The sequence below is a fragment of the Pseudomonas sp. PsB genome (assembly GCF_043658375.1).
Classification (GTDB): domain Bacteria; phylum Pseudomonadota; class Gammaproteobacteria; order Pseudomonadales; family Pseudomonadaceae; genus Aquipseudomonas; species Aquipseudomonas putida_Z.
The window spans coordinates 1-56802 of record NZ_JBIGLU010000009.1 but is presented as its reverse complement, the minus strand read 5'-3'; the positions used below and the strand labels follow the sequence as shown (position 1 = coordinate 56802).

The 56802-nt window shown below is 65.0% G+C and carries 47 protein-coding genes and 1 pseudogene (1 of these 48 only partly in view); 16 read left to right on the top strand and 32 right to left on the bottom strand.

The window, feature by feature from the left end:
- The 5 genes in view from ACGLHT_RS13605 to ACGLHT_RS13585 are tightly spaced (at most 52 nt apart) and all read right to left on the bottom strand, a layout consistent with a single transcriptional unit that may run on beyond the window.
- Nucleotides 1-337: the beginning of a 2,3-butanediol dehydrogenase gene (locus tag ACGLHT_RS13605; RefSeq protein WP_230386520.1), read on the bottom strand. Its footprint begins 728 nt before the window's first position; the window shows 337 of its 1065 coding nt (coding positions 1-337); the start codon lies at nt 335-337; its stop codon lies off the left edge, out of view.
- Between the two features lie 52 nt (nt 338-389).
- Complete coding sequence (locus ACGLHT_RS13600; protein ID WP_274120389.1) at nt 390-1496, bottom strand: acetoin dehydrogenase dihydrolipoyllysine-residue acetyltransferase subunit; 1107 nt, start codon at nt 1494-1496, stop codon at nt 390-392.
- Nucleotides 1493-2515: an alpha-ketoacid dehydrogenase subunit beta gene (locus tag ACGLHT_RS13595; RefSeq protein ID WP_085693246.1), complete on the bottom strand. Its 1023-nt coding sequence runs from the start codon at nt 2513-2515 to the stop codon at nt 1493-1495. The genes ACGLHT_RS13600 and ACGLHT_RS13595 overlap by 4 nt, the downstream gene beginning before the upstream one ends.
- Nucleotides 2516-2548: 33 nt before the next feature.
- On the bottom strand, nt 2549-3526 hold the full coding sequence (locus ACGLHT_RS13590) for a thiamine pyrophosphate-dependent dehydrogenase E1 component subunit alpha (protein ID WP_025337559.1): 978 nt from the start codon (nt 3524-3526) through the stop codon (nt 2549-2551).
- 22 nt (nt 3527-3548) lie between these two features.
- Nucleotides 3549-4604 (bottom strand): ATP-NAD kinase family protein, encoded by a 1056-nt coding sequence (locus ACGLHT_RS13585; RefSeq protein ID WP_274120388.1) that lies wholly within the window; start codon nt 4602-4604, stop codon nt 3549-3551.
- A gap of 283 nt (nt 4605-4887) precedes the next feature.
- On the opposite strand from ACGLHT_RS13585, the gene ACGLHT_RS13580 reads away from it, so the two are divergent.
- On the top strand, nt 4888-6741 hold the full coding sequence (locus ACGLHT_RS13580) for a sigma-54-dependent Fis family transcriptional regulator (protein ID WP_274120387.1): 1854 nt from the start codon (nt 4888-4890) through the stop codon (nt 6739-6741).
- Between the two features lie 192 nt (nt 6742-6933).
- On the opposite strand, the gene accC is transcribed toward ACGLHT_RS13580, so the two are convergent.
- From accC to ACGLHT_RS13550, 6 genes are all read right to left on the bottom strand, one after another.
- A complete protein-coding gene (accC, locus tag ACGLHT_RS13575; protein ID WP_003257054.1) occupies nt 6934-8289 on the bottom strand; it encodes an acetyl-CoA carboxylase biotin carboxylase subunit in 1356 nt (451 codons plus the stop codon).
- 17 nt (nt 8290-8306) lie between these two features.
- Nucleotides 8307-8768, bottom strand: a complete 462-nt coding sequence (gene accB / locus ACGLHT_RS13570; protein WP_075044486.1) for an acetyl-CoA carboxylase biotin carboxyl carrier protein — start codon at nt 8766-8768, stop codon at nt 8307-8309.
- Nucleotides 8769-8867: 99 nt separating this feature from the next.
- On the bottom strand, nt 8868-9323 hold the full coding sequence (aroQ, locus tag ACGLHT_RS13565; RefSeq protein WP_003255330.1) for a type II 3-dehydroquinate dehydratase: 456 nt from the start codon (nt 9321-9323) through the stop codon (nt 8868-8870).
- A gap of 179 nt (nt 9324-9502) precedes the next feature.
- Complete coding sequence (locus tag ACGLHT_RS13560; RefSeq protein ID WP_137162907.1) at nt 9503-11275, bottom strand: protein-disulfide reductase DsbD; 1773 nt, start codon at nt 11273-11275, stop codon at nt 9503-9505.
- A 313-nt stretch (nt 11276-11588) separates the two neighbouring features.
- Nucleotides 11589-13334, bottom strand: a complete 1746-nt coding sequence (locus ACGLHT_RS13555) for a methyl-accepting chemotaxis protein (RefSeq protein ID WP_394519576.1) — start codon at nt 13332-13334, stop codon at nt 11589-11591.
- Nucleotides 13335-13792: 458 nt separating this feature from the next.
- Entirely contained in the window at nt 13793-15151 is a 1359-nt protein-coding gene (locus tag ACGLHT_RS13550) for a diguanylate cyclase (RefSeq protein ID WP_274120385.1), read from the bottom strand.
- Between the two features lie 248 nt (nt 15152-15399).
- Between ACGLHT_RS13550 and ACGLHT_RS13545 the strand changes: the two genes are divergently transcribed.
- The 5 genes from ACGLHT_RS13545 (at nt 15400) to ACGLHT_RS13525 (ending at nt 20370) form a co-directional block, all read left to right on the top strand.
- Nucleotides 15400-16467, top strand: coding sequence for a DUF2333 family protein (locus tag ACGLHT_RS13545; protein WP_013970713.1), 1068 nt, complete (start codon nt 15400-15402; stop codon nt 16465-16467).
- A gap of 2 nt (nt 16468-16469) precedes the next feature.
- On the top strand, nt 16470-17006 hold the full coding sequence (locus ACGLHT_RS13540) for an NUDIX hydrolase (protein ID WP_025337566.1): 537 nt from the start codon (nt 16470-16472) through the stop codon (nt 17004-17006).
- 319 nt (nt 17007-17325) lie between these two features.
- The gene (locus ACGLHT_RS13535; protein WP_003257057.1) at nt 17326-17697 is read left to right on the top strand and encodes a translation initiation factor Sui1; all 372 of its coding nucleotides are present in this window, start codon (nt 17326-17328) and stop codon (nt 17695-17697) included.
- A gap of 152 nt (nt 17698-17849) precedes the next feature.
- Nucleotides 17850-19763, top strand: coding sequence for an arginine decarboxylase (gene speA, locus ACGLHT_RS13530; RefSeq protein WP_025337567.1), 1914 nt, complete (start codon nt 17850-17852; stop codon nt 19761-19763).
- Nucleotides 19764-19914: 151 nt separating this feature from the next.
- Nucleotides 19915-20370 carry a transposase gene (locus tag ACGLHT_RS13525; protein WP_137162910.1) on the top strand — a complete coding sequence of 152 codons (456 nt, stop codon included), beginning with the start codon at nt 19915-19917 and terminating at the stop codon, nt 20368-20370.
- A 93-nt stretch (nt 20371-20463) separates the two neighbouring features.
- Here ACGLHT_RS13525 and ACGLHT_RS13520 read toward each other — a convergent pair whose 3' ends face one another.
- Nucleotides 20464-21801, bottom strand: coding sequence for an MATE family efflux transporter (locus ACGLHT_RS13520; RefSeq protein WP_274120384.1), 1338 nt, complete (start codon nt 21799-21801; stop codon nt 20464-20466).
- Nucleotides 21802-22049: 248 nt separating this feature from the next.
- Between ACGLHT_RS13520 and ACGLHT_RS13515 the strand changes: the two genes are divergently transcribed.
- The gene (locus ACGLHT_RS13515) at nt 22050-26951 is read left to right on the top strand and encodes an alpha-2-macroglobulin (protein ID WP_274120383.1); all 4902 of its coding nucleotides are present in this window, start codon (nt 22050-22052) and stop codon (nt 26949-26951) included.
- 161 nt (nt 26952-27112) lie between these two features.
- Here ACGLHT_RS13515 and ACGLHT_RS13510 read toward each other — a convergent pair whose 3' ends face one another.
- Nucleotides 27113-27406, bottom strand: coding sequence for a hypothetical protein (locus ACGLHT_RS13510; RefSeq protein ID WP_025337571.1), 294 nt, complete (start codon nt 27404-27406; stop codon nt 27113-27115).
- A gap of 77 nt (nt 27407-27483) precedes the next feature.
- Here ACGLHT_RS13510 and pbpC point away from each other — a divergent pair, with 77 nt between their 5' ends.
- The gene (gene pbpC, locus ACGLHT_RS13505) at nt 27484-29838 is read left to right on the top strand and encodes a peptidoglycan glycosyltransferase PbpC (RefSeq protein WP_085693325.1); all 2355 of its coding nucleotides are present in this window, start codon (nt 27484-27486) and stop codon (nt 29836-29838) included.
- Nucleotides 29839-30051: 213 nt separating this feature from the next.
- Nucleotides 30052-31716 (top strand): ShlB/FhaC/HecB family hemolysin secretion/activation protein, encoded by a 1665-nt coding sequence (locus tag ACGLHT_RS13500; protein ID WP_274078649.1) that lies wholly within the window; start codon nt 30052-30054, stop codon nt 31714-31716.
- A gap of 135 nt (nt 31717-31851) precedes the next feature.
- On the opposite strand, the gene ACGLHT_RS13495 is transcribed toward ACGLHT_RS13500, so the two are convergent.
- The 8 genes from ACGLHT_RS13495 to ACGLHT_RS13460 form a co-directional block, all read right to left on the bottom strand.
- Nucleotides 31852-32628: a response regulator transcription factor gene (locus ACGLHT_RS13495; RefSeq protein WP_274078648.1), complete on the bottom strand. Its 777-nt coding sequence runs from the start codon at nt 32626-32628 to the stop codon at nt 31852-31854.
- Nucleotides 32629-32747: 119 nt separating this feature from the next.
- On the bottom strand, nt 32748-33218 hold the full coding sequence (locus ACGLHT_RS13490) for a prepilin peptidase (protein WP_274078647.1): 471 nt from the start codon (nt 33216-33218) through the stop codon (nt 32748-32750).
- Between the two features lie 295 nt (nt 33219-33513).
- Complete coding sequence (locus ACGLHT_RS13485; RefSeq protein ID WP_075044499.1) at nt 33514-34083, bottom strand: DUF4136 domain-containing protein; 570 nt, start codon at nt 34081-34083, stop codon at nt 33514-33516.
- Nucleotides 34084-34102: 19 nt separating this feature from the next.
- On the bottom strand, nt 34103-34738 hold the full coding sequence (locus ACGLHT_RS13480) for a DUF4136 domain-containing protein (RefSeq protein WP_025337577.1): 636 nt from the start codon (nt 34736-34738) through the stop codon (nt 34103-34105).
- Nucleotides 34739-34759: 21 nt separating this feature from the next.
- Nucleotides 34760-35509, bottom strand: coding sequence for a methyltransferase domain-containing protein (locus ACGLHT_RS13475; protein ID WP_015268825.1), 750 nt, complete (start codon nt 35507-35509; stop codon nt 34760-34762).
- Nucleotides 35506-35811 carry a MazG-like family protein gene (locus ACGLHT_RS13470; RefSeq protein ID WP_013970728.1) on the bottom strand — a complete coding sequence of 102 codons (306 nt, stop codon included), beginning with the start codon at nt 35809-35811 and terminating at the stop codon, nt 35506-35508. Before ACGLHT_RS13470 ends, ACGLHT_RS13475 begins: the two co-directional genes overlap by 4 nt.
- Nucleotides 35812-36002: 191 nt before the next feature.
- Complete coding sequence (locus ACGLHT_RS13465; protein WP_274078646.1) at nt 36003-36854, bottom strand: MaoC/PaaZ C-terminal domain-containing protein; 852 nt, start codon at nt 36852-36854, stop codon at nt 36003-36005.
- 2 nt (nt 36855-36856) lie between these two features.
- Nucleotides 36857-38209: a 3-oxoacyl-ACP reductase gene (locus ACGLHT_RS13460; RefSeq protein ID WP_274078645.1), complete on the bottom strand. Its 1353-nt coding sequence runs from the start codon at nt 38207-38209 to the stop codon at nt 36857-36859.
- A gap of 118 nt (nt 38210-38327) precedes the next feature.
- On the opposite strand from ACGLHT_RS13460, the gene ACGLHT_RS13455 reads away from it, so the two are divergent.
- Both ACGLHT_RS13455 and ACGLHT_RS13450 read left to right on the top strand, forming a co-directional pair.
- Nucleotides 38328-39605 (top strand): acetyl-CoA C-acetyltransferase, encoded by a 1278-nt coding sequence (locus ACGLHT_RS13455; RefSeq protein WP_274078644.1) that lies wholly within the window; start codon nt 38328-38330, stop codon nt 39603-39605.
- 195 nt (nt 39606-39800) lie between these two features.
- Entirely contained in the window at nt 39801-40580 is a 780-nt protein-coding gene (locus tag ACGLHT_RS13450) for a helix-turn-helix transcriptional regulator (RefSeq protein ID WP_085593411.1), read from the top strand.
- A 124-nt stretch (nt 40581-40704) separates the two neighbouring features.
- On the opposite strand, the gene ACGLHT_RS13445 is transcribed toward ACGLHT_RS13450, so the two are convergent.
- The 5 genes and pseudogenes from ACGLHT_RS13445 to ACGLHT_RS13425 form a co-directional block, all read right to left on the bottom strand.
- The gene (locus ACGLHT_RS13445) at nt 40705-41433 is read right to left on the bottom strand and encodes a methyl-accepting chemotaxis protein (protein ID WP_371053097.1); all 729 of its coding nucleotides are present in this window, start codon (nt 41431-41433) and stop codon (nt 40705-40707) included.
- 129 nt (nt 41434-41562) lie between these two features.
- Nucleotides 41563-42492: pseudogene (locus ACGLHT_RS13440) on the bottom strand (sensor histidine kinase); the annotation flags it as partial.
- 324 nt (nt 42493-42816) lie between these two features.
- Nucleotides 42817-43227, bottom strand: coding sequence for a Cu(I)-responsive transcriptional regulator (gene cueR / locus ACGLHT_RS13435; RefSeq protein ID WP_025337583.1), 411 nt, complete (start codon nt 43225-43227; stop codon nt 42817-42819).
- The gene (locus tag ACGLHT_RS13430) at nt 43224-45623 is read right to left on the bottom strand and encodes a heavy metal translocating P-type ATPase (protein WP_274120382.1); all 2400 of its coding nucleotides are present in this window, start codon (nt 45621-45623) and stop codon (nt 43224-43226) included. Before ACGLHT_RS13430 ends, cueR begins: the two co-directional genes overlap by 4 nt.
- A 52-nt stretch (nt 45624-45675) precedes the next feature.
- Complete coding sequence (locus ACGLHT_RS13425) at nt 45676-46062, bottom strand: hypothetical protein (protein ID WP_046616857.1); 387 nt, start codon at nt 46060-46062, stop codon at nt 45676-45678.
- Nucleotides 46063-46207: 145 nt separating this feature from the next.
- Here ACGLHT_RS13425 and ACGLHT_RS13420 point away from each other — a divergent pair, with 145 nt between their 5' ends.
- Nucleotides 46208-46405, top strand: coding sequence for a heavy-metal-associated domain-containing protein (locus ACGLHT_RS13420; RefSeq protein ID WP_085626073.1), 198 nt, complete (start codon nt 46208-46210; stop codon nt 46403-46405).
- A 234-nt stretch (nt 46406-46639) separates the two neighbouring features.
- A complete protein-coding gene (locus ACGLHT_RS13415) occupies nt 46640-47821 on the top strand; it encodes a multidrug effflux MFS transporter (protein ID WP_274078641.1) in 1182 nt (393 codons plus the stop codon).
- On the opposite strand, the gene ACGLHT_RS13410 is transcribed toward ACGLHT_RS13415, so the two are convergent.
- The gene (locus ACGLHT_RS13410; RefSeq protein WP_075044510.1) at nt 47772-47969 is read right to left on the bottom strand and encodes a hypothetical protein; all 198 of its coding nucleotides are present in this window, start codon (nt 47967-47969) and stop codon (nt 47772-47774) included. The two genes, ACGLHT_RS13415 and ACGLHT_RS13410, sit on opposite strands and share 50 nt — an antisense overlap.
- A gap of 487 nt (nt 47970-48456) precedes the next feature.
- Between ACGLHT_RS13410 and ACGLHT_RS13405 the strand changes: the two genes are divergently transcribed.
- On the top strand, nt 48457-49170 hold the full coding sequence (locus ACGLHT_RS13405; protein WP_013970739.1) for a helix-turn-helix transcriptional regulator: 714 nt from the start codon (nt 48457-48459) through the stop codon (nt 49168-49170).
- Nucleotides 49171-49191: 21 nt separating this feature from the next.
- Here the strand turns inward: ACGLHT_RS13405 and ACGLHT_RS13400 are convergent, their stop codons facing one another.
- The 5 genes from ACGLHT_RS13400 to ACGLHT_RS13380 form a co-directional block, all read right to left on the bottom strand.
- On the bottom strand, nt 49192-50139 hold the full coding sequence (locus ACGLHT_RS13400; RefSeq protein ID WP_137162919.1) for an adenosine deaminase: 948 nt from the start codon (nt 50137-50139) through the stop codon (nt 49192-49194).
- Nucleotides 50140-50225: 86 nt separating this feature from the next.
- Complete coding sequence (locus ACGLHT_RS13395; protein WP_137162920.1) at nt 50226-50912, bottom strand: SDR family oxidoreductase; 687 nt, start codon at nt 50910-50912, stop codon at nt 50226-50228.
- 371 nt (nt 50913-51283) lie between these two features.
- Nucleotides 51284-51868 carry a YigZ family protein gene (locus ACGLHT_RS13390; protein ID WP_016484768.1) on the bottom strand — a complete coding sequence of 195 codons (585 nt, stop codon included), beginning with the start codon at nt 51866-51868 and terminating at the stop codon, nt 51284-51286.
- Nucleotides 51869-51877: 9 nt separating this feature from the next.
- Nucleotides 51878-52540 (bottom strand): TetR/AcrR family transcriptional regulator, encoded by a 663-nt coding sequence (locus tag ACGLHT_RS13385; RefSeq protein ID WP_003257076.1) that lies wholly within the window; start codon nt 52538-52540, stop codon nt 51878-51880.
- A 90-nt stretch (nt 52541-52630) separates the two neighbouring features.
- A complete protein-coding gene (locus ACGLHT_RS13380; protein ID WP_013970743.1) occupies nt 52631-53548 on the bottom strand; it encodes a LysR family transcriptional regulator in 918 nt (305 codons plus the stop codon).
- 118 nt (nt 53549-53666) lie between these two features.
- Between ACGLHT_RS13380 and ACGLHT_RS13375 the strand changes: the two genes are divergently transcribed.
- Together ACGLHT_RS13375 and ACGLHT_RS13370 are read left to right on the top strand one after the other, a co-directional pair.
- Nucleotides 53667-55013, top strand: coding sequence for an aspartate aminotransferase family protein (locus ACGLHT_RS13375; RefSeq protein WP_054572853.1), 1347 nt, complete (start codon nt 53667-53669; stop codon nt 55011-55013).
- A 73-nt stretch (nt 55014-55086) separates the two neighbouring features.
- Nucleotides 55087-56580, top strand: coding sequence for a CoA-acylating methylmalonate-semialdehyde dehydrogenase (locus ACGLHT_RS13370; RefSeq protein ID WP_023662877.1), 1494 nt, complete (start codon nt 55087-55089; stop codon nt 56578-56580).
- Nucleotides 56581-56802 lie beyond the last annotated feature (222 nt).

The following is a 56802-nucleotide window of genomic DNA, read 5'->3' as shown; positions in this document are numbered from 1 at the left end:
TGTACAGGCCGTGGGTGCAGTAGTAGCAGGTGCCGCAATGCTGGCAGGCGTCCGCAGCCACCGGGTCACCGACGGCAAAACCTTCCACGCCTTCACCCAGCTTGGCGATCTGGCCGCAGAACTCGTGGCCGAGGATGCACTGGCCCTGGATGCCGGTCAGCGGGTGTGGTGCCTCCACCGGGATGAATACCGGGCCGGCGACGTATTCGTGCAGGTCGGAGCCGCAGATGCCGCACCAGTCCACCTTGATCTGTACCCAGCCGGGCGCAGGGTCGGCCGGCAGGGGCACCTGTTCGACGCGAATATCATTGCGGCCATGCCAGACGGCGGCACGCATGTGGGTGTGGCTCAGGTCATTCATTGTTGTTCTCCAGGCTCACGGAAAGGGCTTAGTGCTTGCGCAGGAACGCGAGCAGTTGCTGGTTCACCTGTTCGGCCGCCTCCATCTGCACCATGTGCCCAGCCTCGGGCAGCACCAGCACTTCAGCCTCCAGCCCTTCGGCATGGCTGGCCGGGATGATCGCGTCCTTGCCGCCCCACACCACCAGGGCCGGGTGCTGCCCCAGTACCCCGCGCAGGTCGTGGCGCTGCCGGTCGCCGTCGGCGATGGCGGATACCAACAGGCGCAACGCGTCGTCCACCCCTTCAAGGCGCTTGAACTTGAGCATGTCCTCCAGCATCTGCCGGGTGACCAGTGCCGGGTCGGCAAACAGCTGCACCATCTGCGGCTTGAGGGCATTGCGGTTGGCGGCAGCGACGAAGCCTTGCAGGTACTGCCCGTTTATCGCCTCGCCCAGCCCGGCACTGGCCACCAGGCTCAGGCTGGCCACCCGCTGCGGCGCCAGGCGCGCCACGTTCAGGCTGACCGCGCCGCCCATGGAGTGGCCGGCCAGGTGGGCCTTGGCGATGTCCAGGTGGTCGAGCAGGGCCAGCACGGTTTCGCTCAACTCATCCAGGTCGCCCCGTTGCAGGGCCTTGGCCGACTCGCCATGGCCCGGCAGGTCGAGGGCGATCACCCGTCGCTCGGCAGCCAGCGCCGGGTGGTTGAACAGCCAGTTGTTGAGGTCGCCGCCAAAACCGTGCACCAACACCAGTGGCGTGCCGCCTTCGCCCAGCTCGAACCAGCGCAGCAGGCGGCCCCCCACTTGCGCCTTCTGCGGGGCCGGCCCCTGGGCCTGGTCGGCGCCACCCTCGGCGACGAACTCGGCCTGGAAGCGCTGCACCACGGCATCGATTTCAGCTTCTTCGGCTTCGCCTTCCACCACCACCGCCAGCAGGGCACCGACCGGCAGGGTTTCATCCGGTTTGGCCACCTGGCGGCGCAACACTCCGCTGAACGGGGCTTCGACGCTGCTGCTGATCTTGTCGGTCTCGACGTCCAGCACCTCGTCGCCCTTGTTGATTTCGTCACCTTCCTGTTTCAGCCAGGTGTCCACCCGGCCCTCGGTCATCGACAGGCCCCACTTGGGCATGGTCAGGGTATGGATCTGGCTCATGCGGCACTCCTTGCGGCTTCGATCACTTTGCGTACCGCAGCCTCGATCTTCGCCGCGTCAGGGATGTACAGGTCTTCCAGGGCATCGGAGAACGGCACGGGAGTATGCGGGGCGGTGACCATTTCGATCGGGCCCCTGAGCGCGCCGAAGGCCTTCTGTGCCACCAGCGCGCTGATGTCGGTGGCCATGGAGCAACGCGGGTTGGCTTCGTCGATCACCACCAGGCGGCCGGTCTTTTCCACGCTTTCCAGGATGCTGTCCTCGTCCAGCGGGCTGGTGGTGCGCAGGTCCAGCACCTCGCAGTCGATACCCTGGCGGGCCAGGTTGTTGGCTGCTTCCAGCGCCACATGCACCATGCGGCCATAGGTGACCAGGGTCACGTCGTCACCATCGCGCAGGAAGTTGGCTTCGCCGAACGGCACGGTGTAGACCTCTTCCGGCACCTCGCCTTGCATGCTGTACAGCAGCTTGTGCTCGCAGAAGATCACCGGGTCGTTGTCGCGGATCGCCTGTATCAACAGGCCCTTGGCATCGTACGGCGAGGACGGGCAGACCACCTTCAGGCCGGGAATGTGCGTCCACAGCGAGGTGAGCATCTGCGAGTGCTGGGCCGCCGCGCGCAGGCCGGCGCCGTACATGGTGCGCATCACCAGCGGGGTGACCGCCTTGCCGCCGAACATGTAGCGGAACTTGGCGGCCTGGTTGAGGATCTGGTCCAGGCAGCAGCCGGCGAAGTCGACGAACATAAGCTCGCACACCGGGCGCAGGCCCTGGGTGGCAGCACCGACGGCGGCGCCGACGTAGCCGATTTCCGACAGCGGCGCGTCGAGCACGCGCCCCGGGAACTGGTGGTAAAGGCCCTTGGTCACGCCCAGCACGCCACCCCAGGCGTCATCCTCGCCGGGGGCACCGGCGCCGCCGGCAACGTCTTCGCCAATGATGAACACCGTGTTGTCGCGGCGCATTTCCTGGGCCAGGGCTTCGTTGATGGCCTGCTGGTAGCTGATCTTTCTTGCCATGGTGATTCTCCTGTTGTTCTTGTAATCCGCGGCTCAGGGGTAGGCGACGTAGACGTCGGTGAGCAGGTCGGCGGGCTGTGGCTTGGGATCGGACTTGGCGCGGCGCACGGCGTCTTCGATCAGGTCCTCGACGCGGGCGTCGATGGCGTCCAGTTGCGCAGCCGTGAGCAGGCCGGCGCGGGTGGTCTTGTTGCGGAACTGCATGAGGCAGTCGCGGGATTCGCGCAGGTTCTTCACTTCGTCCGGGGCGCGGTAGGTTTGTGCATCGCCTTCGAAATGGCCGTAGTAGCGGCTGAGCTTGACCTCGATCAGCGACGGGCCTTGCCCGGAGCGGGCGCGTTCGATGGCAGCACCGGCGGCCTCGTACACGGCAAAGAAGTCGAAACCGTCGATGGTGACACCGGGCATGCCGAACCCGGCCGCGCGGTCGGCGATATGGTCGCAGGCAACCGACCAGGTCGAGGCGGTGGCTTCGGCGTAGCCGTTGTTCTCGGCCACGAAGATGCACGGCAGGTTCATGATCGAGGCCATGTTCATGGCTTCGAACACGGCGCCTTCGTTGGAAGCGCCATCGCCGAAGAAGGCCACCGACACATCGTCGTTGCCCTTGATCTTGGCAGCCAGCCCGGCCCCGGCTACCAGCGGTGCACCGGCACCGACGATGCCGTTGGCGCCGAGCATGCCTTTTTCCAGGTCGGCGATATGCATCGAACCGCCCTTGCCACCGCACACGCCGGTCTTCTTGCCGTAGATTTCGGCCATCATGCCGTACACATCCACGCCCTTGGCGATGCAGTGGCCATGGCCACGGTGGGTCGAGGCGATGCAGTCGCTGTCGCGCAGGTGGGCCATCACCCCGGCCGCGGAAGCCTCTTCGCCGGCATACAGGTGGACGAAGCCGGGGATCTCGCCGGTGGCGAACTCCACGTGCAGGCGTTCTTCGAAGGCGCGGATGGTGCGCATCACTTCATAGGCATGCAGCAATTGTTCGGTACTGAGTTGATTGGACATCTTGTTGTTCTCCAGGGTTGTCTCAACACGGGTTTGCAGGGTGCAACCGGTGGCCGCGCGGTACGGCCAGCAGGTGATGGCGGGCGGCATGCGCCAGCACGGCCTCGACATCCACGCTCAACGGGCCTTGGTGATCGAGGGTGATGGTTGGGGTGTCGTGCTCGGCGAATTCGATTTCGCGCTCGCCGTCCAATGCCAGGGTGCCGCTGGCCAGGCTCAGGCGATGGGCTACGCCGGGCGTCAGCGGGCCGCTGGCGGTGATGCCGCAGCCTTGCAGGAGGCCGGGTGCCAGCGGCGCGAGCAGCGCCTGCTCGGCGCCGGGGTTCAGGCGTACCCAGGCGCCGTGCGGGTCCTGGCGCGAGACTGGGCACCACAGGCCGCACAGGGCCGAGAGGCCAATGGCATGGGGTTCGGCGAAACAGGCGAAGACTTCGCAAAGGTCCTCGCTGCGGCTCAGTGCCCGAGCGCCGATGAAGCGCTGGGGCGACACCGCCGCCTCCACCAGGGCCCATTCGGCAAGCTGTTGTTCGGGCACCTTAACCAGCAGGCGCTTGTTGCGGCGCAGGCCGATGCTGGCCGGTACCCGGCCGCTGGCAAGCAGGCCACCGGCCAGGCCGGCGCTGGTGGCCTCGCGCAGTTCGGGGAAGGCATTGTTGGTGCCGGTGGACAAGGTCAGCAGCGGTACGTCACCGGCCTCGGCAGCGACTGCCTTGTGGGTGCCGTCGCCGCCAAGCACGGCGATCATCGCCACACCGCGTTCGACCATGCGGCGGGTGGCCAGGCGGGTATCGGCAACGGTCTGGGTCAGCGGCAGGTCGAGTATTTCGATGGCCGGCCAGTGCTGGTCACGGGCGACCGGGCCCTGGCTGGCCTTGAGCACGGCGGCGGCAATGCCGGTCATGTCACTGGGCAGCAGCACCTGGCCGATGCCGGTGGCACCGAAGGCGGCCAGCAGACGCTGGATCGCCGAAGCCTTGTCGGTGCTCGAATAGAGCCCGGCGTTGGCGGTCAGGCGGCGCAGGTCGCGGCCAGAGGCAGGGTTGGCAATGATCCCGACGGTCGGGGCGGGTAGCGGCATGGCGCACCTCGTATTCTTGTTTGTCAGGGCAGGAGCAAGCACGGTGCCAGCTTCTTTTGAATTGGCTGAAATGCCTGCAATAGACCGGTTTGATTACGATCATGCAGGTGCTGATGGTTCTGCTGGCGAGACGCCCGGTGCCAGTGCGGGGCCGACCTTGCCGAGACGCTGAGACGCTGCGTCTCAAGCGGGCCGGTAATCACGCAGTGCTTGTCGGGGCATGCCCGGAAGCGCTTAATGGCCGGACAACGATAAAAACAGCAACGAGAACCGGAGGGCCTGAATGCTTGCCGCGAACTCCCGAGCCCATGTCGACTGCGTCAGCAGGGTGCTGAAGAATGCCGACCGCCTGCCGCAGGCGCCGGTGCCACCGCTGATCCTCGATTCATGGCGCCGTTCCATGGAGCTGTACCGCCTCGACCCTGGGTCCCAGCAGGGGCCGCGCATCCTGTCCCAAAGCCTGCTCAACGAATGCCGCGAGCGCGCCGAACTGTTCCTGCGTATCGCCAGCGATGCCGTGGCCCGCTTGCATGAACGGGTGCGCGGTGCCGACTACTGCGTGCTGCTTACCGATGCCTTGGGGCGCACCATCGATTACCGAGTCGAGTCGGCCATCCGCAACGACTGCCGCAAGGCCGGGCTGTACCTGGGCACCTGCTGGTCGGAGGGCGAGGAGGGCACCTGCGGCGTGGCGGCGGTGTTGACCAGCAAGGCACCGGTCACGGTGCACAAGCGCGACCACTTCCGCGCTGCGTTCATTGGCCTGACCTGTACGGCGGCACCGGTGTTCGACCCGTTGGGCGAGTTGCTGGGCGTGGTGGATGTCTCGGCCTTGCAGTCGCCGGACGACCGCCGCAGCCAGCACCTGATCCGCCAACTGGTCGAGCAGACTGCCCGCGAGATCGAAAATGCCTTCTTCATGCACAGTGCCCAGGGCCATTGGGTGATGCGTGCCCATGGCACGCCGGGCTATGTGGAAAGCCAGCCCGACTACCTGCTGGCCTGGGATGGCGATGGCCGCCTGCAGGCGATCAACAGCCTGGCGCGCCAGCGGCTGGTGGAGCACTTGGGGCGTTTGCCCGAGCACATTGGCGAGCTGTTCGACATGGACCAGCTGCGCCGCGTGAACGCATCGTCCGCTCAACGCCTGCCGGGCCTGGGTGGGCTGTACGGCCGGGTCAGCGCACCCCGCCAGCGCCAGCGTGTGCAGCCGTTGCGCCAGGCCCAGGACGCCCGCATCGAGCAGCATTTGCGCCTGGCCACGCGGGTCAAGGACTGCAACCTGGCGGTGCTTGTGCAAGGCGAGACGGGGGCCGGCAAAGAGGTGTTCGCCCGCCAGCTGCATCAGCAAAGCCTGCGTCGCGATGGCCCGTTCGTCACCCTGAACTGCGCGGCCATTCCGGAAAGCCTGATTGAGAGCGAGCTGTTCGGCTATGTGGCCGGGGCCTTCACCGGGGCTTCCAGCAAAGGCATGCAGGGGCTGTTGCAGCAGGCCGATGGCGGTACGCTGTTCCTCGACGAAATCGGCGACATGCCGCTGAACCTGCAAACCCGGTTGCTGCGCGTGCTGGCCGAGGGTGAAGTGGCGCCGCTGGGCGCGGCGCGGCGGGAGCGGGTGGATATCCAGGTGATTTGCGCGACCCACCGCGATTTGGCGGCGATGGTGGAGGATGGGCGTTTTCGTGAGGACCTGTACTTCCGCCTGGCCAATGCCCGCTTCGAGTTGCCGCCGCTGCGCGAGCGTGAGGACCGCTTGGGGTTGATTCACCAGTTGCTGGCCGAGGAGGCCGAGGCCTGCGGGGTCGAGGTGGTGTTGGCGGATGATGCGCTGCAGGCGCTGCTGGTTTACCGCTGGCCGGGGAACTTGCGCCAGCTGCGGCAGGTGTTGCGCTATGCCTGTGCGGTGAGTGAGGGCGGGCGGGTACAGGTGCAGGACCTGCCGCAGGAAGTACGCGGCGAGGTGCTTGCTTCGGCAGAAAGCAGCATGTCTTGTCCGGCCCGGCAGTTGCTGCTGGATGCGCTGATCCGCCATCGCTGGAAGCCGGCCGATGCGGCGCGGGCTCTGGGGATATCGCGGGCGACCTTGTACCGGCGGGTGCATGAGCACCACATCGAGATGCCGCGGATGAAGGGGTAGGGCCCTGGGGGCGCGTTGCGCCCCTTTCGCGACACAAGGCCGCTCCTACAGGCACAGCGCCAGCCCAAGGGTTGCGCGATCTCCTGTAGGAGCGGCCTTGTGTCGCGATGGGCCGCAAAGCGGCCCCTGGAACCCCCAGGCAATAAAAAACCCCGGCACAAGTCCGGGGTTTCGGTACATCACACTACGCGATCACTCCTGGCTAGCCAGTTTGTGCTCGAGGTAGTGAATGTTGACGCCGCCTTTGCAGAAACCTTCATCACGCACCAGGTCGCGGTGCAGCGGGATGTTGGTCTTGATGCCGTCGACGACGATCTCGTCCAGGGCATTGCGCATGCGCGCCATGGCTTCGTCGCGGTCCTTGCCGTAGGTGATCAGCTTGCCGATCAGCGAGTCGTAGTTCGGCGGAACCGAGTAACCGCTGTACAGGTGCGAATCCACACGCACGCCGTTGCCGCCCGGGGCGTGGAAGTGCTTCACCTTGCCTGGGCTCGGGATGAACTTCTTCGGGTCTTCGGCGTTGATACGGCATTCCAGCGCATGGCCACGGATGACCACGTCCTCCTGGCGGAACGACAGCTTGTTGCCAGCGGCGATGCTCAGCATCTCCTTGACGATGTCGATACCGGTCACCATCTCCGACACCGGGTGCTCAACCTGCACGCGGGTGTTCATCTCGATGAAGTAGAAGCGGCCGTTCTCGTACAGGAACTCGAAAGTACCCGCACCACGGTAGCCGATCTCGATGCACGCATCGACGCAGCGCTTGAACACTTCCTGACGGGCTTTCTCGTCGATGCCCGGGGCTGGCGCTTCTTCCAGTACCTTCTGGTGACGGCGCTGCAGCGAGCAGTCACGGTCGCCCAGGTGGATGGCATTGCCCTGGCCGTCGGACAGTACCTGTACTTCCACGTGACGTGGGTTGGTCAGGAACTTCTCCAGGTAGACCATCGGGTTGCCGAAGGCTGCACCGGCTTCGGTACGGGTGAGCTTGGCCGAGGAAATCAGGTCCTCTTCCTTGTGCACCACGCGCATGCCGCGACCACCACCGCCACCGGCGGCCTTGATGATCACCGGGTAGCCGACGTCACGGGCAATCGCCAGGGCGACTTCTTCATCTTCCGGCAGCGGGCCATCGGAGCCCGGTACGGTCGGTACGCCCGACTTGATCATCGCGTCCTTGGCCGAAACCTTGTCGCCCATCAGGCGAATGGTGTCGGCTTTCGGGCCGATGAAGGCGAAACCGGATTTTTCCACCTGCTCGGCGAAGTCGGCGTTTTCCGCCAGGAAGCCGTAGCCCGGGTGAATCGCGGTGGCGCCGGTCACTTCGGCGGCAGCGATGATTGCCGGGATATGCAGGTAGGAATCCTTGGACGATGCAGGGCCGATGCAGACCGACTCGTCTGCCAGGCCCAGGTGCATCAGTTCACGGTCGGCAGTGGAGTGCACGGCGACGGTCTTGATGCCCAGCTCTTTGCAGGCACGCAGGATCCGCAGGGCAATTTCCCCGCGGTTGGCGATCAGGACTTTTTCGAGCTTCCCAGACATCGTTGGCTCTCCGCGATTCAAACGACGGTGAACAGCGGCTGGTCGAACTCAACCGGCTGGCCGTCTTCTACCAGGATGGCGTCGATGACACCGCCAACATCGGCTTCGATGTGGTTCATCATCTTCATGGCTTCGACGATGCACAGGGTGTCGCCTTTCTTCACGCTCTGGCCAACTTCAGCGAAGTTCGGCGAGGTCGGCGAAGGCTTGCGGTAGAAGGTACCTACCATCGGCGAGCGGATCACGGTGCCTTTCAGGGCCGGGGCAGCGGCAGCGGCTTCAGCGGCCGGAGCGGCAGCGGCGACCGGGGCAGCAACAGGGGCAGCGGCTACCGGAGCCGGTGCGAAGTACTGCTGGGCAGCTGGGGTCTTGCTGTGACGGCTGATACGGACCGACTCTTCGCCTTCCTTGATCTCCAGTTCGTCGATGCCAGACTCTTCCAGCAGCTCGATCAGTTTCTTGACTTTACGGATATCCATTAATCATCAACTCCCAAAGGTTCGGTCAGGGGGCGAAATACAAAAAACGTATCTGAAACGTTTCTCTCGAACCCTGGCCCACTGAGGCCAGGGTTTTCATCATTTGGGCTGTGCGTTGGCAGCCAGTTGTTCCAGCGCGGACTCCAGGGCCAGGCGATAACCGCTGGCGCCCAGGCCGCAAATCACCCCTACGGCAACATCGGAAAAGTAGGAGTGGTGGCGGAACGGTTCGCGTTTGTGCACGTTGGACAGGTGCACTTCGATGAATGGGATGCTCACCGCAAGCAATGCGTCACGTAATGCGACGCTTGTGTGGGTGAAAGCAGCCGGATTGATCAGGATGAAGTCCACACCCTCGTTGCGTGCGGCGTGAATGCGGTCGATCAGTTCGTATTCGGCGTTGCTCTGCAGGTACTGCAGATGGTGGCCTGCGGCGCGGGCACGTTGCTCCAGGTCCTGGTTGATCTGGGCCAGGGTCACGGCGCCGTAGTGGCCAGGCTCGCGGGTACCGAGCAGGTTGAGGTTGGGGCCGTGGAGCACCAGTAGCGTTGCCATCTGCGGATTCCTTGGATTTGTAGGGCAATTCGACACAGCGCGGCGAGTGTGCCGTAAAGCGACGGCAAGTGTCCAGTTCCCGGCAATAGCCAGCACGATGTCCGAGGTTCGCGCGAAGTATGTGACCAAATAATTAAATTTGGTCACTGATTTCAGGATTTTTCACAGCTCGCGGGAAGTTATAGACCGACTTTGCCGCGCACGCGTGTCAGAATTTGCGCGAATTCACCGGCATTTATCTCGCCAATGACCCGATCAGCGGTTATTTCGCTACCGTTCGCGGCAAAGAACAACAGGGCGGGAGGGCCGAACAGCTGGTAGCGGTCGAGCAGGCTGCGTTGTTCGGCATTGCTTTCGGTGATGTCGAAACGCAGCAGCTTGAAGCCAGCCAGTTGCGCTTGCACCTGTGGGGCGGTGAGCACCTCGCGCTCGATCACCTTGCAGCTGATGCACCAGTCGGCGTACCAGTCCAGCAGTACCGGCTGGCCGGCCGCCTTGGCCTGGGCCAGGGCGGCGTCCAGTGCGGCGGGGGTAGTGATGGTCTGCCAGCTATCCGCCTGCACCGCCGGCCCGTTGCCGGTGGCCACAAGGGTTGCCGGCGGCAGCGGGCGCAGCGGGTCGCCGTGGCCGCTGAGGGCGCCGTACCAGCAGGCCAGGGCGTACACCAGCAAGGCCAGGCCGAGCAGTTGGGCCAGGCGCTGGCGCGCGGTCTTGACGACAAATTCGAGGGCACCGAGGAACAGCGCCACGCCAGCGGCGAGGAAACCGACCAGCAGCAAGGTCAGCGGGCCTGGCAGCACACGGCTGAGTAAGCCGATGGCCAAGCCCAGCAGCAGGACGCCGATGGCGTTCTTCACCGTGTTCAGCCAAGGGCCGCTTTTCGGCAGCCAGGCCGCGCCACCGGTAGCCACCAGCAGCAATGGTGCGCCCATGCCCAGGCCCAGGGCGAACAGCTTGAGTGCGCCGCCCAGGGCATCGCCGCTGGCGCTGATGTACAGCAACGCACCGGCCAACGGCGCCGACACACAGGGCGAAACCAGCAGGCTGGAGAGTACGCCCAGTATTGCTGCGCCCAGCAGCGAGCCGCCCCGGGTGTGGCTGGCGACATTGTTCAGGCGGTTGCTCAGGGCTTGCGGCAGTTTCAGTTCGAACAGGCCGAACATGGCCAGGGCGAACACCACGAAGAACAGCGCGAAGGGCGCCAGCACCCAGGCCGACTGCAGGCGCGCCTGCAGGTTCAGGCCGGCGCCGAACAACCCCATCAGGGCGCCGAGTACCGCGAAGCTGGCTGCCATCGGCAGCACGTAGGCCAGCGACAGCGCCAGCCCGCGCAGGCCGCCGGCCTGGCCACGCAGCACCACGCCGGAGAGGATCGGCAGCATCGGCAGCACGCAGGGGGTGAACGTCAGGCCCACCCCGGCGAGGAAGAACAGCAGCAGCGACTTCCAGGTCCAGGCGTGTTCATCGCTGGCCGGGGTGCTTGCGCCGCCTTCGCCATCGATGCTCAGGCGTGCGGTTTCCGGGGGGTAGCACAGGCCTTTGTCGGCGCAGCCCTGGTAGCCCACCAGCAGGGTGAAGGCACGCGGGTCGTTGCGCGGCAGCTCGATATCGAGCACGCCGTGGTATACCTCGACATCACCGAAGAACTCATCGTGCTTGGCCTCGCCCTTGGGGATGTTTGGTGTGCCCAGGGCAATGTCGGCCGGTTCGGTGCGGAACTGGAAACGGTGGCGATAGAGGTAGTAGCCGTCGGTAGCGACGAAGCGCAGCTTGATGGTTTGCGCATCGGCCTGGACCAGGCTGAGCTTGAAGGCCTCGTGTACCGGCAGGAAGTCGGCGTTGTTGGCCAGCGAAGCTGCGCCGAGGGTGGCGCTGGGGCGGTTGTCGAGCAGGCCCGTGGCGAAGGCAGGGCTGGCCAGCAGCAGGAACAGCAGGAAAAACAGGCGGCGCATGGCGGACTCGCGAGGTGGAACGTGCTGGGCATGATAGCGGAGTTGGTGCAGGTTGGGGCCATGCTGGTGGCGGGGGCGACACATGGCCGCTGGCTCATGTGCTGCCTGTGCCGGCCTCTTCGCGGGTAAACCCGCTCCCACAGGGCCTGCTCCAACCTCGAGGCATATGCTGTACCTGTGGGAGCGGCCTTGTGTCGCGAAAGGGCCGCAACGCGGCCCCGGCAATATCAGCTGTGATGCACAGATACTGGGGGCGCTTCGCACCCCTTTCGCGACACAAGGCCGCTCCCACAAAGGTACAGCGTATGCCTTCTCAGACCCTGAAGGCCCGCACCGCCCGGTTCAGTTCACCACCCAGGCTCAGCAGCTGCTCGCCTTGCTCGCGCCCCTCGCCAATGCGCTGCAGGTTGTCCTCACCCAGCTCATGAATCCGCTCGCTGTGGTCGCGAATCTCGCTCACGGCACCACTCTGCTGCGCCGTGACATCGGCAATCCGCACCGCAGTGTCCGAAATGGTGCGAATGGCACAGACAATCTCGTCCAGCGCCCCATCCGCCGCCTGCGCCTGGTTGGCCGTGGCCTCGGCATGCTCAAGCTGCGCACGCATCCCGGCCACCGAACTTCTGGCTGCCTGCTGCAAGCGGTCGATCAGTGCCTGAATCTCTCCGGTCGCCCCGGTGGTGCGCTGTGCCAGCGAACGCACCTCATCGGCCACCACGGCGAAACCACGGCCCATCTCACCGGCGCGGGCCGCTTCGATCGCGGCATTCAGCGCCAGCAGGTTGGTCTGCTCGGCAATCGAGCGGATCACTGTCAGCACGCCGCCGATGGTGGCCGACTCCTCCGCCAGTTGTTCGATCATGCGGGCGTTGCCCTGCACCTCGTCGACCAGCTCACGCAAGCCCGACAGGCTCTGGCCGATCACCGCCTGGCCCTGTTCCACTGCACGCCCGGCATCGCGGCTGGCGTCGGCTGCGGCACTGGCGTCGCCGGCCACTTGCTGGATGGTTGCTTCCAGCTCACCCAAGGCATCGCGGATCTGCCCGGTGTCGCCGGCCTGGCGTTCGGCGCCGTCATGCAGGGCGGCGCTCATGCCGGCCAGGGCGTGGCTGCTGCCAGCCACCTGCTCGGCGTTGTGGCGGATGGTGCCGACCAATTCCACCAGGTATTGGCGCAGGCGGTTGAGCGATTCCTGGATGTCGCGCAGTTCGCGGTTGGTCCTGCCCAGGGCGATGGCCTCGGCGAAGTCACCCTCGGCCCAGCGCGACAGGGCCGGGGCCAGGCCGGTCAGGGTGCGCGCCAGGCGGCGTTGCAAGGTGTCGATCAGCAGGGCGATAAGCAGGATCAGGCCGATCATCAGGCCCTGGATGATGCGCACTTCGCCGGCAATTTTCCCATGCTGGGCGCGTACCTCGGGCTCCAGTGCTGCAATGGCCTGCTGCACGGCCTCCAGGCGTTGGCCGGTGCTGGCCGCCAGGGCGACGCGGCGCTCGATCTGTTCGCGGGTGCGCTGCAGTTCCGCCGGGTAGCGGCCGAGCAGGCTCTGCAGTTCGCGCTTGAGGCCGACGGCAATGTCTTCCTGCTGGGCGCTGGCCTGGGTTTCCAGGCCCATCATCGCGGCGAAGTCGTCGGCACCGGATTCGGCGCTACGGGTTACGCCCAGCAAGGGCAAGGCGTCGATCGCCTGGGCCTGGGCACGGATCAGTTGCAGCTCGCGCTCCACTTCGTCGGCCAGCTCCGGGCGGCCGCTGCTGACCAGCTTGTCCCGGGCCAGCGACAGGCGACCGAGGTGCACAGTGGCGTCAAACAGTGGCACCAGGTAGCGGTTGGCGTCGGCGCTGCCGCTGTCGCGGGCGTAGCCGGCCAGTTGTTCGAAGTTGGCGCCCAGTTCCCGCTCGGCCTGCAGCAGCAGGGCTTGCGGGTCGCCGGCCAGCTTGCCGGCGGCCAGCAGCTCCTCGGCGGTAAAGGCCTGCAGGCTGTCAAGGCTGGGGCGCAGTTTGTTGGCCAGTTCGCTGGGCCACTCGGCCAGCGCGGCCTGCAGCTGCTGGTTGGCCTCCATCGCCGCGGCGTGGCGCAGGGCATCGCCACTGCCCAGGTACGCCTGGATGTTGCGGGCCGCCTGGTTCTGGAACTGCTGGGACAGGCCCAGGTAGCGCTCCATCAACTGGTAGGGGCGCTCAAGGGCCCGCTGCGACCACCAAAGGGTGGCGCCCAGGGCGATACACACGGTTACCAGCAACAGGGTGTTGAAATTGGTCAGCCACTTCAGGCGCATAGCCGCGAGCTTCCTGCGGGGAGGGGAGAGGTCGGTGGCTGAAGTTATTGCGATTTTGTGACGGGGTGATGACGACAGGGGGTTGGCGCCATAAAAAAGTGGCACAGTGCCTCCATTTCAATCTGTGCCGGCCTCTTCGCGGCTAAAGCCGCTCCCACAGGGACTGCGCAATCCCTCAGTCCGGTGGAGTACCTGTGGGAGCGGCTTTAGCCGCGAAGAGGCCGGCACAGGCAAAGCCTGATTCAGGGCTCTACACGCACCACGCAATTACGTCCGGCATGCTTGGCCCGATACAGCGCCTCGTCCGCCGCACTGGCCATGGTCAGCGCATCCAGCCCCTCATCCATTTGCACCACCCCGGCACTGAAGGTGCACTGCAAGTCCCGTGGCTGCGCCGGGTAGAGAATCTCGGCAAAGCGCCGGCGGATTTCGTCCAGCACCTTGTGCGCCGCGTCCAGCGCGGTATTGGGCATGACAATGGCGAACTCTTCACCACCGTAACGGCCAATGAAATCGGTCTTGCGCAAGCGCTGCTTGAGAAACAGCGCCAGGCTCTTGATCACCCGGTCGCCCATGGGGTGGCCATGACGGTCGTTGATCTTCTTGAAGTGGTCGATGTCGAGCATGGCAAAGCTCAACGGCTGCTGCTCGCGACGGGCGCGGAAGCTGCAGTCTTCCAGCAGTTGCAGGATGTGGGTGTGGTTGTACAACCCGGTCAGGCTGTCGCGCACCATGCGCGCCTTCAGGTGCCGAGCGCGGGCGGCGCGGTTGCGCACGGTGGTGATCAGGTGGCGTGAGCGAAACGGTTTGGTCAGGAAGTCATCACCGCCTTCGCTCATGGCATCCAGCTGCTTGTCCAGGTCGTCCTCGGCAGACAGGTAGATGATCGGCACGCTCACATAACGGTCGCTGTGGCGGATCACCTTGGCCAGCTCAGGGCCGGTGCAGGCCGGCATGTACAGGTCGAGGATGATCAGGTCGGGCTGGAAGTCGGCCAGCTCGGCCATGGTGCGGATCGGGTCGGTCAGGCTGCGGGTGATCATGCCGGCACTGGCCAGCACGCGCTCGGTGTACAGCGCCTGGGTGCGCGAGTCGTCGATGATCAGCACGCGCAACGGGTCGTGCTGGGTGGCATTGGTCAGCAGTTCGACCTTTTCCAGCAGGCTGGAGGCTTCCAGGGTGCCGGTGAGGAAGTCCTGGCCACCGGCGCGCACGGCGGCCAGGCGGGTCGGGGTGTCGGTTTCGTGGTGGCTGAAGAACAGCAGCGGTATATGCCGGGCCAACCCCTGCTGCACCTGGGCAGCCAGCAGCAAGCCTTGGCCGGCACCGTTGAAGTCGACATCCATGATGATGGCCGAGGGCGGGTATTCGCCGATCGAGGCCTGAAACGCCGCGGCGCTGGGCAGCGCCTGCACCACCAGGCCAAAGAATTCCAGTTGCTGGGCCAGGCGCTGGGCACGTTCGTGGTCCTGCAGCAGGATGTACACCGGCTTGCGCAGGGGCGGCAGCAGCACCTGGTCGAGCGGGTCGTCCTTGCGCAGGCCGCTACGCGTCAGCTGTTGGGCGGGGCACAACGGGCTCGGCTCGGCTGCTTGGCTCATGTCCTGGCTACTTGTAGGTTGGGGTGTGCAGGGGCAATGATGGCTCTATGCTAGCAGTTCTTTTCAGGCGCGTGAGTGCGCTGCATCAACAAAGCGGCCAGAACGAATATTCAGTTGCTGACCGATTGGTCGCTTATGCGTAAGGCGGTGTCTGCTTTATAGTGCTGCCACGCGGGCTTGCCGTGGCACCCTGGCGCAGGCCTGTGGTCCAAGCCCCTGAACCGTCGTGACTGATTAAGGACAAAGCCATGCTGGACTGGAAAAACCGCGAGGCCAAAGCCGAGCCCCGCGAGCGTGTCGACGGCCGTGGCGCCGCCGCCCGTAGCTACCTTGGCGGCCTCTGGAGCCGTGCCCTGGGGACCCTGATCGGGTTGTACCTGCTGGTGTGTATCGGCCTGGGCTGGTACTGGAGCCAGGAGCCGGAGCTGTTCCCGGTGCAGCAGAACGCCCAGGCCGCAGCCGAGCGTACCGGCCAGCAGATGGTGGTGGGCTACACCACTATCGAAACCCTCAAGACCGTGGCCGGCACCTTGCTGAACAAGCCCGGTGGCTACATTTCCAACGACCGCTTCCCGCCAGGGCTGTGGATGGACAACATGCCGAGCTGGGAATATGGCGTGCTCGTCCAGGTGCGCGACCTGTCCCGTGCCCTGCGCAAGGACTTCGCCCGTTCGCAGTCGCAGTCGACCGAAGACGCCGACCTGGCCAAGGCCGAGCCGCGTTTCAACTTCGACAACAAGAGCTGGATCCTGCCATCGAGCGAGTCGGAGTTCGAAGAGGGCATCAAGTCGCTGACCCGCTACCAGACCCGTCTGGCTGCCGGCGACAAGGGCGCAATCTTCTACACCCGTGCCGACAACCTGAACAACTGGCTGGGTGACGTGGCCACCCGCCTGGGCTCGCTGTCGCAGCGCCTGTCGGCCAGCGTTGGCCGAGTCAAGCTCAACACCACGCTGAAGACCGAGTCGCTGGTCGCCGGCCAGGCACCGCAGGTGGACGAGGAGCTGGTGGAAACCCCATGGCTGCAGATCGACAACGTGTTCTACGAAGCCCGTGGCCAGGCCTGGGCGCTGTCGCACCTGCTGCGCGCCATCGAGGTGGACTTTGCCGACGTGCTGGCGAAGAAGAACGCCACGGTCAGCGTGCGCCAGATCATCCGTGAGCTGGAAGCCTCGCAGGAAGCCCTGTGGAGCCCGATGGTGCTCAACGGCAGCGGCTTCGGCATGTGGGCCAACCACTCGCTGGTCATGGCCAACTATATTTCCCGGGCCAACGCGGCGGTCATCGACCTGCGTCAGCTGCTGTCGCAGGGTTGACGATGGCGATCAGCCCGAACGAGGCCGCCCACCGGGCGGCTTCCGACCGAGAACTGGTCACCTGGGTGGACGAAGCCGACCAGGTGCTGGGTGCCTTGCCCCGCGCCGAACTGCGCGAGCGCGGCCTGATCGGGCGTTGCACGTTCATTCTGCTGTTCAACAGTGCCGGTGAGCTGTGCGTGCACCGGCGCACCCTGAGCAAGGCGCTGTACCCGGGGTACTGGGATGTGGCGGCAGGCGGCATGGTGACGGCCGGGGAGGCGTATGCCGATTCGGCGGCGCGGGAGCTGGCCGAGGAGCTGGGGATCGACGGTGTGGAGCTGCGTTTTCATGAGCGGTTCTACTTTGACCAGCCAGATAACCACTTGTGGTGTGCGGTGTATTCGGCGGTGTCGGATGCGCCGTTGCGGTTACAGCCGGAAGAGGTGATCGAGGCACGCTTCATTGGCCTGGAGCAGGCTGAGCAAGAAAGCCTGACCAAGCCGTATTGCCCGGACTCATTGGCGGCGTTGCAGCGCTACAAAGCCAGCCTGGGATGACGCCGGGGACCGCTTTGCGGTCCTTTCGCGACACAAGGCCGCTCCTACATTGATCGGCGTACGCAGGGCCTTGTAGGAGCGGCCTTGTGTCGCGATCGGGCTGCGAAGCAGCCCCAGTGTCGAAAGGAGTCGCAAAACATTCGCAAAATGCCGCATTCCAGTACTTAGCAACAGCCGGATTTATCGTTACACTGCGCGCCCTTTTCGGGCTGCCGCAGGTCTTGCGGCAGTAGCGCCGCCCCTGCCAGAGTGGGGCTTCGCGGTCGGGCTCAACCCCCTGGGGCCGACCAGTTTTTGTCCTCAGCACAGAGGAACAAAAGTGGCCAAGAAAGCTTCTTCCTTCGCCGCCCTTGGCGGTCTCGTTTACTCCACCGACACCGGTCGGCACTGCCCCGACTGTAGCCAGCCGGTGGATGCCTGTACCTGCAAGCAGCAGGTCATCCCCGAAGGCGATGGCATTGCCCGTGTGCGCCGCGAAAGCAAGGGCCGCGGCGGCAAGACCGTGACCACCGTCACCGGCGTGCCGCTGCCGCTCGATCAGCTCAAGGAGCTGGCCTCTACCCTCAAGCGCCGCTGCGGTACCGGTGGCGCCCTGAAGGATGGGGTCATCGAAATCCAGGGCGACCATGTCGAACTGCTGATCGGTGAGCTGACCAAGCAGGGCTTCAAGGCGAAAAAGTCCGGCGGCTGATGCGGCCACGCGATTTTTTGCCCAGTGCTTTCTAAACTCGTTGCCGTGACCAGGGTCTACCCCAGGGCACGGACGAATCGTCATTTTTGGCTTTTACACTGCGCCCGCCTCCTTGCGGGGCAGTGTCTTCGACTTATCTATAGGGGACTTGAATGTCCGTACGACGCACACGCAAAGACGATGGTAGCCAATGGACCGTGGCCGACAGCCGCAGTGTTTATGGTATCCGCCATTGGGGCGCTGGTTATTTCGCCATCAATGAAGCCGGGCGCGTCGAAGTACGCCCCAACGGCCCCAAAAGCGCACCGATCGACCTGTTCGAACAGGTCGACGAATTGCGCCAGAGCGGCCTGTCGCTGCCATTGCTGGTGCGCTTCCCCGACATTCTGCAGGACCGCGTGCGCCAGCTGACCGGCGCCTTCGATGCCAACATCGCGCGCCTGGAATACCAGAGCAAGTACACCGCGCTGTACCCGATCAAGGTCAACCAGCAGGAAGCGGTGGTGGAAAACATCATCGCCACGCAGAACGTTTCCATTGGCCTGGAAGCCGGCTCCAAGCCCGAGCTGCTGGCAGTGCTGGCGTTGGCGCCGAAGGGCGGCACCATCGTCTGCAACGGCTACAAGGACCGCGAGTTCATCCGCCTGGCGCTGATGGGCCAGAAGCTCGGCCACAACGTGTTCATCGTCATCGAGAAAGAGTCGGAAGTGGCCTTGGTGATCGATGAGGCTGCCGAGCTCAAGGTCAAGCCGCAGGTCGGCCTGCGCGTGCGCCTGTCGTCGCTGGCCTCGAGCAAGTGGGCCGACACCGGTGGCGAGAAGTCCAAGTTCGGCTTGTCCGCCGCCCAGCTGATCTCGGTGGTGCAGCGCTTCCGCGATGCCGGCCTGGACCAGGGTATCCGCCTGCTGCACTTCCACATGGGTTCGCAGATCGCCAACCTGGCCGACTACCAGCACGGCTTCAAGGAAGCCATCCGTTACTACGGTGAGCTGCGTGCGCTGGGCCTGCCAGTCGACCATATCGACGTTGGCGGTGGTTTGGGCGTGGACTACGACGGTACCCACTCGCGCAATGCCAGCTCGATCAACTACGACATGGACGACTACGCCGGCGTTGTTGTGGGCATGCTCAAGGAGTTCTGCGACGCGCAGGGTCTGCCGCACCCGCACATCTTCTCCGAGAGCGGCCGTTCGCTGACCGCGCACCACGCCATGCTGGTGATTCAGGTAACCGACGTCGAGAAGCACAACGACGACGTGCCGACCATCGAGAACAAGGAAGCCCTGCCCGAGACCGTGCAGTGGCTGGTCGACCTGCTCGGCCCGACCGACATCGAGATGGTGACCGAGACCTACTGGCGCGCCACCCACTACATGGGTGACGTGGCTGCGCAGTATGCCGATGGCAAGATCAGCCTGGCCGAGAAGGCCCTGGCCGAGCAGTGCTACTTTGCTGTGTGCCGCCGCCTGCACAACTCGCTGAAAGCCCGCCAGCGCTCGCACCGCCAGGTGCTGGACGAGCTGAACGACAAGCTGGCCGACAAGTACATCTGCAACTTCTCGGTGTTCCAGAGCCTGCCGGACACCTGGGCCATCGGCCAGGTACTGCCGATCATCCCGCTGCACCGACTGGACGAAGAGCCGATGCGTCGTGCCGTGCTGCAGGACCTGACCTGCGACTCCGACGGCAAGATCAACCAGTACGTCGACGAGCAGAGCATCGAGACCAGCATGCCGGTGCATGCGGTGAAGGAGGGCGAGGACTACCTGCTGGGTGTGTTCCTGGTCGGTGCCTATCAGGAAATCCTCGGTGACATGCACAACCTGTTCGGTGACACCGACTCGGTGAACATCTACCAGAACGCCGACGGTAGCGTGTACCACGCCGGTATCGAGACCCACGACACCATCGAAGACATGCTGCGCTACGTGCACCTGTCGCCGGAGGAGTTGATGACGCATTACCGTGACAAGGTGGCCAGCGCCAAGATCACTGCGCGGGAGCGGACCCAGTTCCTGGATGCTCTGCGCCTTGGTCTGACCCGGTCTTCGTACCTGTCGTCGTAATTGCCAGGCCGCTCCCGCTTTTTTTGTGGGAGCGGCCTTGCGTCGCGATATGAGGGCGAAGCCCTCACCGCGTCATACCTGGTAATGGTCCAGTCCTCGCCTATCGCATCAGCGCCGCTACCTTTGAATGCAATGTTTAAAGGAGGACGACATGGAAAGTCCCGGCTCCCATCGTTTACGTAGTGGCCGAGTGTCCGAACCAGGGCGTCTCTACCTGCTCACCACGACCACTCGCAACCGAACACCGTTGTTCAAAGACTTCTTGTTCGCCAGAACAGTTATCCAGCAATTGCGGCTCAGCGAAGAGCGCAAGGCGTGTCGATCTCTGGCGTGGGTCTTGATGCCGGATCATCTTCACTGGCTTGTCGAGCTTGGGCCGTCGAGCCTGGGTAGGCTGATGTGCGAGTTCAAGTCCAGAAGCAGTTGTGCGCTGTACAAGGTGGGGGCTGAAAGGCGGCATATCTGGCAGACCAGCTTTCATGATCGGGCTTTGCGCCGTGAGGAGGATGTGAGGGCAGTGGCGCGCTACATCATCGCCAATCCCATTCGGGCTGGCCTGGTGCGGCGGGCTGGTGATTATCCACATTGGGATTGTGTGTGGCTGTGAATCCGCAGGTGAGGGCTTCGCCCTCATTTCGCGACACAAGGCCGCTCCCACAAAGTCCTGCGTACGCCGATCAATGTGGGAGTGGCCCCGGCATTACTGAACCCAAAGCCCTTTTTCCTGCAACCGCCACCCCACCCACCCCAACGTCACCGCCCGCAACCCCATGAACCCGAGAAACGCCAACCACAACCCATGGTTGCCAAACCCACCCATGAGCACTCCCAAGGGCAGCGCAATCACCACCGACACCAACATCGCATTACGCATCTCCCGCGCCCGGGTCGCGCCAATGAACAAGCCATCCAGCAAATAGCTCCACACCGCAATCAACGGCAGCAATGCCAGGTACGGCAGGTACGGATAGGCCGCTGCCCGCACACTCTCGATGTCGGTCTGCAAATCGATGAACAGGTGCCCGCCCAGCAGGAACAACCCGGCAAACCCCAGGCTGGTGATCAGCGACCAGCCACAGGCCACCACCAGCGAGCGGCGCAATGTGTCGCGGTCGCGGGCGCCAATGGCATGGCCGCACAGGGCCTCCACCGCATGCGCCAACCCGTCGAGCGCATAGGCAGTCAGCAGCAGGCCGTTGAGCAGCAGGGCATTGGCCGCCACGGTGGCTTCGCCCAGGCGAGCGCCCTGTACGGTTATCAGCAGGAACACCAGTTGCAGCGCCAGGCTGCGCAGGAAGATGTCGCGGTTCACCGCCAGCAGCGGCCGCCAGGCCTGCCAGCGCTTGAGCGCCGCCCACACGATCTGCCCCGGGTAGGCGCGCAGGGCCGGGCGGGTCAGGGCCAGGCCGAGCAGGGCGGCGCTCCACTCGGCAATCACCGACGCCCGCGCCGAGCCCAGCACGCCCCAATTCAGGCCAAGCACGAACCACAGGTTCAAGGCGATGTTCAGCAGGTTGGTGGTCAGCAGGATGGCCAGCGGCGCCCGCGCGTTCTGGGTGCCGAGGAACCAGCCGACCAGGGCGTAGCTGGCCAGTGCCGCGGGCAGGCCGAGCAGGCGGGTATGGAAGAAGTCTTCGGTGGCTTGCTGCAGGGCCGCGCTGGGTTGCATCGCCTGCAGCGCCAGCTGGCTGAAGGGCAGGGCCAGCAGGCCGATCAGCAGGGCGAAGCCGACCGCCAGCAGCAGCCCTTGTACCAGCACCTGGCGCAGCGCTGCACCGTCGCCACGCCCGGCGGCTTGGGCGGCGAAGCCGGTGGAGCCCATGCGCAGGAAGCCCATCAGGCCGACCATGAAGGTGAACAGCGTGGCGCCCACGGCTACGGCACCCAACTGGTGGGCGTGGGGGAGGTGGCCGATGACCGTGCTGTCGACCAGGGCTGCCAGCGGCACGGAGATGTTGGACAGGATCATCGGCGCGGCCAGGGCCCAGACCTTGTGGTGGGTGGGGCGGTGCTGCCAGTCGGTGGTCAGTGAGGTCATCGGGTGTCCTGGGGAATCCTGGGGCTGCTGCGCAGCCCTTTCGCGACACAAGGCCGCTCCCACAAGAATCGTGTAAACCGGAAGCCTGTGCAGTACCTGTGGGAGCGGCCTTGCGTCGCGAAAGGGGCGCAAAGCGCCCCCGCTTTTCTAAATTGCCAGCAGTGTACCGGCCATGCAGCCAATTCGCGCGACCATAGTTGCGCTATAGTTGCTGCCCTCACGTACACGCTGCCTAAGAGTTCTACTCCATGTTCAACAAAGGATTGTTGCTGGCCTGCGCGCTGGCTTTGCTCAGTGCCTGTGACTCTTCGACGCCGGACAAGCCGGCGCCATCCGAAAAGCCGGCGGCCACAGCACCCGCCGCCACCCCGGCACCCCAACGCGAAGACCCGGCCGTACTCGCCAAACGCTACGAGGGCCGCGAGCTGACGGTGCTGGATGTTTCCGAAGTGCAGCTCGATGGCGCCGCGACGCTGTCGATCAGTTTCTCCGCGCCGCTGGATGCCAAGCAGGACTTCGCCAGCAAAGTGCACCTGGTCGACACCGTCAAAGGCAAGCTGGACGGCGCCTGGGAGCTCTCCGACAACCAGATGGAGCTGCGCCTGCGCCACCTGGAACCGCAGCGCAAGCTGGTGCTGACCGTCGACAAGGGCCTGCTGGCGGTCAATGGCAAGCAACTGGACAGCGAGTCGATCAGCCGCCTGGAAACCCGCGACATGCAGCCGACCATCGGCTTCGCCAGCCGCGGTTCGCTGCTGCCCACGCGCCTGGCCGAGGGCCTGCCGGTGATCGCCCTCAACGTCGACAAGGTCGATGTCGAGTTCTTCCGCGTGAAGCCGGACATGCTCTCGACCTTCCTGGTCAACTGGGGGCGCAACAGCAGCCTTTACTACTATCAGTCCAAGGAAACCCTGGACATGGCCGAGCTGGTCTACAGCGGCCGCTTCGACCTCAACCCCGCACGCAACACCCGCGAGACCGTGCTGCTGCCGATCACCGGCATCAAGCCGCTGCAGGAGCCAGGCGTGTACCTGGCGGTGATGCGAGCCTCGGGCACCTACGACTACTCGCAACCAGCGACCCTGTTCACTCTTAGCGACATCGGTGTGTCCGCGCATCGCTACCGCGACCGCCTCGATGTGTTCGCCCAGGCCCTGGAAGGTGGCAAGGCGATGAACGGCGTCAACCTGGAAATCCATGACGACAAGGGCAAGCTGCTGGCCCAGGCCAGCACCGATAGCGATGGCCATGCCCAGCTGCCGATCACGCCCAAGGCCGACACCCTGATCGCCACCCAGGGTGTGCACACCACCCTGCTGCGCCTGAGCAGCGCGGCGCTGGACCTGGCCGAGTTCGACATCACCGGCCCGCAGGCCAACCCGCTGCAGTTCTTCATCTTTGGCCCGCGTGACCTGTATCGCCCCGGTGAAACGGTGTTGCTCAACGGCCTGCTGCGCGACCAGGACGGCAAGCCGGTCAAGGCGCAGCCAGTGAGCGTGGAAGTGCGTCGCCCGGATGAGCAGGTCAGCCGCAAGTTCGTCTGGGAAGCCGACGGCAATGGCCTGTACCAGTACCAGCTGCAGCTGGCCAGCGAGGCCCCGACCGGCCGCTGGCAACTGCTGCTCGACCTGGGCGGCGGGCGCAAGCAGGTGTATGAATTCCTCGTCGAAGACTTCCTGCCCGAGCGCCTGGCGCTGGAACTCAAGGGCAGCAGCAAACCGTTGTCTCCGGATCAGGATGCACGCATCCAGGTCAATGGCCGTTACCTCTACGGCGCCCCGGCTGCCGGCAACCGCCTGAGCGGCCAGGCCTATGTTCGCCCGCTGCGCGAGGCGGTACCGGCGCTGCCTGGCTACCAGTTCGGCTCGGTCACCGAAACCGAGCTGAACCAGGACCTGGAGCTGGACGAAGTCACCCTCGACCAGGCCGGCAAGGCCGTGGTCGATATCGAAAGCCGCTGGGCCGAAGCCCGCTCGCCGCTGCAACTGACCGTGCAGGCCAGCCTGCAGGAGTCCGGTGGCCGGCCGATCACCCGGCGCCTGGAACAACCCATCTGGCCGGCCGAGCGCCTGCCAGGCCTGCGTGGCCTGTTCGACGGCGAGGAAACCGACAGTGACGGGCCGGTGGAGTTCGAGTTCCTGGTGGCCGACCGCAACGGCAAGAAGCTGGCGGCCAACGACCTCAAGGTGCGGCTGGTACGCGAGCGCCGCGACTACTACTGGAACTACTCGCAGAGCGATGGCTGGAGCTACGCCTACAACGAGAAATTCCTCACCCAGAGCGAAGAGACCGTCAGCGTCAAGGCCGGCTCCACCGCCAAGCTGAGCTTCCAGGTGGAATGGGGCCCGTACCGTGTCGAGGTGGAGGATCCGGAGACGGGCCTGGTGTCCAGCGCGCGCTTCTGGGCCGGCTACCGCGCCCAGGACAATGCCGAAGGCGGCGCGGTGCGACCGGACCAGGTCAAGCTGGCACTGGACAAACCGGCCTACGCCGACGGTGCTACCGCCAAGGTCACCGTCACCCCGCCCGCAGCCGGCAGTGGCTACCTGATGATCGAGTCCAGCGATGGCCCGCTGTGGTGGCAGGAGATCGACGTGCCCGCCGAGGGCAAGACGTTCGACGTGCAGCTGGACAAGCAGTGGGCCCGCCACGACCTGTACATCAGCGCGCTGGTGATCCGCCCGGGTGAGCGCAAGGCCAACGCCACGCCGAAACGCGCGGTGGGCGTGCTGCACCTGCCGCTGAACCGCGCCGAGCGCAAGCTGGCGGTGAGCCTGCAGGCGCCGGAGAAAATGCGCCCGAAACAGCCGCTGACCGTGAAGGTCAAGGCTGCAAATGCCGATGGCAGCGTGCCTGAACAGGTGCATGTGCTGTTGTCGGCGGTGGACGTGGGCATCCTCAACATCACCGACTTCAAGACCCCCGACCCGTTCGCCAGCCTGTTCGGGCGCAAGGCTTACGGTGCTGACCAGCTGGATATCTACGGCCAGTTGATCGAAGCCGGCCAGGGCCGCCTGGCCAGCCTGGCATTTGGTGGCGACGCGGCGATGGCCAAGGGTGGCAAGCGCCCCAACACCACGGTGACCATCGTCGCCCAGCAGAGCCTGCCGGTGACCCTGGACGACAAGGGCGAGGGCCAGGCCACGGTCGATATCCCCGACTTCAATGGCGAACTGCGGCTGATGGCCCAGGCCTGGACCGAGGAACAGTTCGGCATGGCCGAAGGCAAGACCGTGGTCGCCGCGCCGCTGATCGCCGAGCTCTCGGCACCGCGTTTCCTGGCCGGTGGCGACCGCACCAGCCTGGCGCTGGACCTGGCCAACCTGTCGGGCCGCGCCCAACAGCTGAACGTTGAAATCAGCACTGAAGGGCAGCTGAGCCTGGCGGCCAACGCCGTGCAGAACGTTGCCTTGGCTGAAGGCCAGCGCTCGACGCTGATGATCCCGGTACAGGCCCAGGGAGGCCTGGGGCAGGGCAAGGTGCATGTGCGGGTCACTGGCCTGCAACTGCCGAACGAGCCGACCGGCGCGTTCGAGCGCGAGTGGACGCTGGGCGTGCGCCCGGCCTACCCGGCGATGCTCAAGCACTACCGCGTGGCCTTGAAGGACCAGCCATGGACCCTGCCTGAAGCAGACCTGGCCGCCTTCGAACCCGCCGGGCTTGAAGCCAGCCTGGCCTTGTCGAGCCGGCCACCGCTGAACCTGGCCGAGCAGATCCGTGCCCTCGAAGCCTACCCCTACGGTTGCCTGGAGCAGACCACCAGCGGCCTTTACCCGTCGCTGTATGCCGATGCCGACAGCCTCAAGCGCCTGGGTATCAAGGGCGAGCCTGCCGATGTGCGCAAGCGCAAGATCGAGATGGGTATCGAGCACCTGCTGGGCATGCAGCGCTACAACGGCAGTTTCGGCCTGTGGAGCTCGGACAGCGAAGAAGAATACTGGCTGACCGCCTATGTCACCGACTTCCTGCTGCGCGCCCGTGACCAAGGCTATGGTGTGCCGGCCGAAGCGCTGAAGAAGGCCAGCGAGCGCCTGCTGCGCTACCTGCAGGAGCGCAACCTGATCGAAGTCGACTACAGCGAGAACGCCGAACACACCCGCTTCGCCGTGCAGGCCTATGCGGCATTGGTGCTGTCGCGCAGCCAGCAGGCGCCGCTGGGTGCCCTGCGTGGCCTGTTCGAACGCCGCGCCGACGCCCGCTCTGGCCTGCCACTGGTGCAACTGGCGGTGGCGCTGGACAAGATGGGCGACAAGCCGCGTGCCGAGCAGGCCCTGCAGGCAGGCCTGGGCATCAGCCGCGGTAAAGGCTGGATGGCCGACTATGGTAGCGCCCTGCGCGACCAGGCACTGATCCTGGCGCTGCTGCAGGAAAGCAACCTGGCCAGCCGCCAGGTCGACCAGCGCCTGTTCGCCCTGTCGGATGAGCTGGCGGCCAAGCGCTGGCTGTCGACCCAGGAGCGCAATGCGCTGTTCCTGGCCGGCCGTGGCCTGCTGGGCAAGCCGGAAGGCCAGTGGCAGGCGCGCCTGGACAGCGCGGGTGAAGTGCGCGAGTTCAACAATGCCGACTCCGGCATGAAGCTCGAAGGCCCGTTGCTGGCTTCGCCATTGAGTGTGCAGAACCAAGGCAGCGAAACGCTGTACCAGCAACTGACCTTGTCGGGTTACCCACGCCAGGCGCCTGCGGCCGGTGGCAACGGCATGCAGATCCGCCGTGAGTACCTGGGCATGAATGGCCAGCCGTTGGACCTGCACAATCTGCGCAGCGGCGACCTGGTGCTGGTGCACCTTGCGCTCAAGGCTGAAGACCGGGTGCCGGATGCGCTGGTGGTGGACTTGCTGCCGGCAGGCCTGGAGCTGGAAAACCAGAACCTGGCGCAGAGTGCCGCCAGCCTGGACAACGCCAGCAGTGCGGTGAAGGAATGGCGCGAGTCGATGCAGAACGCCAGCGTGGTGCACCAGGAGTATCGCGATGACCGTTACGTCGCTGCGCTCAAGCTGGACAGCTACGGCACCACCCACCTGCTGTACCTGGCTCGGGCGGTGACCCCGGGCACCTATCGCGTGCCGCCGCCGCAGGTCGAATCGATGTACCGGCCAAACCTGCAGGCCGTGGGGGATGGGCAAGGGGAGATGACCGTAAAAGCCCGCTAAGCACCTGCCTTGCGCGCACTATGTGGGAGCGGCCTTGTGTCGCGAAAGGGCCGCAAAGCGGCCCCGGCATTTCAAGCGGCGGAGCTGAGATCCTGGGGCTGCTGCGCAGCCCTTTCGCGACACAAGGCCGCTCCCACAGGTCCGAGCCGGGCAGTTCAATGTCAGTGAATCACCCAGCTCATCACCCACAACCCCAGCAGCAGCCAGATGATCCCGAGGATGATCGAGGCGCGCATGAACGCGCGGATTGCCGAGTACAGCAGCACCAGCCCGATGATCAGGGCGAGGATGCTGAGCAGCGAGGTCTCCATGCCCAAGGTGCGCGCCAGGCCATCGATGAAATTGCCACCGGCACTGGCCAGCAGGTTGAACAGCCCGCTCAATGCGTCGACGATGAAGCGGATCAACGACCCCAGCGCCTGGCCCAGCCACTCGAAAAAACCTTCTACATGCATAGTTGCTTCCTGATGAACGAATCGGCGATGTTGCCGTTCCCAAGCCTTTGGCCATCACCTGGCCAGGTCGGTTCCCGATGCCAAGCTTAACGCGGCCGCGTACCCGTGCGGGCAGGCTGTTGCGCGCCACGGTGATCGGCATGCTGGTGCTGTTCGGCCTGTTGTGGCTGGCCGACCGCCTCTGGCCGCTGCCCATGCCCGGCGACGACCTGGCCCGCGTGGTGCTGGCCGAGGACGGCACACCGTTGTGGCGCTTTGCCGATGCCGATGGCGTGTGGCGCTACCCGGTCAGCCCCGACGAGGTTTCGCCGCTGTATCTGCAGGCGCTGCTGACCTACGAGGACCGCTGGTTCTACAGCCACCCCGGGGTCAACCCGCTGGCCCTGGCCCGCGCTGCCTGGCTGAACCTGCGTGGCGGGCGTGTGGTGTCGGGCGGCAGCACGCTGTCGATGCAGGTCGCGCGCCTGCTCGACCCGCATGAACGCACCCTGGCCGGCAAACTGCGCCAGCTGTGGCGCACGGCGCAGCTGGAATGGCATTTGTCCAAGCGCGAAATCCTGCAGATCTACCTGGATCGCGCGCCTTTCGGCGGCACCCTGCAGGGCGTGGCGGCCGCCAGTTGGGCATACCTGGGCAAGTCGCCCATGCACCTGACCCCGGCCGAAGCGGCGCTGCTGGCCGTGCTGCCCCAGGCGCCCAGCCGCCTGCGCCCGGACCGCCACCCCGAGCGTGCCCAGCGCGCCCGGGACAAGGTGCTGCAACGCCTGGCCGAATACCAGGTGTGGCCGGCCCAGCAAATCCGTGAGGCAGGCGAAGAACCGCTGGTACTGGCGCCACGTCAGGAACCGGCCCTGGCGCCGCTGCTGGCCCGGCGCCTGAACAGCGCCGACAGCCCGCCGCTGATCCGCACCACGCTCGACGCCGCGCTGCAGCGGCGCCTCGAAGACCTGCTGCTGGGCTGGCGCGCTCGGCTGCCGGAGCGCACCTCCGCCGCCATCCTGGTGGTCGATGCGCAGACCATGGCGGTGCGTGCCTACCTGGGCTCGATCGACCTGGCCGACGAGCGCCGCTTCGGGCATGTCGACATGGTGCGTTCGTTGCGCTCGCCGGGCTCCACCCTCAAGCCGTTCCTCTACGGCATGGCGCTGGATGATGGCCTGATTCATTCCGAGTCGTTGCTGCAGGATGTGCCGCGACGCTATGGCGACTATCGCCCCGGCAACTTCTCCATGGGTTTCAGCGGGCCGGTGTCGGCCAGTTCGGCGCTGGCGCTGTCGCTCAACCTGCCGGCGGTGCAGCTGCTGGAGGCCTACGGCCCGAAACGCTTTGCCGCGCAACTGCGCATGGCGGGCATGCCGCTGATACTGCCGCCCCTGGCCGAGCCCAACCTGTCGTTAATCCTGGGTGGCGCGGGCAGCCGCCTGGAGGACCTGGTGGGTGGCTACGCTGCGCTGGCGCGGGGTGGCAACAGTGCGCGGGTGCGCCTGCAACCGCAGGATCCGTTGCTGGAACGGCGCCTGCTGTCACCAGGGGCTGCGTGGATCATCCGGCGTATCCTCAGCGGCCAGGCGCGCCCCGACCGCGACCCGCATGCCGAGCTGGTGCAACGCCCGCAACTGGCCTGGAAAACCGGCACCAGCTACGGCTTTCGCGATGCCTGGTCGATCGGCGTGGGCCCGCGCTACCTGATCGGCGTATGGATCGGCCGCCCCGACGGCACACCGGTACCCGGCCAATTCGGGCTGGCTTCGGCGGCGCCGCTGATGCTGCAGGTGCACGACCTGCTGAGCAACCGTGACAGCCAGCGTGGCATCGGCGTGCCGGTGGAGCGGGTGCCTGCCAATGTCGGCGTGGCGGCGATCTGTTGGCCGCTGGGCCAGCCGATGAACAAACAGGATCGCAACTGCCGGCGTCAGCGTTTCGCCTGGACCCTGGACGGCACTACGCCGCCAACCCTGCAGGCCGCCGACCAGCCACTCGGCCTGGGCCTGCGCGAAAGCGTATGGGTCAACGACCAGGGGCTGCGCGTCGATGGCAGTTGCCCGGGCGCCAAGGCCCGCGACATCGCCCTATGGCCCGCCCCGCTGGAGCCTTGGCTGCCCCGCGTGGAACGGCGTGCGGCGCGCCTGCCGGCCATCGACCCAGCCTGCCCGCCGCAGGTGCCAGCCAGCGCGCCACCGCTTTCGATCGTGGGCGTGCGCCCGGGCGACAACCTGCGCCGCCCGGCCACCAGCAGCGAACCGTTGCAACTGTATGTGTCGGCGCTGGGCGGCGGCGGGCGGCGCTGGTGGTTCCTCAACGGCCAGCCATTGGGCGAAACCCAGGGGCAGGACAGCCTGCTGGTGCGCTTCCAACAGGTAGGCCAGGCGGAAATCAGCGCGCTGGACGAAAGCGGCGAGACGGCGCGCGTGGCGTTCCAGGTCAGCGAGTAGCTGTTCGACGAGGGCCGAGGCAGCACCTACGCTTGCAAGTAACGGGTGTGACCGGCTGGCGCCCCTGATGCCTGTCAGTCAAGCAATTTGGGGCCGCTTTGCGGCCCTTCGCGGGCACGCCCGCTCCCACAGTTCAGGAAATGCGCGATCTCGGTGGGAGCGGGCGCGCCCGCGAAGGGCTGCAACGCAGCCCCAGGGAACATGGAGCGCCCTATGCGTCCTCTGGCCGTGCCCCTGTTGTTGCTGCCTTGGGCGTTTGCGGCCCATGCCGAGCCTTTGCCGGGTTTTCTCGACAGCCATGAGTACGAACGTCGCCTGCCCGGCGCCAACCTGCCAATAGACGCCTACCGCCCGGTCAGCGCTCACCTGCAGCTGGCCGGGGTGGAGGGTGACAGCCCCGCGTGGGCGCCTGCGGATACCCCGCTGGTGCTGCATAAAGTGCGCTTCGAAGGCGGCACGGTGTTCCCCTTGAGCGACCTGCGCGAACACTACCAACCGCTGATCGGGCACCAGACCACGTTGGGCGAGCTGCAGCAGTACACCGCGCGCCTGACCCAGCGCTATCGGCAGGAAGGCTACCTGTTGTCGTACGCCTACCTGCCGCCGCAGGAGGTGGCCGATGGCCGGGTCAATGTGGTGTTGGTCGAAGGCTATATCCGTGATTACCGCGTGGACGGCGATATCGGCCCGGCCGGCGCCTATCTGCACCAACTGCTGGAGCGGCTTGCCACCGAGCGCCCGCTGACCCGGGAAACGCTGGAGCGCTACCTGGGCCTGGCCGAGCGCCTGCCGGGGGTGACGATAGAGCCGCAGCTGGCCGTGGCGCAAACCGCTGATGGTGCTGCGCGGTTGACCGTGCATGCGCAGCGCAAGCCGTTCAGTGCTGCTGTTACCGTTGCTGATGGCAACCGCGACGATGCGCAGGCGCTGCTGACGGCAACCAGCCACGCCCAGACCCGCTTTGCCGAACAGATCGAGGCCAGCCTGTTGCTGCCGCCGGGGGATGACCAAGTGCATTACCAGCGCCTGGCCTACAGCCAGTACCTGGACGCGGGCGGCAGCCAGCTGCTGCTGTCGGCTTCGCGCTACCGCAGCGAGCCCGGCACGCGGATTCGTCTGGACGATGGCCGTGACATCACCCGCAAGCGCGACAGCGATCGCTATGCGATCGGCCTGCGCCAGCCGGTGATCGTCAGGCCGGATGAATGGATGGTGGTGCAGGGGCAGGTGTATTCGGTCAGTGAGCACTTCGAGGACCGGGTGGATGGGTTGCCATCGGCACGGGACTACGACACCTACGTGCGTGCGCTGTCATTCGAGGGCGACTGGCGCAAGGTGGAAGAGGGCCGTTTGCGTATCGTCAGCGCCGGGGTCTATCAGGGCCTGGATTACCTGGGGGCGCGCAGCGATGCCGACCACGATCTGGATTTTCTGCGGTTGCGGCTTTCCGGTTTGCAGAGCGACAGGCTGCTCGGTAACTGGCAGGGGGTGGTGTCCGGGGCGCTGTACTGGAGTGATGACCGCTTGCCCGACAGCGAGCGTGCGGGGTTTGGCGGGCAGAGTTTCGGCCGTGGCTACCCGCGCGACCAGGCGGACGGGGACAAGGGCTGGGGTGTGGCTTACGAGGTGAATTACAGCATGCACGCCAACTGGCTGGCGTTGGTGCAGCCCTATTTGGTGTTGGATACGGCGCAGGCCTGGCATAACCGGGGGCCTGTGGAAGATGCCCACCTGGCTTCGGCGGCGCTTGGTGTGCGGTTGGGCGATGGGCGCTTGTTCAATGTGGCGCTGGAGCTGGCCAAGCCTTTGGCGGATGTGGCATTGGACAGCCTAAATCGTGGGCCACGCGTGACGTTAAAACTGGCTATCCAGTTGTAACAGGTGAACCGAGGATCTGTAGGAGCAGCCTTGTGCTGCGAAGAGGCCATTTCAGGCGCAATCTTTTGTAAGCCATGAGGGCCCTTTCGCAGCGCAAGGCTGCTCCTACAAAAAAGCGGTGCGCCTATCGGTAACTCAATGGGTAGTAAACCGCTGATGCACCGGCGACGAACTGGGTGTCAGCGCCAGGGCCAGCTGGGTGCGGTTGTGCATGTGGGTCAGGCGCAGCACCTGCGACACATACAGCTTCACGGTGTTCTCGGTAATGCCCAGCTCACAGGCGATCTGGTAGTTGGTCTTGCCCTTGCCCACCAGGCGGGCCACCTCCAGCTGGCGTGGCGACAGCTTCCCGAACGCCGCTGGCAGCTCGCTTTCGCTTTCTTCCACATCCGTGGCACGTCGATGAGTACCTTGGCCCCGGGCCTTTTCCAAATCCTGGTAGAGCTCGTCAATCGATTCGGCCAGATCCTGCAGGCGCTGATTCAATCCGCCGAGGTCGTGGAAGTTGCGCTGGCGTTCCAGCAATGCCTCTTCCTGCCGACGTACGCCTTCAAGCAGTTCATCGAGCTCCACCGGCTTCTGGTAGTAATCGGCAAAGCCTTCGCGCAGCGCGCGGATCACGTCCTGTTTCTCGGCACGCCCGGTCAACATGATGGCTTCGAACATGCGCTGGCTGCCGTCGACCTCCTTCAGGGTGCGCATCAGTTCAACGCCATCCCGTCCCGGCATGTGCAGGTCGCAGATAAGCAGACCGATGGCTGGGTCTGCCATATAGCGCTCGATGGCTTCGTCAGCAGAATGGGCCGGTACGCAAACATAGCCCTTGGTTTCGAGGAATTCACAGAGTTGTTCGACAATGACCGGTTGGTCATCCACCACCAAAACCTTCAACTCACTCACTTGTCTGGACACGATCCACTCCCTGTTCGTATACGGCCCTGCTCCCGGGCCAGACGCTCTGGCAGTTTAAAAGTAGTCGCACCAAGCGAATATGTACAAGTTTTGTACAAGGTGTCGGACCACAGGCTAGCTCATTGGACCCATACCGCTGTCAACAGAAAGCCGGCCAGCACATAGGGGACGAACGCCTGCTTGTCACCCATTTCTTCGGTCAGGGCCTGCAAACGCTTTTTCACCTTTGGGTTGAGCAAGGTCCACAGGCGCCGGCGGGTGAGCAGCCACAGCAGCACGCTGACACCGGCGCCGATGAAGGTGCCAAGCACGTATTGCGGGCTGGTGGCCAGGGCCAGGGCGCCCATCAGCTTGACGTCATCGGCGCCTAAACGGCCGAGCATGTAACCGGGCAGCGTCAGCAGCATGACGATGGCCAGCGCCCAGCCTGCATCGCTGGCATCGGCACCGATCCAGCTGTGGCCGGTGGCGAACAGCCAGGCTAGGGCGCAGGTAGCCACGCCAAGGGTGAGCATGTTGGATATCTGGCGTTGACGCACGTCCTGTTCGGAGCACAAGGCAAGCCACAGCAGGAGAACAATGCTTTGCATTGGCAGGTCGCCCTTCCCAAATGTTGAACACATCTACCCGGTCAGTCAGGTTTCCTTAAGTGAAGATAGACGGGAACCTGCGGACGAGTGGGGCGGGAAAGGCAAAAAGGCGTGGTCGGGATGGATTTTGTCGTAGCTGGCACAGGTACTTGCCGTTGAAAATCTTGCGCGCCCCCTGTGGGAGCGGGCGAGCCCGCGAACACGGGCGAAGCCCGTGCCATCCACCGCGGTGCCTGCTTCGCGGGCATGCCCGCTCCCACAGGTCCGCGGCGCCCATGGAGTTTGTGTTTGAACGTTACTTCTTGCTTCCCGGCGGGTAGTTGGCCAACACCTTGGTCACGGTGTTCTGGATCGCGCTGTTGCGTTCCTCGGGGCTTGGCGGGTAGTTGTTCATGATCTGCTCGGCACTGCCGCGCCACACCAGCTTGCTGTCACGCCCATCGAAGAGGTCGATCTGGATGGTGGCGACCTTGTAGTCGACGCTGCGGGTTTCGTTGTACATCGGCCCACCCCAGTAGCCGCCCCAGTAGCCCCCCCAGCCACCGCCGTAGTTGGTGGTGATCTGTTGCTGGCGCTGCTCGACGATCAGGTACGCGCGCACTGTCAGGTCTGGCCGCGCGCCACTTTGCACCGGGCGCAGGCCGCGCTGGTCGAGTTGGTTTGCCACTGCCTGGCGAATGCGCTGCTCGGTCAGGTCGCTCTTGATTCGTGGGTCGTCCGGGCGGTACTGCAGGCCTGGTTCCTGCCATGCCCAGCTGCGGTAGGCGGCAAAGTCACGGCTGGCATCGAAATCCTGCTGGACGTTATTGCTGGAGCAGGCGGCGAGCAACAACGCGAATGACAGTAGAACGAGACGGCGCAACATGATGGTTCTCCGTTGGATATCAACTGGGAGGATAGCCGTTGAGCGCCTTGTGCACAGAATCGCGCAGGGCGCTTTCGCGTTCACGCGGCGAGTCCTTGTCGCTGCCGCTTTCGGCGCTGGCACTCCATACCGGCTGGCCGCTGCGGGCGTCGTACAGGTCGATACGCACCACCATCACTTGCACCTCATAGGTGCGCACGATGGGCACGCTGGCATAGCCACCATAGCCATGGCGGTAGCCGCCATAACCGACACCACCGTAGGGGTACGGGCCGTAGTAAGGGTCATAGGCATCGTAGTCACGTACCTGGCGCAAGCGCTTTTCCAGGCGTATGTCGGCGCTGACCAGCAAGTCGCCGGGGCCGCCCCGGGCGGGACGCAGGCCATGCTGGTCCAGCGCGCCGCTGACGGCATCGGCCAGTTGCCCCGGGTCGGTATCGACCGAGCCACTGGGCAACTGGCCGTCGCGCCAACTCCAGCTACGGTAGTGCCCGTAATCTCGGGCCGGTGTCGGGTAGGCACTGGCATCGAAGGTGCTGGCCGCCTGGGCAGGCGCCGGTGGTAACGGGCGGCTGCTGGCCACATAGGGGTTGCTGCCCTGGCAGCCAGCCAGGGCAAGCGGCAGCACGGCCAGGCACAACAGACGGTACGGCATGTATTCCTCCCGGCGGGCAGGTCAGCGGGGGCGGCAGACCCAGTGCAGGTAGCGGCCGAGCCCGGCGAAGCTGGGGTGTCGACGGTAGGCCAGTTCCATTTCCAGCAGGTCGAGCAGCTCGGCCTTGCCTTGGAATTCCTTGGGCATGTAGTCGTGGAACACCCGCACGCCACTTTCGCTTTCAACCTGCCACATAGGATCAAGTTGCGCCCTGAGTTCGCGTGGATCAAGCGGTTTTTGCGGGGTCAGGCTCTGCTTTTCACCTTCCAGCCGGTTGCTGCGCAACTTGCGGAAATGGCCCTTGAGCAGGTTGCGATAGACCAGGGCGTCGCGGTTGTAGAAGGCCAGCGACAGCCACCCGGAAGGGGCCGTGAGCTGGTGCAGCACCGGCAGGATGCTTTCGGGCTCGGCCAGCCATTCGAGTACGGCGTGGCATAGCACCAGGTCGTAGGGTTCGGTCAGCTGGCCGAGCAGGTCTTGCCAGGGGGCCTGGATGAAGGTGGCCGGTTGGCCGGCTTCGGCAAAGCGCGCCCGTGCGCCGTCGAGCATGGGCGCGGCGGGTTCGGCCAGGGTCAGCTGGTGGCCGCGCTGGGCCAGCCACAAGGCCATGTGACCCAACCCGGCACCGATGTCGAGGATGCGCAGCGGGCGGTCGGGCAGGGCTTCGGCCAGGTCGGCCTGCAGCACGGCCAGGCGGATGGCGCCCTTGGCGCCGCCGTAGATCTTCTCGGCAAAGCGGGTGGCCAGCTCATCGAAGTGACGGTCGTTCATCGGGCGAAGCGCCTCTCGCTGTCGGCCAGCTTGGCTCGCACCACCTGGTCCATGTCCAGGCCTAGTTCGCTGCACAGCAGCAACAGGTACAGCACCACATCGCCGATTTCCTGGCCGGCATGGGCCAGCTTGTCGGCGGGCAGCTGGCGCGATTGGTCTTCGCTCAGCCACTGGAAGATTTCCACCAGTTCGGCCATTTCGACGCTGGCGGCCATGGCCAGGTTCTTCGGGCTGTGGAAGCCACGCCAGTCGTTGTTGTCGCGGATCTGGTGCAGGCGTTGGGTGAGTTCTTGCAGGTTCATCGGGGGTCTCCTAATGCTGCATAGCTTCTGCGCAGGCCCGATGCAAAGCAAGCGTATACCGCCAAGACAGGCATGGTCCCTGTAGGAGCGGCCTTGTGTCGCGATGGGGCGCGAAGCGGCCCCAAAATTATCAGCTTCGCCGCTGGCATCGCCGGGGCCGCTTTGCGGCCCATCGCGACACAAGGCCGCTCCTACAGAGTTGCCCAGCGCCCGACCATGTGCAGAACCCCTCCATGCCCATCCAGCCGCAGCTCTCCCGCAGCCCCCGCCTCACTGGCACCGAGCACCACCTCCGACGGCAACCGCACCGGTTTGCGGAAATCCACCTCGAAGGCATAGCCACTGTGCGGCAGGTGCCCGCGCAGTGCCGCCAGGGCCATGGCCTTGCTCCACATGCCATGGGCAATGGCCGTGGGGAAGCCGAACAGCCGCGCACTGGCTGCGCCGAGGTGGATCGGGTTGTAGTCCCCGCAGACCTTGGCATAACGCCGGCCGATATCGCCGTCGGCGTACCAGCGGGTCGCCTCTGGCAACGCTTGCGGTTCGTCCTCGGCAGGCTCACTTGCCTCGCTTTCCAGCTTCAGCCCGCGCACCAGCATGCGGCTGGTCTCGCGCCAGAGCAGGCCGATGCCGTCTTCGGCTTCGGTGACCAGGTCGAAGGTGCCGCCCTTGGCATGCGCTTGCAGATTGCCTGCATGCACCGCAAAGCGCAGCCCTTCGATACCGCCCAGTGGGCGCAGCACCTCGATGCGGTTGTGCAGGTGCACCAGGCCGAGCAGCGGGAAGGGGAAGTTTGGCGCGGTCATCAACTGCAACTGCAGCGTGAACGCTATGACATGTGGATAAGTACCCGGCAGACGGCCATCGTCGGTGAAGTGGCACAACCGTCGATAGGCGGCCAGGTTGCCCGGCTGGACGCGGATGAAGCAGCGCAGGCCGTCGTCCGGCAACTGGTTGCCGCTGATGCTGCGCTTGCTGGCCGCGCGCAGGTACAGGCTGGCGCGCGAAGCCGGGCTGTGCAGGTCGTGCCAGTGTCGGCTCATGTTCAGGCCCCCATCAAGGCCTGGCCGCATACCCGCAGCACCTGGCCGTTGACTGCACCGGAGCCCGGCTGGCTGAGCCAGGCGATGGCTTCGGCGACATCCTGCGGGCGGCCGCCCTGGCCAAGCGAACTCAAGCGTCGCCCGGCCTCGCGCAGGCCCATGGGCATGGCGGCGGTCATGTGGGTTTCGATGAAACCGGGTGCCACGGCATTGATGCTGCCGCCGCGCTCGGCGAGCCGGGGCGCCCACGCCTGGGCCAGGCCGATCAGCCCGGCCTTGCTCGCGGCATAGTTGGCCTGCCCGCGGTTGCCGGCAATGCCGCTGACCGAGGCCAGCAGAGTGATACGCGCGTTTTCACCCAGGGCGCCGTTGTCGTACAGCGCCTGTGTCAGCACCTGCGGTGCCTTGAGGTTGACCGCCAGCACCGCGTCCCAGTATTCCGGGGTCATGTTGGCCAGGGTCTTGTCGCGGGTGATACCGGCGTTGTGCACCACGATGTCGATGCCGTCGGGCAGGGCCGCAAGCAGTTGCGTTGCCGCGTCGCCGGCGCAGATGTCCAGGGGCAGCGCCTTGCCGCCCAGGCGCGCGGCCAGGGCGTCGAGGTCCTGGCTGGCTTGCGGCACATCCAGCAGCAGTACGTCGGCACCGTCCCGGGCCAGGGTTTCGGCAATGGCGGCACCGATGCCGCGCGCGGCACCGGTTACCAGGGCGCGGCGCCCAGCCAGCGGCCGGGTCCAGTCCTCGACCTGGCTGGCGCAGGCATGCAGGCGCAGCACCTGGCCGGAGATGAAGGCGCTTTTGGGCGAGAGGAAGAAGCGCAGGGCACCTTCCAGCTGGTCTTCCGCGCCGGGGTCGACATACAGCAACTGCGCGGTCGCACCGTTGCGCAGCTCCTTGGCCAGCGAGCGGCTGAAGCCTTCCAGGGCCCGTTGGGCAATGCTGGCCAACGGGTCGTCGAGGCTTTCTGGCGCGCGGCCCAGCACCACCACATGGGCGCACGGCGCCAGGCTGCGCAGCAGTGGCTGGAAAAATTCGCGCAACTGCTTCAACGCGTCGCTGTCGGACAGATGACTGGCATCGAATACCACGGCCTTGATCTTCGGCCCCAGTCCAGCCACCCACGCTTCGGCCTGGAGGTTGTCGGTATTGAAGCTGTAAAGCGTGTCGGTCAGGCGCGGGGCAATGGCTTCGACCTGGCTCGCCAATGGCCCGCCACCCAGTACCAGGGCACCTTCGACCGGGCGCAGGCGGCCGGCCTGCCAGCGCTCCAGCGGCGCCGGGCGTGGCAGGCCAAGGGCATCCACAAGACGGCGGCCGAGGTTGGAGTTGGCAAAGCCGAGGTAGCGATCGCTCATGAGTGGGTCTCCCGGAAGGCAAGCTTGAAAGTGTGGACCAACTTTGTGGCAAGGTCGTTCGAATGCGGTAAAAACACCTAGGCTGTACGGATCAAATTGTTTCAGGAGGAACAAGCGCATGCGTTCACTTCGCCGGGTCGCGATCCTGGGCGGCAACCGAATTCCCTTCGCCCGTTCCAATGGCGCCTACGCCACGGCCAGCAACCAGGCGATGCTCACCGTCGCCCTCGAAGGGCTGATCGAACGCTACCGCTTGCATGGGTTGCGCATGGGGGAAGTGGTGGCCGGTGCGGTGCTCAAGCACTCGCGTGACATGAACCTGACCCGTGAGTGCGTGCTGGGCTCGCGGCTGTCGCCGCAGACGCCGGCCTACGACATCCAGCAAGCCTGCGGCACCGGGCTGGAGGCAGCGCTGCTGGTGGCCAACAAGATTGCCCAGGGGCAGATCGACTGCGGCATTGCCGGCGGCGTGGACACCACCTCCGATGCGCCGATTGCGGTAAACGAAGGCCTGCGCCACATCTTGCTGCAGGCCAACCGCGGCAAAAGCCTGGGCGAGCGGCTAAAGCCATTCCTCAAGCTGCGCCCTCACCACCTGAAACCCGAATTGCCGCGCAACGGCGAGCCGCGCACCGGGTTGTCGATGGGCGAGCATTGCGAACGCATGGCCCAGGCCTGGCGCATTGGCCGTGCCGAACAGGACGAGCTGGCGCTGCTCAGCCACCAGGCGCTGGCTGCCGCGTACGCCGAAGGTTGGCAGGATGACCTGCTGACGCCGTTTCTGTCGTTGACCCGTGATAACAACCTGCGCCCCGACCTGACCCTGGAGCAACTGGCCAGGCTCAAGCCGGCCTTCGATCGCAGCGGGCAGGGCACGCTGACGGCGGGCAATTCCACACCGCTGACCGATGGTGCTTCGCTGGTGTTGCTGGGCAGCGAGGAATGGGCCGAGCAGCAGGGGCTGTCGGTGCTGGCCTATCTGGTCGATGGCGAAACCGCTGCGGTGGATTTCGTCACTGGTCGCGAAGGCTTGCTGATGGCGCCGGTGTATGCGGTGCCGCGGCTGCTGGCGCGCAATGGCCTGACGCTGCAGGACTTTGACTATTACGAGATTCACGAAGCCTTTGCTGCCCAGGTGCTGTGCACGCTCAAGGCCTGGGAAGATGCCGATTATTGCCGTGAGCGGTTGGGGCTGGATGCGCCGCTCGGGGCGATCGACCGCAGCAAGCTCAACGTCAAGGGCAGTTCGCTGGCGGCCGGGCACCCGTTTGCCGCGACCGGGGGGCGGATATTGGCCAACCTGGCCAAGTTGCTGGCGAGGGCGGGAAAGGGGCGGGGGTTGATTTCGATCTGTGCGGCGGGTGGGCAGGGGGTGACCGTCATCGTCGAGCGCTGAAGCCACGCCTTGTGGGAGCGGCCTTGCGTCGCGAAAGGGGCGCGAAGCGGCCCCGGGGTTTCAGCGTCACAGCAAAAATTGTTGGGGCCGCTTTGCGGCCCTTTCGCGACACAAGGCCGCTCCCACAGAGACCGCGCCTGACTTGACCACGAATCAGCTGTTAGGCTTGTCTGGTCAGAACTACAAGAAACCGCCATGCCGATCATCGGACACCCCCGCGCCATCCCGGCGCTGGACTACCTGCCCAGGCCACTCTATGCCCGTGCCGAAAGCCTCGGCGCCGGCTCCTGGACCACCCGCCACCAGCACGACTGGGTGCAGTTCTCCTACGCCATCAGCGGCGTTCTCGGGGTGTATACCCACGAAGGCAGCTACTTCGCCCCGCCCCAATGGGGCGTGTGGATACCAGCCGATGCCGAACACGAAGTGGTCACCTCTATGCAGGCCGAAATGCGCAGCCTTTACGTGCGCCGGGATGCCTGCCCGTGGGCACCGGAGCAATGCCGGGTACTGGAAGTGACCCCGCTGGCGCGCGAACTGATCAAGCAGTTCTGCCTGTTCCCGGCCGACTACCCGGAGGGTGACAGCGCCGAGGCGCGGCTGGTGGCGGTGCTGCTCGACCAGTTGCGCATGCTGCCCGAGGTCGGTTTTTCGCTGCCACTGCCACGGCACCCGAGGTTGCTGGCGCTGTGCAATGGTCTGATCGCTGCACCGGACCAGTCGCAGACCTTGCAGCAGTGGGCGCGAGAGCTGGGGTGCTCGGAGAAGACGCTGATGCGGCTGTTCCAGCGGGAGACGGGCTTGAGTTTCCGCAACTGGCGGCAACGTATGCGGCTGTTGTCATCGCTAGCGTTGCTGGAGGCGGGGGAGAGTGTGACCGAGGCGGCGTTGGGATGTGGGTATGACTCCACCTCGGCTTACATTGCGGCGTTCAAGCAATTGTTCGGTGCGACGCCGGGGGAATTGAGGCTTTAGTGATTGGTCGCCTGTGCCGGCCTCTTCGCGGGCGCGCCCGCTCCCACAGGATCCCACTGCACTCAGGGCCTGTGCAGTACCTGTGGGAGCGGGCGTGCCCGCGAAGAGGCCGGCGCAGGCAACATCAGGTACGGAACCTGCGCACCAGCGCATCCAGCTCATTGGACAACCCGGCCAGGCTCTCCGAATCCATCCGCGCCGCCTGGGCCAGTTCGGCCACCAGTTGCGCATCACCGTGAATCTGGCTGATGTGCCGGTTGATGTCTTCGGCCACCTGGTGCTGCTCTTCGGCCGCCGTGGCGATCTGGGTGTTCATGTCGCGGATCACATCCACCGACTCGCGGATCTGCCCGAAGCTGTCACGGGCCAGGCCGATGCGGCTCACCGACTGCTGTGAAACCTCCAGGCTGGCGTGCATCTGTGCGGCCACTTCGGCAGTGCGGCTGGCCAGGTTGCCCAGCAGGCCGTCGATCTCGGCGGTGGAGTCGGCAGTGCGCTTGGCCAGCGCCCGCACCTCGTCGGCAACCACGGCAAAGCCACGGCCCTGCTCGCCGGCACGGGCCGCTTCGATGGCGGCGTTGAGCGCCAGCAGGTTGGTCTGTTCGGCAATCGAGCGGATGGTGCCGAGGATAGACTGGATGGCGTTGCTGTCACGCTCCAGCTGCTGGATCGACTGCGCCGACTGCTCAATCTCCTGGCTCAGGCGGTCGACGCTATGTACCGCGGCATCGATCTGCTGCTGGCCTTCGCGAGCCTGTTGCTGACCGCTGTCGGCCGACTGCGCCGCCTGGCTGCAGGAACGTGCCACTTCGTTGGCAGTGGCGACCATTTCGTGGAAGGCGGTAGAGACCATGTCCACCGCTTCGCGCTGGCGGCCGGCGGCTTCGGCCATGTCGCTGGAAACGCGGGTCGAGCTGCTGGAGGTGCTGAGGATCTTGCTGGCGGCAGCACCGATGTGCTGGATCAGGCTGCGAATGGCACCGAGGAACTGGTTGAACCAGCTGGCCAGTTGTGCGGTTTCGTCGCGGCCACGGATCTCCAGGTTGCGGGTCAGGTCGCCCTCGCCCTGGGCGATATCTTCCAGGCCGCTGGTGACGCTGTTGATCGGGCGCACGATCAGCTTGGCGAAGGTGGCACCGACCACGGCGAACAACGCAGCCAATACCAGGGCCACCACGCCGATCAGCCAGGTCAGGCGGGTGGTGGTCTGCATCACTTCGCTTTGTTCGATCAGGCCGATCAAGGTCCAGCCCAGCTGTTCGTCCGGGTAGATGTTGGCCATGTAGCGCACGCCATTCAGCTCCACTTCGGCCAGCCCCTTGCCGTGCTTGGCCAGCTCGGCGTACCCGTCGCCAAAGCTCGCCAGTTGCTTGAAGTTGTGCTTGGCGTCACGAGGGTCGACCAGTACGTTGCCGTTGTTTTCCACCAGTAGCACGTAGCCGCTTTCGCCCAGCTTGATCTGCTGGACGATCTCGGTGAGGCCTTTGAGCGAGACGTCGACGTTGACCACGCCGCCGGGGTTGCCCAACTGGTTGGAGACGGTGCGCACGGTGCTGACCAGCACGGCGTCGTCCGCAGCCCAGTAGTAGGCGCCGGTACGCAGGGTCTTGCCAGGGTTGGCCATGGCCAATTGGTACCAGGGGCGGGTGCGCGGGTCGTAATTGACGAACTTCTGCCCGGCCGGCCAGCCGACGTAACCACCGTCATTCACCCCGTAGGACAGGTACGCATAGCTGGGATGCGTGGTGGCCAGGCGGGTCATGAACTCCAGCAGCTTGCTGGCCTGGTCGCCCAGTTCATAGGATGGGGTTGCGCTCATGTACTTGTTCAGTTCGCTACCCGTGGCGGCGACCATCGGCTGCGCAGCCAGGTACTCGACGTTCTGGTTGATGCCCTGGAAGAAGATGTTCATCGCGTTGCTGACCTGGCGGATTTCCCGGCTGCTGCCATCGAGGAATCCGTCGCGGGCTTCGCCACGCAGGTTGAGGACCACCAGGGTGGCCACAAGGACGATGGGCAAGCCGGCGATGACCGCGAATGCCCAGGTCAGTTTCTGTTTGATGCTCATCGACGCTCCCGGATTTTTTATTTTCGATACACGAGGCAGGTAACAATTGCATCGGCAGCATCCGGGTTTAATGTAGGGAAACGCCCGTATTTATTGGATAAAGTCGCAGTTGGTGACTATTCGGTCGTGTTTGGACGTATATGGCATACCAAAGGGGCGCGGGGTGGCTCAGTGACAGCAGCCGCCCGTAGCACCATTGGCCAGGTCCTTCAGGATCGGGCAGTCCGGGCGCTCGTCTCCCTGGCAGTGCGAGACCAGTTCGCCGAGGGTGTCGCGCAGGCTCACCAGCTCTTCGATGCGCCGGTTCAGTTCAGCGATGTGCTGCGTGGCCAGCGCTTTCACATCGGCGCTGGCGCGCTGGCGGTCCTGCCACAAGGTCAGCAGCTTGCCGACCTCTTCGAGGGAAAAGCCCAGGTCGCGGGAGCGCTTGATGAAGGCCAGGCTGTGCAAGTCTTCCGCCTGGTACAGGCGGTAGCCGCTGTCGCTGCGCGTGGCGGGCTTGAGCAGGCCAATGGACTCGTAGTAACGGATCATCTTGGTGCTGAGCCCGCTGCGGCGGGCGGCCTGGCCGATGTTCATGGAGCCTCCTGGGTGTTGCTGGTGGGTTTCCACGCCTTGAGCCATAGCGCGTTGCTCACCACGCTGACGCTGGACAGGGCCATGGCGGCGCCGGCCAGTACCGGGTTGAGGTAACCCAGCGCGGCCAGCGGGATGCCGATCAGGTTATAGATGAACGCCCAGAACAGGTTCTGGCGGATCTTCGCATAGGTCTTGCGGCTGATCTCCAGGGCGGCCGGTACCAGGCGTGGGTCGCCGCGCATCAGGGTGATGCCGGCGGCCTGCATGGCCACGTCGGTACCGCCCCCCATGGCAATGCCGATATCGGCGGCGGCCAGCGCCGGCGCATCATTGATGCCATCACCGACCATGGCGACCACGCCATCCTGCTTGAGTGCAGCCACGGTCGCGGCCTTGTCGGCCGGCAGCACTTCAGCATGCACGTCGTCGATGCCCAAGGCATCGGCCACCACTTTGGCGCTGCCGCGGTTGTCGCCGGTCAGCAGGTGGCTGCTGATGTGTTGCGCGTGCAGGGTATCGATCGCCTGCGCGGCACCGGGCTTGAGGCTGTCACCAAAGGCGAACAGGCCCAGCACCCGCGGCTGTGCGCCGCGTTCGATCAGCCATGACAGGGTGCGCCCCTCGGCTTCCCAGGCCTGGGCCTTGGCGGCCAGGTCGCCGGGTGGCAGGGCGCTTTCATCGAGCAGGCGGCGGTTGCCCAGGGCCAGTTCGCGGCCTTCCACGCGCCCGGCGATACCACGCCCGGTCAGCGACTGGCTGTCGGCAACGTCAGGCACATCCAGACCCTGTTCGGCACAGGCATCCAGTACCGCCTTGGCCAGCGGGTGTACGCTGCCGCGCTGCAGGGCACCGGCCAGGCGGTGCAGGTCGGCGCTGCTGCCCACCTGCGCCTGGCTGTGGACAACGCGCGGGCTGCCAGAGGTGAGGGTGCCGGTCTTGTCGAACACCACACGGTTGACCGCATGGGCGCGCTCCAGGGCTTCGGCGTCCTTGATCAGGATGCCATGGCGGGCGGCGACCCCGGTGCCGGCCATGATCGCGGCGGGTGTGGCCAGACCGAGGGCGCAGGGGCAGGCGATGACCAGTACCGCGACGGCATTGATCAGCGCGGTTTCCAGTGGCGCGCCGGCCAGCCACCAACCGACCAGGGTAATCAGCGCCAGTACCAGCACTGCCGGGACGAATACCTGGCTGACCCGGTCGACCAGCTTCTGGATCGGTGCCTTGGCCGCCTGGGCGTCTTCCACCAGGCGGATGATGCGTGCCAGCACGGTTTCGGTGCCCAGTGCCTGAGTGCGTACCAGCAGCCGGCCTTCGCCGTTGATGGCGCCACCGGTGACGCTGTCGCCGGGCTGCTTGGGCACCGGCAGGCTCTCGCCGCTGATCAAGGCTTCATCGGCATGGCTGCTGCCGTCTTCGACCACGCCATCGACCGGGAAGCGCTCGCCGGGTTTGACCAGTATCAGGTCGCCGAGGCGCAGTTGGGCAATGGCCACGTCTTCTTCCCGGCCATCGACCAGGCGCACGGCCCGTTCCGGGCGCAGGGCCTCGAGGGCACGGATGGCGCTGGCGGTCTGGCGCTTGGCACGGCTTTCCAGGTACTTGCCCAGCAGCACCAGGGCAATCACCACGGCCGAGGCTTCGAAGTACAGGTGAGGGGCCATGCCGGTGGGGGCCTGCGCCCACTGGTACAGGCTCAGGCCGTAGCCGGCGCTGGTGCCCAGGGCTACCAGCAGGTCCATGTTGCCAGTCCCGGCGCGCACGGCTTTCCAGGCGGCCACGTAGAACCGCGCGCCGAGAATGAACTGCACCGGCGTGGCCAGCAGGAACTGCACCCACGCTGGCAACATCCAGTGCACGCCAAACGGCTGCACCAGCATTGGCACCACCAACGGCAGGGCGAGCAGCAACGCTGCGCCGACCGCCAGGCGTTCGTTACGCAGGCGGTGCTGGGCAGCGTGCTGGTCGTCCCTGGCGGTTTGCGGCAGGCTGGCGCTGTAGCCGGCCTTTTGCACGGCGTCGATCAGCAGGTTGTCGTCGAGGGCCGCGAGCACTTCGAGGTGCGCGCGTTCGCTGGCCAGGTTGACGCTGACCTGTTCAACCCCCGGCAGCTTGCCGAGGGCGCGCTCTACGCGGCCGACGCAACTGGCGCAGGTCATGCCGCCAATCTGCAGTTCGACGGTGCGGGTGGGCACGCCATAGCCGGCTTCGCGTACGGCGTCGACCAGCGCGGGCAAGCTGTTGGCCGGGGCCTGGACCCGGGCCTGTTCGGTGGCGAGGTTGACGCTGACCTGTTCAGCGCCGGTGACCTTGCGCAGGGCGCGCTCGACCCGGCCGGCACAGCTGGCGCAGGTCATGCCGGAGATCGGCAGGTCGTATGTGGTGGATGCGGGCATGGCTCTCCTCCTTGGACAGGCCTCCAGCATCAACCTTGCCATGCAGGTAAGGTCAATAGCCCAGGCCGGCTCGCTTCAACTCCAGCCCATATTGCCCCATGGCGATGCGGTATTTGTTGATCTGGCCCGCCTGCAGGTTCAGTCGTGTGCTGCGTTGGTCCTCGACACCCGCGGCGCAGCCGGGCATTTGCCCGGGCAGCAGGCGCAGGCGCACGTCCACCGGGCCGGGCGGCAGGTTGAACGAGGTGGATTGCTCCTGGAACACGCGCCCGGAGAGCTGGTCGTTGAGGTAGATGCCGATTTCGCAACTGGTGGCCACTTCCAGGCGCTCCCGGGAAATGATCAGCACGCTGTAGTCCGAGTTGCCCTCGGCACTGGCCGGTGGCACTGCAGCCAGCGTGCTCAATAGCCCGACGACGCCCAATGCTGCCCTGAACATGAAGAATCTCCTGCTTGCGTGATCATCAAAGACGCAGCTTGGCCGACGCGCGCGCGGATTTCCACCCCGGCTGTTGTCGGCAGATCTTGACCTTGCCCCGATGGCAAGCTTGAGACTCGTGGAAAACCTGAAGGAGGTAACCCCCATGCAAGTGTTCAATGTACAAGGCATGACCTGCGGCCATTGCGTGAAAGCCGTGACCCGGGCGGTGCAGGAGCAGGATGCCGCGGCCAAGGTGGAGGTCGACCTGGCGGCCAGGCAGGTAAGGGTGCAGAGCGAGTTGGCTCAGGAGCGGATTCTCACGGCCATTCGCGATGAGGGTTATCAGGCCGACGTAGCCTGATCAGGCCATGCGCTGAGCCCTGTAGGAGCGGCCTTGTGTCGCGATGGGCCGCAAAGCGGCCCCAGGATATTGGCATCGATGCATAAATTGCTGGGGCCGCTTTGCGGCCCATCGCGACACAAGGCCGCTCCTACAGGGGCCGCGCCAGGGCCTGTATTGTTGCAAATGTTTTCATGTCGATAGGGCCCACAGCAGGTAGAATCGAGCACTTGCTTAGCCTGCTATGGATTCCAGATGAACCTGCGAATGGTGCTCATCCTGGGCGCACTCAGTGCGTTCGGGCCCTTGGCGATCGACTTCTACCTGCCCGCCTTCCCGGCCATGGCGCAGGCGTTCGCCACCGATGAAAAACACGTCCAGTCCACCTTGGCCGCCTACTTCCTTGGCCTGTCCATCGGGCAACTGGCCTATGGGCCGGTGGCCGACCGCTTTGGCCGACGCAAGCCGCTGATGTTCGGGGTGACCCTGTTCACCCTGGCGTCACTGGCCTGTGCCTATGCCCCCAACCTCGACACCCTGGTGCTGGCGCGTTTCGTCCAGGCGCTGGGCGGTTGCGCCGGGATGGTGTTGTCGCGGGCCATCGTCAGTGACAAGTGCGACCCGGTGGCCTCGGCCAAGGTGTTCTCGCAGCTGATGCTGGTCATGGGCTTGGCGCCGATCCTGGCACCGATGCTGGGCGGGGTGCTGGTGAACGTGGCCGGCTGGCAATCGATCTTCCTCGCCCTGAGCCTGTTCAGTGCCGGCTGCCTGCTGGCGGTCAGCCTGGGCCTGCCGGAAAGCCTGCCCGAGCACATACCGCGGCAACCGCTGTCTGGCGCCTTGCGCCAGTACTTGCGCCTGCTCGCTGACCGGGTGTTCGTCGGCCATGCCCTGACCGGTGGTATCGCCATCGCCGGCATGTTTGCCTACATCGCCGGTTCACCTTTCGTGTTCATCAAGCTCTACGGCGTGCCGGCCGAGCATTACGGCTGGTTGTTCGGCACCAATGCCGCCGGCTTTATCCTGGTGGCGCAGGTGAACGCACGCTTGCTGGCCAAGCGCGGGCCGGCGTTCCTGCTGGCGCGTGCGGTGTGGTTGTACCTGGTTGCGGGCCTGGCGTTGCTGGGCGTGGCGGCACTGCGGCCAACTCAGCTGTGGCCACTTCTGGTACCGCTGTTCGTCTGCATCTCCAGCCTCGGCTGCATCATCCCCAACGCCTCTGCCTGTGCCATGAGCGGGCAGGGCGCGCGTGCTGGCAGTGCCTCGGCGCTGATGGGCTGCCTGCAGTTCAGCGTCGCCGCCGGCGCAGCGGCGCTGGTCGGGCTGCTGCATGATGGCAGTGCGGTGCCGATGGCGCTGGTGATCAGCCTGTGCGGGGCGCTGGTGGTCAGTGTCGCGCTGCTGACCCGACGCTTGCCGGCCAAGGCTCCCGCATAAGCGGGTGAGGTGCCTGCAGGCGGGTTTCCAACGTGGCGACGAAGGCACGCGCCTCGGCCTCGCTGCGGAAACTGACCACGTGTTGATCGAGCTGGACCTGCCAGGGGCAGGCGGGGTTTCGGCTCGACGCACTGACGACAATTTTCATCGCGGCATACCTCCAAAGGGGGGAGAGCGGATGAAGTGTAGCGCTGCACCTTGTGCCTGCCATGACCTGAAACAGTGTCCTGACTGACGGTCGGCAAGAACGTTTTCTACATGTTTTTTCCTGCTCGGGTGCAATGCCCGCAAACACGTGGAACCTTCGCTTTGGCTTGCGCTACTTGTGGAAATTGGTTGTCGGCCGCGTCCGAAGTTGCATCCGGTGTTTTTTCCGCCTGTGGTTCCCTTGCTCCCGCCATGTGGGCCGGGCTGCTTGCCCGCGCGGCCCGGGCAGCTTTCACGCACTGTTTCACTGCTTGCCATGGGTAGGCATACCCAGTGGTTTTTTGCCGTTGGTGCCACTGCGCAACGCTGCCTGAATGGCGTTTTTTGCGGCTTATACTGGCGAACCAGGCCAGTGCCAGCGAGAGGCGCTTCCCTGCCAGGGGTGGCCATCGCATCCACACAGTGAACTTGCAGGGAGTTACAGGGACATGAACGCAGCCAGCAGTATCAGCCAGATTGCCAGCCTGATGGCCGACCCCAAGCGCAGTGCCATGTTGTGGGCATTGATCGATGGCACGCCGCGGCTGGCCAACGAGCTCGCGGTAATGACAGGCCTGACCTCGTCATCGGCCTGCGCTCACCTTTCGTTGTTGTCATCGGCCGGTTTGCTCCGGCACGAAGCGCGGGGGCGCAAGCGCTACTTCCGGCTGGCCACCCCGCAAGTCGGGGCAGCGGTGGAGGCGCTGGCCAGTGTCCAGTTGGAGAGCGCCAGGGGGGAGCGGGCCAAGGCGCCGGTATCACCGCTGCCCATGTCGATACGCAGGGCGCGTCGCTGTGGCGATCACCTGGGCGGGGAACTGGCCGGCGAGCTGTATCACCGTCTGGTGGTGGCCGGCTGGCTGGAGGGTAGTGGTCGACAGCTGATGGTAAGCGAGGAGGGGCGGACGCAGTTGGCTTTGGTCGGGGTCTACATCGATGCCTTGGCGCCGCATCAGCAACGTGGCTGTGTGATCTGCCGCTGCACCGAGTGGAACGACCAGGGGCCGCACCTGGGTGGCGTGCTGGGGCAGGCCTTGTTCCGGCTGTTCCTGCAATCTGGCTGGATGCGCGAGGCCGAGGACTCGCGGGCATTGCATATTTCTGCGTTGGGTATCCAGCAGATCAATCGCATTGCCCGCGTGCCGACATTGCAGGTCGGTTGACCGCGATCGCGGTCAGATCACTCAGGCCAGCCGGGCATCCAGGCTGTTCTGGGCCAGGCGACGGGCCTGGTCTTCGGTCATGCCCAGGTGGGTGTGCAGGGCGTGGAAGTTTTCGGTGACATAGCCACCGAAGTAGGCCGGGTCGTCAGAGTTGACCGTGACCTTCACGCCGCGCTCGAGCATGTCGAGGATGTTGTGCTGGCTCATGTGGTCGAACACGCACAGCTTGGTGTTCGACAGCGGGCACACCGTGAGCGGGATCTGCTCGTCGATGATGCGCTGCATCAGGCGCTCGTCCTCGATGGCGCGCACGCCGTGGTCGATACGCTTGACCTTCAGCAGGTCCAGGGCGTCCCAGATGTACTCGGGCGGGCCTTCCTCGCCGGCATGGGCAACGGCGACCAGGCCTTCACTGCGGGCGCGGTCGAACACGCGCTGGAACTTGCTCGGTGGGTGGCCCATTTCCGAACTGTCCAGGCCAACGGCGATGAACGCATCGCGGAACGGCAGGGCCTGGTCGAGGGTTTTCTGTGCCTCATCTTCGCTGAGGTGGCGCAGGAAGCTGAGGATCAGGCCGCTGCTGATGCCCAGTTGCTGGCGACCGTCCTTGAGCGCCTGGTTGATGCCGTTGAGCACCACTTCGAAGGGGATGCCGCGGTCGGTGTGGGTCTGTGGGTCGAAGAACGGTTCGGTGTGGATCACGTTCTGCGCCTTGCAGCGTTGCAGGTAGGCCCAGGTCAGGTCGTAGAAGTCCTGCTCGGTGCGCAGCACGTCGGCGCCCTGGTAATACAGGTCGAGGAACTCCTGCAGGTTGTTGAAGGCATAGGCACCGCGCAAGGTCTCCACATCGGCCCACGGCAGGGCGATCTTGTTGCGCTCGGCCAGGGCGAACAGCAGCTCGGGCTCCAGCGAGCCTTCCAGGTGCAGGTGCAGTTCGGCCTTGGGCAGGGCGTTCAACCAGTCATACATGGTGGGTCATCTCGATCAGGTACGGTTGCCGCCATTCTACAGAGCCTGGCCGGGCATTGCGCACGGCCAGGCTGCGACCTGGTGAATCACCAGACCAAGGGTTCGCCCTTGTAGTTGATGAAGCGCAGGCCGCCGTTGCCGCTTTGCGCCTTGATCTGTTCAAGCATGCCGCGGGTGCTGGTCAGCACGTCGATCTCGGCGTTTTCACCGCCCATGTCGGTTTTCACCCAGCCCGGGTGCATGGCCAGCACGCACAGGTCGGGGCGTTGTTGCTCGACGACGAAGCTGTTGATCATCGAGTTCAGGGCCGCCTTGCTGGCCTTGTACAGGCAGATTTCGCCGCCATCGGGGATGGTCACGCTGCCCAGGATCGAGCTCATGAAGGCCAGCACGCCGCTGCCTTCGCGTACCTGGCCGACCAGGCGGCGGGCCACGCGGATCGGCGCCACGGCGTTGGTCATGAACAGGTCGCCGATGTCCTTGTTCTGTACCGCCTCCAGGTCCTGCGGCAGGGGGCCCATGACCCCGGCGTTGACGAATATCAAGTCGAACACTTGGCCTTGCAGGCGTTGCTTCAGGCCATCGAGCTGGGCCGTGTCGTTCATTTCCAGCTGTTCGATGCGCACGCCGGATACATCCGCCAGGGCGCCGGGCTGCTGCGGGTTGCGTACGGTGGCGGTGATGTTCCAGCCGTCTTCTTGCAGGCGTTGCACCAGGCCCAGGCCCAGCCCGCGAGAGGCCCCGATGATAAGTGCGTTTTTTGCGTTAGCCATGTGGATGCGCTCCGTGATCGGTTGGCAAAGAAAGGTATTGAGGATAATGCACTGTGGTGCCGGGCGCCTTGTCGTAGGTTGTACGAAAAATCACCAGTTGCCTCAGGCCCTTGTGCGGCGTGGCCTTCGGCTTGTTGGCGCACGGGTTATCCACAAGCTGGTCCACAGTTATTGTGTGCAAGCGCAGATGGCTGTGCAGGGCTACGCAGGCTGTGGGCCTGGGGATAACGTCAGGAGCATCAACGGTTTGCGGCTGTCATCAAATGGTGATCAAAATATGATCAAGGCTCTGCAGCCCTTGAGTAATGCCGCCTGCAAGCGAGTGCCCCAAGCTTATCCACAGGCCGGCCCACAGTTGTTGTGGGCAATGTTCAGCGTGCTTCGAGCAGAATGCGCCCGCGGCTCAAGTCGGCCAACTGCTGCTGCAGTGGCGCCAGGTGGGCGTCACCCAGTGCAATCAACAGGTCCACGCCATTGGCGGTGAACTGCTCGTCCAGGACCAGGCCGTCAACCTCCGCCAAGCGCAGCTTCACCAGCGCCAGTTCGCTGAAACTGCAACTGCAGGTGAATTCGCTGCGCTGCACCAGCAGCCGCTTGGGTGCCTGTTGCAGGCACTTGTTGGCACCGCCGCCATAGGCCCTGGCCAGGCCGCCGGTGCCCAGCTGGATACCGCCATACCAGCGGATCACCAGCACCACCACCTGGTCGCAGTCCTGTGCTTCGATGGCCGCGAGGATTGGCCGCCCCGCGGTACCGCCAGGTTCGCCGTCATCGCTGCTGCGGTACTGGGCGCCAAGCTTCCAGGCCCAGCAGTTGTGGGTGGCGGCCAGGTCGCTGTGGCGTTCGATGAAACTCATCGCGTCGGCGGCACTGCTGATCGGCCCGGCGAGGGTGATGAAGCGGCTTTTGCGGATTTCCTCGCGGTATTCGCAGAGGTCGAGCAGGGTAGATGGCATAAATGACGATCAGGCAGCCGGCTTGATGCCGCAGCCCTTCAGAATGATGTGGATAAGATTGTTGCTCGCGTCTTCCATGTCCTGCTTGGTCAGGCGGCTGCGGCCGGTTACCTGGCAGATCTGGGTGGCAAAGTCGGCGTAGTGCTGGGTGCTGCCCCACAGCAAGAAGATCAGGTGCACCGGGTCGACCGGGTCCATCTTTCCGGCTTCGATCCAGGCCTGGAACACCGCGGCCCGGCCGCGGAACCATTCGCGGTAGTCGGCACTGAAGTATTCGCTCAGGCAGGTGCCGCCGCTGATCACTTCCATGGCGAAAATCCGCGAGGCTTGCGGGTTGCGCCGGGAGAACTCCATCTTGGTGCGGATGTACTGGCTCAGGGCTTCGCCCGGATCGTCGTCGACGCTCAAGGCGTTGAAGGTGCTGTCCCACAACTCGATGATGTTGCTGAGTACTGCAATGTACAGGCCCAGCTTGTTGGTGAAGTAGTAATGCAGATTGGCCTTGGGCAACCCCGCCTTGAGGGCGATGGTGTTCATGCTGGTGCCCTTGAAACCATGGCGGGCAAACTCGTCTTCGGCGGCCTGGATAATGGCCTGTTCGTTCTTCTGGCGGATGCGGCCCGCGGGCTTGCCCGAGGCGGAGAGGCGATGCGCAGGGACTTCTAGGGTCATGGACGATTCCGTACGGGTCAGTGGCTGCGGCTGTCGGACAAGATTACCTGCCTGTGCCGAAGTGACAAGCGTTTGCGGCACAGACTGGCATCAGCGTGTCGCAGCCAGGCTTTCGAGGAAGCTTTCCAGTACCAGGTTCGGCCGCCGGCCCTTGCGCGTTACCCAGCTGAGACTCAGATCATAGAAGCGTTCCCGGGGCTTGAGGGCACGCAAGCGGCCTTGCTGCACCCAGAACGTGGCGTAGTGGTCTGGTAGGTAGCCGATGTAGCGCCCGGTAAGGATGAGAAACGCCATGCCTTCGCGGTCCGAAGCACTGGCCGTGCAATTCAGTGCCTGGTAATGCGCCTGGATTTCGGCCGGCAGGCGGAAGGTGGGGGTGATGGCTTCCTGGCTGTTGAGGCGGTCGTCGTCGATCTGCTGGTCATCTGCATAGAACAGCGGGTGGCCGACTGCGCAGTACAGCAGCGAGCGCTCACTGTACAGCGGCTGGTACTCGAGGCCCGACAGCGGGCTGGTCTGCGGCACCACGCCGACATGCAGGCTGCCATCAAGCACGCCGTGCTCGACCTGGCTGGGTGCGATCATGCGGATCTGGATGCGCACATCGGGGCCGCGGTCCTTGAGCTCGGCCAGGGCATGGGTAATGCGCATGTGCGGCAGCGTCACAAGGTTATCGGTCAGGCCAATGTTCAGCTCGCCACGCAAATGCTGGTGCAGGCCGTTGACCTCGGTGCGAAAGCTTTCCAGAGCGCTGAGCAGTTGCAGCGCCGAGTGGTAGACCTCGCGGCCTTCCTCGGTCAGCGAGAACCCGGCGCGTCCGCGCTGGCACAGGCGCAGGCCAAGGCGTTGCTCAAGGTCGTTCATTTGCTGGCTGATGGCCGAACGGCCAATGCCCAGCACGTTTTCGGCGGCCGAGAAACCGCCACACTCTACGACACTGCGATAGATCTTCAGCAGACGGATGTCAAAATCGCTGACTTGGGCGAGTGGATCGGGGCGTCGGCTCATTAGTTTAGTCAAGGCCTGTCTGAAGATTAGAAATGTTGGCTTTTCCAGACTTTATCGCCGTGCCAATTTAGCTGCAACAACATCCATCGTTGCCTAATCGTCTTCCGAGGAACCGCCGATGAACATGCCCGAAACCGCCCCCGCCGGTATCGCCAGCCAGCTCAAGCTGGATGCGCACTGGATGCCCTACACCGCCAACCGCAACTTCCAGCGCGACCCACGCCTGATCGTGGCGGCCGAAGGCAGCTACCTGTTCGACGACCAGGGGCGCAAGATCTTCGATGCCCTGTCCGGTTTGTGGACCTGCGGCGCCGGGCACACCCGCAAGGAAATCACCGAAGCGGTGGCTCGTCAGATCGGCACACTGGACTACTCCCCGGCCTTCCAGTTCGGCCACCCGCTGTCGTTCCAGCTGGCCGAGAAGATCACCGAACTTACCCCGGGCGACCTGAACCATGTGTTCTATACCAACTCCGGTTCCGAGTGTGCCGACACCGCGCTGAAGATGGTGCGTGCCTACTGGCGTCTGAAAGGCCAGGCGACCAAGACCAAGATTATCGGCCGTGCTCGCGGCTACCACGGCGTGAACATCGCCGGCACCAGCCTCGGTGGCGTCAACGGTAACCGCAAGCTGTTCGGTCAGCTGCTGGATGTCGACCACCTGCCTCACACCGTGCTGCCGGTCAACGCCTTCTCCAAAGGCATGCCGGAAGAGGGTGGTATTGCCCTCGCTGATGAGATGCTCAAGCTGATCGAGCTGCACGACGCCTCCAACATCGCTGCCGTGATCGTCGAGCCGCTGGCAGGTTCGGCTGGTGTTCTGCCGCCGCCGAAGGGTTACCTGAAGCGCCTGCGTGAAATCTGCACCCAGCACAACATCCTGCTGATCTTCGACGAAGTGATTACCGGCTTCGGCCGCATGGGCGCTATGACTGGCTCCGAAGCCTTCGGCGTGACCCCGGACCTTATGTGCATCGCCAAGCAGGTGACCAACGGCGCCATCCCGATGGGCGCGGTTATCGCCAGCAGCGAGATCTACCAGACCTTCATGAACCAGCCGACCCCGGAGTACGCCGTGGAATTCCCGCACGGCTACACCTACTCGGCCCACCCGGTAGCCTGCGCCGCCGGTATCGCCGCGCTGGACCTGCTGCAGAAGGAAAACCTGGTGCAGGCCGCCGCCGAGCTGGCGCCGCACTTCGAGAAGCTGCTGCATGGCGTGAAGGGCACCAAGAACATCGTCGATATCCGCAACTACGGCCTGGCCGGCGCGATCCAGATCGCTGCCCGCGACGGTGATGCCATCGTGCGTCCGTACGAAGCGGCGATGAAACTGTGGAAGGCAGGCTTCTATGTACGCTTCGGTGGCGACACCCTGCAGTTCGGCCCAACCTTCAACACCACGCCGCAGGAACTGGATCGCCTGTTCGACGCAGTAGGCGAAACCCTGAACCTGATCGACTGATCTTTCCGATTCTGATGCCAGGCGCGTGAGCACACCGCGCGCCTGCCTCAACCTTCTTTATCTGGAGTTTTGCATGAGCATTGTTCAGCACCTGATCCACGGCGAACTGGTTACCAAGGGTGAGCGCACCGCCGATGTCTTCAACCCGTCCACCGGCCAGGCCGTGCGCAAGGTCGAGCTGGCCAGCCGCGCGACCGTGCAGGAAGCGATCGACTCGGCCAAGGCTGCCTTCCCGGCCTGGCGCAACACACCACCGGCCAAGCGCGCCCAGGTGATGTTCCGCTTCAAGCAACTGCTGGAGCAGAACGAAGCGCGTATCTCGCAGATGATCAGCGAAGAGCACGGCAAGACCCTAGAGGATGCTGCCGGTGAACTGAAGCGTGGTATCGAGAACGTCGAGTTCGCCTGCGCCGCGCCGGAAGTACTGAAAGGCGAGTACAGCCGCAACGTCGGCCCGAATATCGATGCCTGGTCCGACTTCCAGCCGCTGGGCGTGGTTGCCGGTATTACCCCGTTCAACTTCCCGGCCATGGTGCCACTGTGGATGTACCCACTGGCCATCGCCTGCGGCAACGCCTTCATCCTCAAGCCTTCCGAGCGCGACCCGAGCTCGACCCTGTTCATCGCCCAGCTGCTGCTGGAAGCCGGCCTGCCGAAGGGCATCCTCAACGTGGTGCACGGCGACAAGGAAGCGGTGGATGCGCTGATCGAAGCGCCGGAAGTGAAGGCCCTGAGCTTCGTAGGTTCGACTCCGATCGCCGAGTACATCTACGCCGAAGGCACCAAGCGCGGCAAGCGTGTGCAGGCCCTGGGTGGTGCGAAGAACCACGCGGTGCTGATGCCGGATGCCGACCTGGACAATGCCGTGAGCGCACTGATGGGGGCTGCCTATGGTTCGTGCGGCGAGCGTTGCATGGCCATTTCGGTGGCGGTGTGCGTGGGTGACCAGGTGGCAGACGCCCTGATTGCCAAGCTGGAACCGCAGATCAAGGCCCTGAAGATTGGTGCCGGCACCTCGTGCGGCCTGGACATGGGCCCGCTGGTGACGGCTGCTGCCCGTGACAAGGTGGTGGGCTATATCGATGACGGTGTTGCTGCTGGCGCCAAGCTGGTGGTGGATGGCCGTGGTTTCCGTGTGGCCGGTAATGAGGATGGCTATTTTGTCGGTGGCACCCTGTTCGACAAGGTGACCCCGGAGATGCGCATCTATAAGGAAGAGATCTTCGGCCCGGTGCTGTGCGTCGTGCGTGTGAACAGCCTGGAGCAGGCCATGCAACTGATCAACGATCACGAGTATGGCAACGGCACCTGCATCTTCACCCGTGACGGTGAAGCGGCGCGCCTGTTCTGCGACGAGATCGAAGTGGGCATGGTCGGTGTGAACGTACCGCTGCCGGTGCCGGTGGCCTACCACAGCTTCGGTGGCTGGAAGCGCTCGCTGTTCGGTGACCTGCATGCCTATGGCCCGGACGGTGTGCGCTTCTATACCCGTCGCAAGGCGATCACCCAGCGCTGGCCACAGCGTGCCAGCCATGAGGCTTCGCAGTTTGCCTTCCCTAGTTTGTAAGGGATGAGCAGAAGCGGGGAGGGCGACAGGCCTCCCCGCTTTGTTTTTGGGGTTTGGTTGTTGGGTGCGTCAGGGCGGCTAGGGGCCTGTCTTGAGATGGTATTGGCTTTGAGAGGTGCCTGCCTTGTGTTTTCTGGCGCCTACAAGATCGAGCGCCGCCCGCGCGGCGCTTCGCAGCACAAGGCTGCTCCTACATCTGTTTCGGGCCAGTCTCTCCTGTGC

Excerpts from the sequence above, each read along its gene's own strand:
- ACGLHT_RS13475 (WP_015268825.1), bottom strand. The coding sequence starts at position 35,509 with ATGAACGACCGTCACTTCGATGAGCTGGCCACCCGCTTTGCCGAGAAG.
- ACGLHT_RS13390 (WP_016484768.1), bottom strand. The coding sequence starts at position 51,868 with ATGCCATCTACCCTGCTCGACCTCTGCGAATACCGCGAGGAAATCCGC.
- pbpC (WP_085693325.1), top strand. The coding sequence starts at position 27,484 with ATGCCAAGCTTAACGCGGCCGCGTACCCGTGCGGGCAGGCTGTTGCGC.
- ACGLHT_RS13555 (WP_394519576.1), bottom strand. The coding sequence starts at position 13,334 with ATGGAGGCCAACCAGCAGCTGCAGGCCGCGCTGGCCGAGTGGCCCAGC.
- ACGLHT_RS13375 (WP_054572853.1), top strand. The coding sequence starts at position 53,667 with ATGAACATGCCCGAAACCGCCCCCGCCGGTATCGCCAGCCAGCTCAAG.
- ACGLHT_RS13415 (WP_274078641.1), top strand. The coding sequence starts at position 46,640 with ATGAACCTGCGAATGGTGCTCATCCTGGGCGCACTCAGTGCGTTCGGG.
- ACGLHT_RS13395 (WP_137162920.1), bottom strand. The coding sequence starts at position 50,912 with ATGGCTAACGCAAAAAACGCACTTATCATCGGGGCCTCTCGCGGGCTG.
- ACGLHT_RS13550 (WP_274120385.1), bottom strand. The coding sequence starts at position 15,151 with ATGAGCCAAGCAGCCGAGCCGAGCCCGTTGTGCCCCGCCCAACAGCTG.
- speA (WP_025337567.1), top strand. The coding sequence starts at position 17,850 with ATGTCCGTACGACGCACACGCAAAGACGATGGTAGCCAATGGACCGTG.
- ACGLHT_RS13600 (WP_274120389.1), bottom strand. The coding sequence starts at position 1,496 with ATGAGCCAGATCCATACCCTGACCATGCCCAAGTGGGGCCTGTCGATG.
- aroQ (WP_003255330.1), bottom strand. The coding sequence starts at position 9,323 with ATGGCAACGCTACTGGTGCTCCACGGCCCCAACCTCAACCTGCTCGGT.
- accC (WP_003257054.1), bottom strand. The coding sequence starts at position 8,289 with ATGTCTGGGAAGCTCGAAAAAGTCCTGATCGCCAACCGCGGGGAAATT.
- accB (WP_075044486.1), bottom strand. The coding sequence starts at position 8,768 with ATGGATATCCGTAAAGTCAAGAAACTGATCGAGCTGCTGGAAGAGTCT.
- ACGLHT_RS13425 (WP_046616857.1), bottom strand. The coding sequence starts at position 46,062 with ATGTTCAGGGCAGCATTGGGCGTCGTCGGGCTATTGAGCACGCTGGCT.
- ACGLHT_RS13420 (WP_085626073.1), top strand. The coding sequence starts at position 46,208 with ATGCAAGTGTTCAATGTACAAGGCATGACCTGCGGCCATTGCGTGAAA.
- ACGLHT_RS13560 (WP_137162907.1), bottom strand. The coding sequence starts at position 11,275 with ATGCGCCGCCTGTTTTTCCTGCTGTTCCTGCTGCTGGCCAGCCCTGCC.
- ACGLHT_RS13460 (WP_274078645.1), bottom strand. The coding sequence starts at position 38,209 with ATGAGCGATCGCTACCTCGGCTTTGCCAACTCCAACCTCGGCCGCCGT.
- ACGLHT_RS13445 (WP_371053097.1), bottom strand. The coding sequence starts at position 41,433 with ATGGTCTCTACCGCCTTCCACGAAATGGTCGCCACTGCCAACGAAGTG.
- ACGLHT_RS13520 (WP_274120384.1), bottom strand. The coding sequence starts at position 21,801 with ATGACCTCACTGACCACCGACTGGCAGCACCGCCCCACCCACCACAAG.
- ACGLHT_RS13455 (WP_274078644.1), top strand. The coding sequence starts at position 38,328 with ATGCGTTCACTTCGCCGGGTCGCGATCCTGGGCGGCAACCGAATTCCC.
- ACGLHT_RS13515 (WP_274120383.1), top strand. The coding sequence starts at position 22,050 with ATGTTCAACAAAGGATTGTTGCTGGCCTGCGCGCTGGCTTTGCTCAGT.
- ACGLHT_RS13500 (WP_274078649.1), top strand. The coding sequence starts at position 30,052 with ATGCGTCCTCTGGCCGTGCCCCTGTTGTTGCTGCCTTGGGCGTTTGCG.
- ACGLHT_RS13540 (WP_025337566.1), top strand. The coding sequence starts at position 16,470 with ATGGCGATCAGCCCGAACGAGGCCGCCCACCGGGCGGCTTCCGACCGA.
- ACGLHT_RS13400 (WP_137162919.1), bottom strand. The coding sequence starts at position 50,139 with ATGTATGACTGGTTGAACGCCCTGCCCAAGGCCGAACTGCACCTGCAC.
- ACGLHT_RS13525 (WP_137162910.1), top strand. The coding sequence starts at position 19,915 with ATGGAAAGTCCCGGCTCCCATCGTTTACGTAGTGGCCGAGTGTCCGAA.
- ACGLHT_RS13410 (WP_075044510.1), bottom strand. The coding sequence starts at position 47,969 with ATGAAAATTGTCGTCAGTGCGTCGAGCCGAAACCCCGCCTGCCCCTGG.
- ACGLHT_RS13480 (WP_025337577.1), bottom strand. The coding sequence starts at position 34,738 with ATGCCGTACCGTCTGTTGTGCCTGGCCGTGCTGCCGCTTGCCCTGGCT.
- ACGLHT_RS13385 (WP_003257076.1), bottom strand. The coding sequence starts at position 52,540 with ATGACCCTAGAAGTCCCTGCGCATCGCCTCTCCGCCTCGGGCAAGCCC.
- ACGLHT_RS13590 (WP_025337559.1), bottom strand. The coding sequence starts at position 3,526 with ATGTCCAATCAACTCAGTACCGAACAATTGCTGCATGCCTATGAAGTG.
- ACGLHT_RS13450 (WP_085593411.1), top strand. The coding sequence starts at position 39,801 with ATGCCGATCATCGGACACCCCCGCGCCATCCCGGCGCTGGACTACCTG.
- ACGLHT_RS13380 (WP_013970743.1), bottom strand. The coding sequence starts at position 53,548 with ATGAGCCGACGCCCCGATCCACTCGCCCAAGTCAGCGATTTTGACATC.
- ACGLHT_RS13370 (WP_023662877.1), top strand. The coding sequence starts at position 55,087 with ATGAGCATTGTTCAGCACCTGATCCACGGCGAACTGGTTACCAAGGGT.
- ACGLHT_RS13465 (WP_274078646.1), bottom strand. The coding sequence starts at position 36,854 with ATGAGCCGACACTGGCACGACCTGCACAGCCCGGCTTCGCGCGCCAGC.
- ACGLHT_RS13545 (WP_013970713.1), top strand. The coding sequence starts at position 15,400 with ATGCTGGACTGGAAAAACCGCGAGGCCAAAGCCGAGCCCCGCGAGCGT.
- ACGLHT_RS13430 (WP_274120382.1), bottom strand. The coding sequence starts at position 45,623 with ATGCCCGCATCCACCACATACGACCTGCCGATCTCCGGCATGACCTGC.
- ACGLHT_RS13490 (WP_274078647.1), bottom strand. The coding sequence starts at position 33,218 with ATGCAAAGCATTGTTCTCCTGCTGTGGCTTGCCTTGTGCTCCGAACAG.
- ACGLHT_RS13405 (WP_013970739.1), top strand. The coding sequence starts at position 48,457 with ATGAACGCAGCCAGCAGTATCAGCCAGATTGCCAGCCTGATGGCCGAC.
- ACGLHT_RS13470 (WP_013970728.1), bottom strand. The coding sequence starts at position 35,811 with ATGAACCTGCAAGAACTCACCCAACGCCTGCACCAGATCCGCGACAAC.
- cueR (WP_025337583.1), bottom strand. The coding sequence starts at position 43,227 with ATGAACATCGGCCAGGCCGCCCGCCGCAGCGGGCTCAGCACCAAGATG.
- ACGLHT_RS13580 (WP_274120387.1), top strand. The coding sequence starts at position 4,888 with ATGCTTGCCGCGAACTCCCGAGCCCATGTCGACTGCGTCAGCAGGGTG.
- ACGLHT_RS13510 (WP_025337571.1), bottom strand. The coding sequence starts at position 27,406 with ATGCATGTAGAAGGTTTTTTCGAGTGGCTGGGCCAGGCGCTGGGGTCG.
- ACGLHT_RS13585 (WP_274120388.1), bottom strand. The coding sequence starts at position 4,604 with ATGCCGCTACCCGCCCCGACCGTCGGGATCATTGCCAACCCTGCCTCT.
- ACGLHT_RS13595 (WP_085693246.1), bottom strand. The coding sequence starts at position 2,515 with ATGGCAAGAAAGATCAGCTACCAGCAGGCCATCAACGAAGCCCTGGCC.
- ACGLHT_RS13485 (WP_075044499.1), bottom strand. The coding sequence starts at position 34,083 with ATGTTGCGCCGTCTCGTTCTACTGTCATTCGCGTTGTTGCTCGCCGCC.